The organism is Lentzea sp. NPDC005914, from assembly GCF_040629405.1.
Taxonomy (GTDB): domain Bacteria; phylum Actinomycetota; class Actinomycetes; order Mycobacteriales; family Pseudonocardiaceae; genus Lentzea.
Genome location: NZ_JBEXVQ010000013.1, coordinates 57,672 through 115,342 on the forward strand (window position 1 = coordinate 57,672; position 57,671 = coordinate 115,342).

The 57,671-nt window shown below is 68.8% G+C and carries 37 protein-coding genes (2 of these 37 cut by a window edge); 16 read left to right on the forward strand and 21 right to left on the reverse strand.

Features of this window, described 5'->3' with window-relative positions; genetic code table 11:
• The 3 genes from ABZ345_RS19940 to ABZ345_RS19950 form a co-directional block, all read right to left on the reverse strand.
• Nucleotides 1-943, reverse strand: the 5' portion of a protein-coding gene (locus tag ABZ345_RS19940; protein ID WP_359850448.1) for a cellulose binding domain-containing protein. The gene continues 62 nt to the left of window position 1, outside the view; 943 of the gene's 1,005 nt are visible here — the first part of the coding sequence; its start codon is at nucleotides 941-943; its stop codon lies off the left edge, out of view.
• A gap of 209 nt (nucleotides 944-1,152) precedes the next feature.
• Nucleotides 1,153-2,193 carry a LacI family DNA-binding transcriptional regulator gene (locus tag ABZ345_RS19945; protein WP_359850451.1) on the reverse strand — a complete coding sequence of 347 codons (1,041 nt, stop codon included), beginning with the start codon at nucleotides 2,191-2,193 and terminating at the stop codon, nucleotides 1,153-1,155.
• 141 nt (nucleotides 2,194-2,334) lie between these two features.
• Nucleotides 2,335-3,108 carry a FadR/GntR family transcriptional regulator gene (locus tag ABZ345_RS19950; RefSeq protein ID WP_359850454.1) on the reverse strand — a complete coding sequence of 258 codons (774 nt, stop codon included), beginning with the start codon at nucleotides 3,106-3,108 and terminating at the stop codon, nucleotides 2,335-2,337.
• A 394-nt stretch (nucleotides 3,109-3,502) separates the two neighbouring features.
• Between ABZ345_RS19950 and ABZ345_RS19955 the strand changes: the two genes are divergently transcribed.
• Nucleotides 3,503-5,881, forward strand: a complete 2,379-nt coding sequence (locus ABZ345_RS19955) for an RICIN domain-containing protein (protein WP_359850457.1) — start codon at nucleotides 3,503-3,505, stop codon at nucleotides 5,879-5,881.
• Between the two features lie 72 nt (nucleotides 5,882-5,953).
• Here the strand turns inward: ABZ345_RS19955 and ABZ345_RS19960 are convergent, their stop codons facing one another.
• Nucleotides 5,954-7,372 (reverse strand): glycoside hydrolase family 6 protein, encoded by a 1,419-nt coding sequence (locus ABZ345_RS19960; RefSeq protein ID WP_359850459.1) that lies wholly within the window; start codon nucleotides 7,370-7,372, stop codon nucleotides 5,954-5,956.
• Nucleotides 7,373-7,926: 554 nt separating this feature from the next.
• Here ABZ345_RS19960 and ABZ345_RS19965 point away from each other — a divergent pair.
• From ABZ345_RS19965 to ABZ345_RS20000, 8 genes are all read left to right on the forward strand, one after another.
• Nucleotides 7,927-9,282 carry an endo-1,4-beta-xylanase gene (locus ABZ345_RS19965; protein WP_359850462.1) on the forward strand — a complete coding sequence of 452 codons (1,356 nt, stop codon included), beginning with the start codon at nucleotides 7,927-7,929 and terminating at the stop codon, nucleotides 9,280-9,282.
• A gap of 95 nt (nucleotides 9,283-9,377) precedes the next feature.
• Nucleotides 9,378-10,751, forward strand: a complete 1,374-nt coding sequence (locus ABZ345_RS19970) for a glycoside hydrolase family 43 protein (RefSeq protein ID WP_359850465.1) — start codon at nucleotides 9,378-9,380, stop codon at nucleotides 10,749-10,751.
• Nucleotides 10,721-12,067, forward strand: coding sequence for a PHB depolymerase family esterase (locus ABZ345_RS19975; RefSeq protein ID WP_359850468.1), 1,347 nt, complete (start codon nucleotides 10,721-10,723; stop codon nucleotides 12,065-12,067). Before ABZ345_RS19970 ends, ABZ345_RS19975 begins: the two co-directional genes overlap by 31 nt.
• Nucleotides 12,068-12,149: 82 nt before the next feature.
• Nucleotides 12,150-15,002: a glycoside hydrolase N-terminal domain-containing protein gene (locus ABZ345_RS19980; RefSeq protein ID WP_359850471.1), complete on the forward strand. Its 2,853-nt coding sequence runs from the start codon at nucleotides 12,150-12,152 to the stop codon at nucleotides 15,000-15,002.
• A 48-nt stretch (nucleotides 15,003-15,050) separates the two neighbouring features.
• Nucleotides 15,051-16,343 carry a cellulose binding domain-containing protein gene (locus ABZ345_RS19985; RefSeq protein WP_359850473.1) on the forward strand — a complete coding sequence of 431 codons (1,293 nt, stop codon included), beginning with the start codon at nucleotides 15,051-15,053 and terminating at the stop codon, nucleotides 16,341-16,343.
• A 2-nt stretch (nucleotides 16,344-16,345) separates the two neighbouring features.
• A complete protein-coding gene (locus ABZ345_RS19990; protein WP_359850476.1) occupies nucleotides 16,346-17,662 on the forward strand; it encodes a ricin-type beta-trefoil lectin domain protein in 1,317 nt (438 codons plus the stop codon).
• 119 nt (nucleotides 17,663-17,781) lie between these two features.
• On the forward strand, nucleotides 17,782-19,110 hold the full coding sequence (locus ABZ345_RS19995; protein ID WP_359850479.1) for a ricin-type beta-trefoil lectin domain protein: 1,329 nt from the start codon (nucleotides 17,782-17,784) through the stop codon (nucleotides 19,108-19,110).
• Between the two features lie 35 nt (nucleotides 19,111-19,145).
• Nucleotides 19,146-20,378 carry a ricin-type beta-trefoil lectin domain protein gene (locus ABZ345_RS20000; protein ID WP_359850482.1) on the forward strand — a complete coding sequence of 411 codons (1,233 nt, stop codon included), beginning with the start codon at nucleotides 19,146-19,148 and terminating at the stop codon, nucleotides 20,376-20,378.
• 57 nt (nucleotides 20,379-20,435) lie between these two features.
• Here the strand turns inward: ABZ345_RS20000 and ABZ345_RS20005 are convergent, their stop codons facing one another.
• From ABZ345_RS20005 to ABZ345_RS20070, 14 genes are all read right to left on the reverse strand, one after another.
• Entirely contained in the window at nucleotides 20,436-21,464 is a 1,029-nt protein-coding gene (locus tag ABZ345_RS20005) for a LacI family DNA-binding transcriptional regulator (protein ID WP_359850485.1), read from the reverse strand.
• A 229-nt stretch (nucleotides 21,465-21,693) separates the two neighbouring features.
• A complete protein-coding gene (locus tag ABZ345_RS20010) occupies nucleotides 21,694-23,430 on the reverse strand; it encodes a glycoside hydrolase family 6 protein (RefSeq protein ID WP_359850488.1) in 1,737 nt (578 codons plus the stop codon).
• Nucleotides 23,431-23,564: 134 nt separating this feature from the next.
• Nucleotides 23,565-24,824 carry a lytic polysaccharide monooxygenase gene (locus ABZ345_RS20015; protein ID WP_359850491.1) on the reverse strand — a complete coding sequence of 420 codons (1,260 nt, stop codon included), beginning with the start codon at nucleotides 24,822-24,824 and terminating at the stop codon, nucleotides 23,565-23,567.
• Nucleotides 24,825-24,835: 11 nt separating this feature from the next.
• Nucleotides 24,836-27,712 (reverse strand): glycoside hydrolase family 48 protein, encoded by a 2,877-nt coding sequence (locus ABZ345_RS20020; protein WP_359850494.1) that lies wholly within the window; start codon nucleotides 27,710-27,712, stop codon nucleotides 24,836-24,838.
• Between the two features lie 379 nt (nucleotides 27,713-28,091).
• Nucleotides 28,092-29,516: a cellulose binding domain-containing protein gene (locus ABZ345_RS20025; RefSeq protein WP_359850497.1), complete on the reverse strand. Its 1,425-nt coding sequence runs from the start codon at nucleotides 29,514-29,516 to the stop codon at nucleotides 28,092-28,094.
• Between the two features lie 449 nt (nucleotides 29,517-29,965).
• Nucleotides 29,966-31,993, reverse strand: a complete 2,028-nt coding sequence (locus ABZ345_RS20030) for a cellulase family glycosylhydrolase (protein ID WP_359850500.1) — start codon at nucleotides 31,991-31,993, stop codon at nucleotides 29,966-29,968.
• Between the two features lie 15 nt (nucleotides 31,994-32,008).
• Nucleotides 32,009-33,457, reverse strand: a complete 1,449-nt coding sequence (locus tag ABZ345_RS20035; RefSeq protein ID WP_359850503.1) for a glycoside hydrolase family 43 protein — start codon at nucleotides 33,455-33,457, stop codon at nucleotides 32,009-32,011.
• The gene (locus ABZ345_RS20040; protein WP_359850506.1) at nucleotides 33,454-35,490 is read right to left on the reverse strand and encodes an alpha-galactosidase; all 2,037 of its coding nucleotides are present in this window, start codon (nucleotides 35,488-35,490) and stop codon (nucleotides 33,454-33,456) included. Before ABZ345_RS20040 ends, ABZ345_RS20035 begins: the two co-directional genes overlap by 4 nt.
• Nucleotides 35,487-37,472: a beta-galactosidase gene (locus ABZ345_RS20045; protein ID WP_359850509.1), complete on the reverse strand. Its 1,986-nt coding sequence runs from the start codon at nucleotides 37,470-37,472 to the stop codon at nucleotides 35,487-35,489. Before ABZ345_RS20045 ends, ABZ345_RS20040 begins: the two co-directional genes overlap by 4 nt.
• Nucleotides 37,469-39,505: a glycoside hydrolase family 31 protein gene (locus tag ABZ345_RS20050; protein WP_359850512.1), complete on the reverse strand. Its 2,037-nt coding sequence runs from the start codon at nucleotides 39,503-39,505 to the stop codon at nucleotides 37,469-37,471. Before ABZ345_RS20050 ends, ABZ345_RS20045 begins: the two co-directional genes overlap by 4 nt.
• A gap of 38 nt (nucleotides 39,506-39,543) precedes the next feature.
• On the reverse strand, nucleotides 39,544-40,575 hold the full coding sequence (locus ABZ345_RS20055) for a LacI family DNA-binding transcriptional regulator (protein WP_359850515.1): 1,032 nt from the start codon (nucleotides 40,573-40,575) through the stop codon (nucleotides 39,544-39,546).
• 4 nt (nucleotides 40,576-40,579) lie between these two features.
• Nucleotides 40,580-41,551 carry a carbohydrate ABC transporter permease gene (locus tag ABZ345_RS20060; protein WP_359850518.1) on the reverse strand — a complete coding sequence of 324 codons (972 nt, stop codon included), beginning with the start codon at nucleotides 41,549-41,551 and terminating at the stop codon, nucleotides 40,580-40,582.
• Entirely contained in the window at nucleotides 41,548-42,495 is a 948-nt protein-coding gene (locus ABZ345_RS20065; RefSeq protein ID WP_359850520.1) for an ABC transporter permease subunit, read from the reverse strand. Before ABZ345_RS20065 ends, ABZ345_RS20060 begins: the two co-directional genes overlap by 4 nt.
• The gene (locus ABZ345_RS20070) at nucleotides 42,492-44,174 is read right to left on the reverse strand and encodes a hypothetical protein (protein WP_359850523.1); all 1,683 of its coding nucleotides are present in this window, start codon (nucleotides 44,172-44,174) and stop codon (nucleotides 42,492-42,494) included. Before ABZ345_RS20070 ends, ABZ345_RS20065 begins: the two co-directional genes overlap by 4 nt.
• 160 nt (nucleotides 44,175-44,334) lie before the next feature.
• Between ABZ345_RS20070 and ABZ345_RS20075 the strand changes: the two genes are divergently transcribed.
• Both ABZ345_RS20075 and ABZ345_RS20080 read left to right on the forward strand, forming a co-directional pair.
• On the forward strand, nucleotides 44,335-47,160 hold the full coding sequence (locus ABZ345_RS20075) for a glycoside hydrolase family 3 C-terminal domain-containing protein (RefSeq protein WP_359850526.1): 2,826 nt from the start codon (nucleotides 44,335-44,337) through the stop codon (nucleotides 47,158-47,160).
• A 190-nt stretch (nucleotides 47,161-47,350) separates the two neighbouring features.
• Nucleotides 47,351-48,319, forward strand: coding sequence for an acetylxylan esterase (locus ABZ345_RS20080; protein ID WP_359850529.1), 969 nt, complete (start codon nucleotides 47,351-47,353; stop codon nucleotides 48,317-48,319).
• Nucleotides 48,320-48,732: 413 nt separating this feature from the next.
• Here ABZ345_RS20080 and ABZ345_RS20085 read toward each other — a convergent pair whose 3' ends face one another.
• Both ABZ345_RS20085 and ABZ345_RS20090 read right to left on the reverse strand, forming a co-directional pair.
• The gene (locus ABZ345_RS20085; RefSeq protein WP_359850532.1) at nucleotides 48,733-49,425 is read right to left on the reverse strand and encodes a hypothetical protein; all 693 of its coding nucleotides are present in this window, start codon (nucleotides 49,423-49,425) and stop codon (nucleotides 48,733-48,735) included.
• 312 nt (nucleotides 49,426-49,737) lie between these two features.
• Nucleotides 49,738-50,400 carry a lytic polysaccharide monooxygenase gene (locus ABZ345_RS20090; RefSeq protein WP_359850535.1) on the reverse strand — a complete coding sequence of 221 codons (663 nt, stop codon included), beginning with the start codon at nucleotides 50,398-50,400 and terminating at the stop codon, nucleotides 49,738-49,740.
• A gap of 275 nt (nucleotides 50,401-50,675) precedes the next feature.
• On the opposite strand from ABZ345_RS20090, the gene ABZ345_RS20095 reads away from it, so the two are divergent.
• From ABZ345_RS20095 to ABZ345_RS20105, 3 genes are all read left to right on the forward strand, one after another.
• The gene (locus ABZ345_RS20095) at nucleotides 50,676-51,692 is read left to right on the forward strand and encodes a LacI family DNA-binding transcriptional regulator (RefSeq protein ID WP_359850798.1); all 1,017 of its coding nucleotides are present in this window, start codon (nucleotides 50,676-50,678) and stop codon (nucleotides 51,690-51,692) included.
• Between the two features lie 187 nt (nucleotides 51,693-51,879).
• On the forward strand, nucleotides 51,880-52,773 hold the full coding sequence (locus tag ABZ345_RS20100) for a cellulose binding domain-containing protein (protein ID WP_359850538.1): 894 nt from the start codon (nucleotides 51,880-51,882) through the stop codon (nucleotides 52,771-52,773).
• Nucleotides 52,774-52,932: 159 nt separating this feature from the next.
• Nucleotides 52,933-54,147: an MFS transporter gene (locus ABZ345_RS20105; protein WP_359850541.1), complete on the forward strand. Its 1,215-nt coding sequence runs from the start codon at nucleotides 52,933-52,935 to the stop codon at nucleotides 54,145-54,147.
• A gap of 5 nt (nucleotides 54,148-54,152) precedes the next feature.
• Here ABZ345_RS20105 and ABZ345_RS20110 read toward each other — a convergent pair whose 3' ends face one another.
• Nucleotides 54,153-55,595, reverse strand: a complete 1,443-nt coding sequence (locus tag ABZ345_RS20110) for an RICIN domain-containing protein (protein WP_359850544.1) — start codon at nucleotides 55,593-55,595, stop codon at nucleotides 54,153-54,155.
• A gap of 250 nt (nucleotides 55,596-55,845) precedes the next feature.
• Between ABZ345_RS20110 and ABZ345_RS20115 the strand changes: the two genes are divergently transcribed.
• Nucleotides 55,846-56,586 carry an FCD domain-containing protein gene (locus ABZ345_RS20115; RefSeq protein ID WP_359850547.1) on the forward strand — a complete coding sequence of 247 codons (741 nt, stop codon included), beginning with the start codon at nucleotides 55,846-55,848 and terminating at the stop codon, nucleotides 56,584-56,586.
• Between the two features lie 440 nt (nucleotides 56,587-57,026).
• A protein-coding gene (locus ABZ345_RS20120) for an arabinofuranosidase catalytic domain-containing protein (RefSeq protein WP_359850801.1) crosses the window boundary here: on the forward strand, nucleotides 57,027-57,671 show its beginning. Its footprint extends 753 nt past the window's final position; only the first 645 of its 1,398 coding nucleotides appear in the window; it begins with the start codon at nucleotides 57,027-57,029; its stop codon lies beyond the right edge, outside the window.

Sequence of the window (57,671 nt, forward strand, 5' to 3'; positions counted from 1 at the left end):
CGAACGTGGTGGAACCGCCGGAGCCGATAGTGCCGTTGTAGGACACGTTGGTGACCGTGACCGAACCGCTGGCGACGCCGTTCCAGATCTGGGTGACGGCGTGGCCGCCGGGCAGGGTGAACCGGACCGTCCAGCCGGAGATGGCCGACGCGGCGGGGTTGGCGACGGTGACCTCGCCCTGGAAGCCACCGTCCCAACTGCGGGTGACGACCGGCGTCGCGGTGCACGGTCCACCGGGCTGCGGTGGCGCCGGGTCGCCGATGCTGCCGGGGACGGCCGACAGGGCGTTGAACCAGACCGCGGCCATCTTGCCGTAGCCGGCGGCGTTCGGGTGGATGCCGTCGGGCAGGTCGGAGATCGGCACCGCGGGGTACATGTCCACGACGTGCACCCGCTTGCCCGCCGCCGCCTTGGCCCGCAGCAGCGGCACGATGGCGGCGTTGTAGTTGCGCACGGTCGAGTCGGCGAACCGGATCGGGATGATCGTCGAGACGAACACCTCCGCCGACGGCGACTGAGCGGTGATCTTGTCCACCAGCGCGGACAGTCGCCGCGGCGCTCCCGCCGGATCACTGCCGTACATGTCGTTGGTGCCGATGTGCAGCAGGATCGTGCGCGGGTTGTAGGTGCGCAGCCAGTTCACGACGTTCGCGTCGACCTGCGCGATGGTCCAGCCGGGATGACCCTCGTGGTTGCGGTCGGGCATGGACGCGGGGCCGTCCGACAACGACCCCACGAAGTCGATGGAGCGCCCGGCGGCGCGCAGCTTCGTGCCGAGATCGAGCCGGTAACCACCGATCGAGCCGCCCTGGGTGATCGAGTCGCCCAACGGCATGACCCGCACGGGGTCGGCAGCAGCGTCCACTGTGGACGCGGTGGCCGCAACGGGCGACAGCAGGACGGCGATCAGCGCTGCGCACAACGCTTTCAGCGGGCTCGGCATGGTGAGCCTTCCCGGGAGAAGCCGGACGACAGGGACTACCAGCAATGTAATGACGCCGTCACATCCCGGTCAAAGCTAAATGTGAGCGCTAACTTTTAGCTTGCGGCCATTCGACACTGTCGAATTCCCGTTCGAAGCAAGGGAAACGCACGAATGCGCGTATCGACGGTGTTACGCCAGATCTTGCACTGTTAGCGTGAACATCAGGTTCACCCGCGTGGCGCCGCCACCGAGCCGCCCTCACGCACGGGCATCGGCACGCGGTGGATCATCGGCGCGCGGGCGCCGCGCCCGCGCCGGACGACCAGGTCCACCAGGACTCTGACCGCCCACGCGCCGAGCTCGTAGTGCGGCAGGGCGACCGTGGCCAGCCGCGGCCGCATCCACGAGGCGATGGGATGGTCCTCGAAACCGATCACCGAGACGTCGTCCGGCACCGAGAGCCCCGCCTCGGCGAGCGCCTGGTAGGCCCCGAACGCGAGACGGTCGTTGAGACACACCAGCGCCTTGGGCCGGTGCGTGCGCAGCAGCTCAGCGGTGGCCTCGAAACCGTGCTCGGGAGTCCACTTCGGACACCACCGCGCGCCGGCGACCTCCGCTCCCGCCGCCTCGAAGACCTCGTGCAGGCCCAGCAGACGGTCGGCGGCCGCGATGCCGTGCGACGGTATGTCGCACATCCCCGGCCCTGCGCCGATCAGGTGAATGTCGCGGTCGTGTCCCGCCTCGACCAGGACGCGCGCGGCCGAGCGGCCCGCCTGCACCTCGTCCGGCAACACCGACGGAACGGCCGCGGCGGTGGCGGGCGTGGCGTTGAGCAGCACGGCGGGTCCGTCGTACAGCACGTCCGGGACAGCGGCCGTCCTGGTGTGCGTGGACGCGAACACCACGCCGTCCGCGCGCCGGTCGCGCATGGTGTCGACCAGCGTCCGCTCGACCAGCGGGTCTCCGCCCGACTCCCCCACGAACAACATGAAACCGTGCCGGTACGCGGCATCCACCGCGCCCTTGACCATGTCACCGGCCCACCCGGACGACGCCACGGTGTCGGACACGAACCCGATCGTCTGCGACCGTCCGCCGCGCGGCCCGGTCGTCAGTGAGTTGCGCCGATAGCCGAGCTGCTGCGCCGTGGAACGCACCCGCCGCTCGGCATCCGCCGAGATGCGGAGCTCCCGCGCCCGTCCGGTCAGCACCAGCGACGCCGTCGTGACCGACACTCCACTCGCCGCCGCCACATCGGCCAGTGTCACGCGCGTCCGTCCCACAGCGGATCCGCCTCCCGTTGCCGTGCGTGCCCGGCCGCGTCTACCGGCCGGGATTACCTGAAATGCCTGCGAGCACACGTTGTCGCAGGACGACCCTGGGCGGAGGGGGCCGTCCTGCGAGCGCTCTCACCGCTTCAGACGACCGGGATCCCCGGCTTCACCACGACGCACGAGCCACGCCTCGGTGATGTGCGTGAACATGGCGTCGGCCGCACCGGCCGTGTCCTGAGCGGCGATGCGTTCGTAGATGCGCCGATGCCCGGCGTTCGACGCCAGACACAGGTCGCGGCTGCTCTCGCCGCGGTAGCCGGCCGTGTTGATGGCCTGCCCCTCCAGCGAGCGCACGACACCGCGAGCGATGCGGTTCCCCGACGCCTGCATGATCGTGTCGTGGAAGAGGCGGTCGTGCTCCTCGTACGCATCGACGTCGTCAACGAGCTCGTCCATCCGGTCCACCAGTGCCCGCAACCGTTCCACGGTGTCCTCATCGGCGGTGCGCGCGGCGACCTGGGCCATGTCGGACTCCAGCAACCGACGTGTCACGACGAGGTCGTCGAGGATCGCGAGGCTCTCGTCCTCGGCGATCGCGGCGCCGAGGACCAGCTCGTCGAGCATGTTCCACTGCACTGGAGGGGTGACCGTCGTGCCGGAGCCCTGGCGCACCCGGACCAAGCCCTTCTCCTGCAGGACTTTCACCGCCTCGCGGATCACCGTCCTGCTCACCGAGAAGGTCTCGCAGAGCACCGGTTCCGGCGGCAGGGTGACACCGACGCCGTAGCTGCCGCGGATGATCCGCTGCACCAGCTCCGCGGTGACCGCCGCGGCGAGGCTGGCCGGTCTCCGCGTCCATCCCGGGGTCGCGGACGTACCCTGTTCCGGCTGCCGACCTGTCGCTGTCATCTTCGACTCCGTTGCGCCACGGCGGTTGATCTGGGCCCCACAGTATACGTAACACCATTGACGTCACACGTCATACGAGTTACGTTCGCGGTGTTGCACACCGGCCGGACGACCGGCTTCTCCTGGAGAAGTGAGCCGCGATGAAGCAGCGCCCACTCCGTTTCGCCGTCTGCGCGAGCGCCACCCGGCAGCCGAGGCCCGGCGACGAGAAGAACACCCGGCAGGACTGACACATGCCAGGCATGCCGCGCATTCCGCTTTGTCCACAATGGACAAAGCAGTGTCAGCGGCAGGTCCGCCACGACATCCCCCAATCGTCCACAAAGGACGCAACGCTGCCCTGTCCGCCGCCGCGGGAGGCCGTTCCAGCCGCATCCTCACCTCAGGAGGTCCCTTGTCCACGTCCTCGTTCCCCGCAGCGCGGCGGCGAACGGCACTCGCCGCCGTCGCGGTGGTGATGACAGCGTCGATCGCCACCGCTCCCCCGGCCTCAGCCGCCACGACGACCCTCTACGCCTCTCCTTCGGGCACCGGCACCGCCTGCACCGCCGCCGCGCCGTGCTCGCTGCCGGCGGCGCAGACCGCCGTGAGGTCCCTCAACAGCTCGATGTCCGGCGACATCGTGGTGGAGCTCGCCGACGGGGTGTACCGGCTCTCGCAACCGTTCCGGCTCACGGCCGCGGACTCGGGCAGCAACGGCTACCGCGTGCTCTGGCAGGCCGCCGCGTCGGCGCATCCCGTCATCACCGGCGCCAAGGCGGTCACCGGGTGGTCGGTCGCCGACGCCGGGAAGAACATCTACCGTGCGAACGTCGGCACCGGTCTCGACAGCCGCCAACTCTACGTCGACGGCACGATCGCGACTCGGGCGAGAACGCAGGTGAACCGGTCCGACTTCATCTTCACCGACACCGGCATGCGTTTCTCGAACGGTTCGCTGAGCTACCTCAACAACCTGGCGAACCAGAACCGGGTCGAGGTGGAGAGCGTCAACTCGTTCACCGACAGGTACTCGCCGGTGCAGAGCATCAGCGGCAACTTCCTGACGATGCAGCAACCCGCGTGGAACAACAACACCTTCGGCTACGACACGCTCAACAACCCGTTCCGCGCCGGACCGCTCTACCTGACGAACGCGTACGAGTTCCTGGACTCAGCGGGCGAGTGGTACCTCAACCCGGGCACCGGCGTCCTCTACTACATCCCACGCCCAGGCCAGAACATGAGCACCGTCAGCGTTGAGCTGCCGACCTTGCAGTCACTGGTCGACGTCGGCGGCACCTACGACGCGCCCTCGCACGACATCTCGTTCAGCGGCATCACCTTCACCGGCACCTCGTGGCTCGGCCCCAGCAGCAACCAGGGCTTCGCCGACCAGCAGACCGGCGCCTACATCTCCGGCAACTGGAACTGGCCCGCCGACAGGCTGAACTCGTGCAAGAGCGGCTGCCAGGCCTTCGAGTCGGTCCGGCCGCACTGGTCCCAGATGCCCGCCGCCGTCCAGATCTCCGCGGCCAGCCGCATCACCTTCACCGAGTCGCGCTTCGTCAACCTCGGGCAGACCGCGATCGGCATCGGCAACGACGCCAACGCGCACGCGAGCGGTGTCGGCCTGGGCGCGTCCGGCATCACGATCACCCGGTCGGAGATCGCCCAGAACTCGGCGGGCGGCGTCGTGGTCGGCGGCGTGCGCGCCGACGCGCACCACCCGAGCGACCAGCGAATGGTCAACCGGGACATCACCGTCAGCTACAACCGAATCCACGACCTCGGCCTCGAATACCGCGGCATCGTGTCGGTGCTCAACACCTACGTCACCACCGCGACAGTGGCCAACAATGAGATCTACAACCTGCCGTACTCCGGCATCAACGTCGGTTACGGCTGGGGCTCCAACGACGCGGGCGGCAGCAACCACTACGCAAACCGCGGCCTGTACAACTACCAGCCCCGCTACTCGACCCCCACCACCGCGTCGGGCAACAAGATCGTCAACAACTACGTCCACGACGTGATGCAGCAAATGACCGACGGCGGCTGCATCTACACGCTCGGCTGGAACCCGAACGCGGAAATCAGCGGCAATTACTGCCTGCGCACCAACGGATTCTTCGGCCTCTACTTCGACGAGGGTTCGAAGTACTACCGCGCGACCGGCAACGTCTTCTCCGCCACCGGCACGTGGGCCACCGCGAACTACGGCGGCGGCGAGAACATGGGCAACTGGACGCTCACCAACAACTGGTCGACCAACGGCAGCAGCAACATTTCCAACGGCGACCGCGGCAACGTCGTCAACGGCAACGTCGTGGTCTCCAACGGCAACTGGCCGGCCGGAGCGCAGGCCGTGATGGCGAACGCCGGACCGGGCGGCGGCGGTGGCGGCGGCCGCGAGAACGTGACCGTCGTCGGCACCCAGTCGGGCCGCTGCCTCGACGTCGCCGCCACGAGCAACAACACCAGGCCGAGGCTCTGGGACTGCGGCAGCGGCGCGAACCAGCGGTGGAACTACACCTCCGCCAAGCAGCTCACGATCGGTGGCAAGTGCCTGGACGCCTCTGGAGGCGGCACCGCCAACGGCACGGCGGCGATCCTCTGGGACTGCCACGGCGGCCTGAACCAGCAGTGGAACCTCAACTCCGACGGCAGCATCACCGGCGCGCAGTCCGGGCTGTGCCTCGACGCCAGCGGCAACGGGACCGCGAACGGCACGCAGACCCAGCTCTGGACGTGCCACGGCGGCACGAACCAGCAGTGGAGCCTGCGGGCCTGATTCCATCCGCAAAGGACGATTGCCCGTCCCGGCCGGGACGGGCAATCGTCTTTCTCCCCCCTCGCCAGGAGGTCAGGAGCAGGCGGTGCCGTTCAACGCCGCTGACGCGAACGGCGGCGCGGACCCGTTGTAGTTCGCGTTGAACCCGAGGGTCAGCTTGCCGCCGGCGGGCAGCGAGCCGTTCCAGTCGGTGTTGACGACGCGGACCACGTCACCGGTGTCGGTCCACGTCCCGTTCCAGCCGTTCGTGACGGTCACACCAGGAGCCGAGAACGTGAAGGTCCAGCCGGTGACCGCCGGTCCCCGGTTCTCGATCACGATCTCTCCGGTGTAGCCGCCCTGCCACTGGCTGACCACGCGGTGGCTGGCCAGGCAGCCGCCACCGGGGTTGTTGCCCGTCGTGGTCGTGGTCGTCGTGGTGGTCGTCGGCCCTGCCGCCATCGCCAGCTCGTAGGCCCGCTGCGGCACGAACTGCCCGGCCGGTCCGATGCAGCCGTCCGACTCACCCGGCAGCTTGACCCACAGGAACGCGTCGATCCTCGAGTCACCCGTGTTCACCGTGCTCGGGGTGCCGATCGCGCGACCGGGAGGATCGCACCACTCGGTGCCCTGCGGTCCGTTGCCGTTGCGGCTGGTGTCCACCACGGCCTTGAGACGGCCGTCGCCCACGGCGTTCAGCACGTTCTTCGCGTAGTTCACCTCGTCGGAGGTCGAGCGGTAGTTCGACACGTTCGTCGAGATGCCGTCGGCGCTGTTCGAGATGTCCGCGCCACGCAGCCTGTTCGCCGCCTCCGACGGGCTCAGCCACGCGGAGTTCCCGATGTCGAAGTACACCTTGGCCCGCGAGGATCCGGACTTCAGCTTCTTGCCCGCGTAGGCGATGGAGGCCTTGGTCTGGTTCTGCTGGTCCGCGTTCTGGCAGTTGCTCATGATCGGCAGGACGTCCGGTTCCAGCACGATCGTCGCCGCCCGCCCGGCGAGCCCTGCCGCGATCTCGTCCACCCACGCGCGGTACGCCTGGTGCGACGGCGCTCCGCCACCGCTCGCGCCGCCGCAGTCGCGGTTGGGGATGTTGTAGACCACCAGGATCGGGATCTTCCCCGCCGAGGCGGCCGCGCCGACGAACGAGCTGATCTCCGAGCGGATCGACGAGGTGTTGGTGGTCGTGTACCAGCGCGCCTGCGGCACCGAGGCGATCCGGTCGCGGATGACCGCCGCCCGCGAGTCGCCGGGGTTGGCGGCCACCCATCTGGCGCTGGAGCTCATCGGGTCCACGTAGAACGCCGACTCGGCGGCGTTGACCGCCACGCCGCCGCCCACGGCCAGGGCTACCGTGCCCGCCACGAGCACACCGACGGCGGCGCACGCGCCACTCGCGAGCTTCCACCGTGTCGTCTTGTCGTCTCTGGGGGCACCGGTGTGGTGCAGCGGAGACGAGGAGCCACCAGCAGGCGGACAGGCGCCGGCTCGTGCGAAATCGCTTGCTCTCATTCAGGTCCTCACAGCGTCGTTGCTGATGCGGGTACGGGATCGGGTGTGAGAGCGCTCTCACGCAACGGCGGGCGAGCGCCGGGGAGAGCGGGTTCAGGCTCGGCCAATCTAGCCAGGGCACCCGACAGCGTCAACGCTAAAAATGTTAGCGCTAACTTTAGCAAAATCGATTCGCCTAAGCTGACCTGAACGCGTTCGACTGCATTCGACATGCAGATTGGGAGCGCTCCCTTGTTTTTATAGCCCGTTCAGCTCAATCTGCCCGATGAGTACTACACACCTTCTTGTGAGCGTGAACATGAAGCTGCCACACTCCACCACGGCGCGTACTCAGTCCCATGGGCGAAGGAGATGGCGATGCAGGTTTCCGGTTGGCAACGAAGACATTCCGGGCCCGGCACCCGCCGTCCACTGCGCCGCGGGTAACAGCGGCACAGCACCTTGGCGATCCCGCACACCACGAGCCCGGTACCGCCGCGCCGGACCTCGTGCGAAGTGGATCGTCGTCCTACCCGCCATGCCCGCGTTCCGGGCACGTTCCCGAAAGTGTGGAGATGAAACTGACATCGAGGTCAGTGTCACTTGTTCCGATCATTTCGACAGTCGCGGCGGTGGCACTCGGAGCCACGCTCATCGTGACCGCCACCGCGAACGCGGCCACCACCCTCGGCGCCGCCGCCGCGCAGTCCGGCCGCTACTTCGGCACCGCCGTCGCGGCGGGCAAGCTGGGCGACCAGACCTACGTGAACCTGCTGAACACCGAGTTCAACATGGTCACCGCCGAGAACGAGATGAAGTGGGACGCGACCGAACCCAACCGCGGCCAGTTCAACTACTCCGGCGGTGACCGGATCCTCAACCAGGCGGTGAGCAACGGCAAGCGGGTGCGCGGCCACGCTTTGCTGTGGTACCAGCAGGAACCGGGCTGGGCGCAGCGCATGGAAGGCTCCGATCTGCGACAGGCCATGATGAACCACGTCACCCAGGTCGCCACCCACTACAAGGGCAAGATCTACGCCTGGGACGTGGTCAACGAGGCGTTCGCCGACGGCGGCAGCGGTGGCCGGCGCGACTCCAACCTGCAGCGCACCGGCAACGACTGGATCGAGGCGGCGTTCCGCGCGGCCCGTGCCGCCGATCCCGGCGCGAAGCTCTGCTACAACGACTACAACACCGACGGCATCAACGCGAAGTCCACCGGCATCTACAACATGGTGCGCGACTTCAAGTCCCGCGGTGTGCCGATCGACTGCGTCGGGTTCCAGTCGCACCTGACCAACAACCCGCCGGGTGACTACCAGGCGAACCTCCAGCGCTTCGCCGACCTCGGCGTCGAGGTGCAGATCACCGAGCTCGACATCGCCGGCAACCAGCAGGCGAACGCCTACGGTGCCGTGACAAAGGCCTGCGTGGCCGTCCGGGCCTGTGCCGGCATCACCACGTGGGGCATCCGCGACACCGACTCGTGGCGCGGCGGCGAGAACCCGTTGCTGTTCACCGGTTCCGGCGCCAAGAAGCCCGCGTACACGGCGGTGCTCGACGCGCTGAACGCGGCCGGGCCGGGCCCCACGACGACCACCACGACCACGACCACCACGTCGAACGGCCCTGGTCCTGGCCCCGGTGACTGCACCGCCACGGTCTCGCTGAACCAGTGGGCCGAAGGGTTCGTCGCCACGATCAAGGTCACCGCCGGATCCTCCGCACTGCGCGGCTGGCGGGTCACGACGACCCTGTCGAACGGCACGGTCACCAACTCGTGGAGCGCCAACCGCAGCGGCACCAGCGGCACGGTCAACTGGACCAATGTGGACTACAACGCCAACGTGCCGGCCGGCCAGTCCACGGAGTTCGGTTTCCAGGGCACCGGCAACGGATCGGGACTCAACCCGTCCTGCGCCGCGAGCTGACGTTCCGCACCATCCCAACCGGAGAGGACCGCCCCGCGGATCGGCCGAGCAGCCCGGTCCGCGGGTGCCTCCCCCTGCCCTCGCAGGAGACCATGATGGCCACGAAACGCAGGTTCTGGACGAGCATCGCCGCGGCGGTGGGCCTGGTCCTGACGGTGATCGCCCCGGCGAGGGCGGACAACCCGATCGTGCAACACATCTACACCGCCGACCCGGCGCCGCTGATCCACAACGGACGGGTCTACCTCTACACCGGACACGACGAGGACAACTCGACGTGGTTCACCATGAAGGAGTGGCGGGTCTGGTCGTCGGCCGACATGGTCAACTGGACCGACCACGGCTCACCCATGAGCCTCGCCACCTTCAGCTGGGCCAAGCAGGACGCCTGGGCGGGCCAGGCCGTGGAACGCAACGGCAAGTTCTACTGGTACGTCCCCGTCGTCACCAAGGCCAGCGGGCGCCCGGCCATCGGTGTCGGCGTCTCCGACAGCCCCACCGGCCCGTTCCGCGACGCCATCGGCCGTCCGCTGGTGGAGAACGGCGAGATCGACCCGACGGTCATGATCGACGACGACGGGCAGGCGTACCTGTACTGGGGCAACCCGAACCTGTCGTACGTCCGTCTCAACACCGACATGATCTCCTACTCCGGCGGCATCAACCGGATTCCGCTGACCACGGCGGGGTTCGGCACCCGCACCGGCGACGCGAACAGGCCCACCCTCTACGAAGAGGGCCCGTGGGTCTACAAGCGCAACGGCCTGTACTACAACGTCTTCGCGGCCAAGTGCTGCTCGGAGTTCATCGGTTACTCGACCTCTCCCGGCCCCACCGGCCCGTGGACCTACCGCGGCACCGTGATGCCCACGCAGGGCAGCAGCTTCACCAACCACCCCGGCGTCATCGACTTCAAGGGCAGCTCGTACTTCTTCTACCACAACGGCGCTCTGCAGGGCGGTGGCGGCTTCACCCGCTCCGTCGCGGTCGAGAAGTTCAGCTACAACGCCGACGGCACGATCCCGACGATCAACATGACCACGGCGGGACCGCCGGCCGCGGACACGCTCAACCCGTATGTGCGCCAGGAGGCCGAGACGATCGGCTGGGGCAGCGGCATCGAGACCGAGGTCGCCAGCGAGGGCGGCATGAACGTCGGCTTCATCAACAACGGTGACTACATCAAGGTGAAGAACGTCGCTTTCGGTACTGGCGCGACGACCTTCACCGCTCGGGTCGCGTCCACCGTCGCCGGCAGTTCCGTCGAGGTCCGCAGCGACGGCCCGAACGGAGCTCTCGCCGGCCGCTGCTCGGTGCCCAACACCGGTGGCTGGCAGACGTGGACCACCGTCACGTGCCCGGTGAGCGGGCTGACCGGCACCCGTGACCTCTACCTGAGGTTCAGCGGTGGCAGCGGTTACCTGCTCAACGCGAACTGGTGGCAGTTCACCCGCGGGTCGGCGTCGTGAACGCCCGGTCGCGCCCGGACAGGTTCGGGCTCATGGCGCTCATCGCGGCGCTGGTGCTCCTGATCGCCGCCGTCGCGCTCTCCCTGGTGCCGCAACCCGCACTGGCCGCGTCGCTGGTGCGCGTCACGAACTTCGGCACCAACCCGACCGGCCTGAACATGTACGTCTACGTGCCCGACCGGGTCGCGGCACGCCCGGCCATGCTCGTGATGGTGCACTACTGCGGCGGCTCCGCGAGCGCCGTGCACAACGGCAACGGACGCGACTACGTCACCGCCGCCGACCGCCTCGGGTACGTGATCGTCTACCCGGAGGCCACGAGGGACGGTCATTGCTTCGACGTGTCCACAGCCAACGCGTTGCGCCGCAACGGAGGTGGCGACTCCACCGGCGTCATGTCGATGGTGTCGTACGCGCGGCAGCGCTACAACGTGGACGCCGACCGCATCGTCGTCGCCGGATTCTCGTCCGGCGCGATGATGACCAACGTGCTGGCCGCCCAGTACCCGGACGTGTTCAGCGCGGGCTCGGCGTTCTCCGGCGTCCCCGCGGGCTGCTTCGCGACGACGAACGGCTCGCTGTGGAACAGCCAGTGCTCGGGCGGGAACCTGTTGAAGACCCCGCAGCAGTGGGGTGACCAGGCCAGGGCCATGTATCCGGGCTACACCGGCCGGTATCCGCGGATGCAGCTGTGGCACGGGACGACCGACACCACGCTGGCGTACCCGAACTTCGGCGAGGAGCTCGACCAGTGGACCAACCTCCACGGGGTGAGCAGGACTCCGGCGTCCACCGACCAGCCGCAGCAGAGCTGGACCCGAACCCGGTACGGCACGACCGGGACGACGGCGACCATCGAGGGCATCAGCATCCAGGGCACCGGGCACAGCCTGCCGATGGCGGGGATGCTCCCGTACTCCATCTCCTTCCTGGGCCTGGACAAGCCGCCCACCACAACGACGACCACCACGACCACGACCACTGGGCCGCCTCCCGCCGACGGCTGCAAGGTCACCGCTTCGGTCAGCCCCTGGAACACCGGCCTGACCGAGACGATCACCATCGCCAACACGTCGGCGACCGCGGTGAACGGCTGGCAGCTGCGCTTCACGCTGCCCGGCGGGCAGGCCATCACGAGCGGCTGGAGCGCGAGCTACTCCCCCGCCACCGGCGAGGTGACCGCGCGCAACCTCGACTACAACGCGGGAATTCCGCCGAACGGTTCGGTGCAGATCGGTTTCCAGGCCACGCACACCGGTGACAGCGCGGCCGCCGGTGGGTTCACGCTCAACGGCGAGCGGTGCGCCGTGGGCTGACCGGCCCTTCCCCTCCCCGCTCCTCGTGGCGAACGACCACCAGGGGTGTTTCAGCGACCGCGAAAACCATTGGAGGAGCGTCATGTCCGACCTGAACCGGCGGCAGCTCATGAAGCTCGGCGCGGGGGTGGTCCTGTCGCAGGCGGGGTGGACGGCGGTCGCCACCGCCTCGGCGGCGCCGCCGGAGGTGCGGGCGGCGAACGACCTCGCGCTGTGGTACGACCGCCCGGCCGGGTCCGACTGGCTGCGCGCGCTGCCGGTGGGCAACGGCCGGCTCGGCGCGATGGTGTTCGGCAACACCGACACCGAACGCCTGCAGCTCAACGAGGACACGGTCTGGGCGGGCGGTCCGCACGACTACAGCAACCCGCGGGGTGCCGGGTCGCTGGCCCAGATCCGGCAGCTCGTGTTCTCGAACCAGTGGACGCAGGCGCAGTCGCTGATCGACCAGACGATGCTGGGCAGTCCGGCCGGGCAGCTCGCCTACCAGCCGGTCGGCGACCTCAAGCTGGCGCTGCCGTCCGCGACCGCGACCGGGTACCAGCGCTCACTCGACCTCACGACGGCGACGACCGCGGTGAACTACACGGCGAACAACGTGCGCTTCCGGCGTGAAGTGTTCGCCAGCGCGCCGGACCAGGTGATCGTCGTGCGCCTGACCGCGGAGACACCGGGCTCGATCTCGTTCACCGCGACGTTCGGCTCACCGCAGCGCACCACGACGTCCAGCCCGGACGGCACGACGATCGCGCTGGACGGAATTTCCGGCGCCCAGCGGGGAATCAACGGCACTGTCCGGTTCCTCGCGCTGGCCAAGGCCGTGGCGGACGGCGGTTCTGTCAGCAGCTCCGGCGGGTCGCTCCGAGTGAGCAACGCCAACGCGGTCACCGTGCTGATCTCCATCGGTACCAGCTATGTGGACTTCCGCACGGTCAACGGCGACTACCAGGGCATCGCCCGCAGCCGCCTGAACGCCGCGCAGGGCCTCGCGTTCGACACCCTGCGGGCCCGGCACGTCGCCGACTACCAGGCGTTGTTCGGACGCGTGACGCTCGACCTCGGGCGCACAGCCGCGGCCGACCAGCCGACGGACGTCCGCATCACCCGGCACGCGAGCACCCCCGACCCGCAGTTCTCCGTGCTGCTGTTCCAGTACGGCAGGTACCTGCTGATCTCGTCGTCACGCCCCGGCACGCAACCGGCGAACCTGCAGGGCATCTGGAACGACCAGATGGCGCCGTTGTGGGACTCGAAGTACACGATCAACGCCAACCTGCCGATGAACTACTGGCCCGCGGACACCACCAACCTCGGCGAGTGCTTCCAGCCGGTGTTCCGCATGATCAACGACCTCACCGTGACCGGCGCCCGCACCGCACAGGTGCAGTACAACGCCCGCGGCTGGGTCACCCACCACAACACCGACGCCTGGCGCGGTTCCTCGGTCGTCGACTTCGCGGCAGCGGGCATGTGGCAGACGGGCGGGGCGTGGCTCTCGACCATGATCTGGGACCACTACCGGTTCACTGGCGACGTGACCTTCCTGCGCACGTACTACCCGGCGCTCAAGGGATGCGCGCAGTTCTTCCTCGACACGCTCGTCAGCGAACCGAGTCTCGGCTACCTCGTCACCAACCCGTCGAACTCGCCGGAGCTCAACCACCACTCGAACGCGAGCGTGTGCGCCGGGCCGACGATGGACATGCAGATCCTGCGCGACCTGTTCGACGGCTGCGCGAGTGCGTCCGAGGTGCTGGGTGTCGACGCGGACTTCCGCACGCAGGTGCGGGCGGCGCGGCAGCGGCTCGCCCCGATGAAGGTCGGCTCGCGCGGCAACGTCATGGAATGGCTCTACGACTGGGTCGAGACCGAGCCGAACCACCGGCACGTCTCCCACCTGTACGGCCTGCACCCGAGCAACCAGATCACCAAGCGCGGCACTCCTCAGCTGCACACCGCCGCACGCCGCACGCTCGAGCTGCGTGGCGACGCGGGCACCGGGTGGTCCCTCGCCTGGAAGATCAACTACTGGGCGCGGCTCGAGGAGGGCACCAGGGCTCACGACCTGCTCCGGTCCCTGGTGACGACGGAACGCCTCGCGCCCAACATGTTCGACCTGCACCCGCCGTTCCAGATCGACGGCAACTTCGGCGCGACCTCCGGCATCGCGGAAATGCTGCTGCACAGCCACAACGGCGAGCTGCACGTGCTGCCCGCGCTGCCGTCGGCCTGGCCCGCGGGCAGTGTCACGGGCCTGCGCGGACGCGGCGGGTACACCGTCGGCGCGACGTGGGCGGCGGACGGCGCGATCACCGTGTCCGTCACACCGGACCGCGACGGCACGGTCCGCGTTCGCAACCGGATCTTCGGCGGGACCTTCGAGCTGCGTGACATCACGACCGGCACGGCGGTCCAGCCGGTCAAGCCCGAGGCCGACGTCGCCGAGTTCACCGTCCAAACAGGACACACCTACCGCGCCACCGGCCAGGGCACCGGTTCCGGACCGGTGGTGAAGCCCGGCGTGAACTACCGGCTCGTCGCACGCCACAGCGGGAAGGTCATCGAGATCAGCGGTGCTTCCACGGCACCCGGCGCGCTGCTGCAGCAGTGGTCCCAGACCGGCGCGCTCAACCAGCAGTTCGACTTCGTGGACTCCGGCGGCGGCTACTACCGCGTCCGGGCCCGGCACAGCGGCCTGGTGCTCCAGGTCGCGAGCTCCAGCACCGGCGCCGACGTCACCCAGCAGGCCGACTCGAACGCGACGAGTCAGCAGTGGCGCGTGGTCGACCAGGGCGGCGGAGTGATCAGCCTGGTCAACCGGCAGAGCAACCTCGCCCTGGACGTCTGGAGCGTGTCGACCGCCGACGGCGCCCGTGTCTCCCAGTGGAACCCCACCGGCGCGGACAACCAGCGATTCCAGGTCCAAGCAGTGTGACACGAACCGAAGGGACAACGATGTTCCCCCAGCACAAGGGGCCTTGCCATGGTCAGGCATAGGTCCGTCATCGCCATGGCCGCCGCGAGCGCCGTGGTCTTCCTCGGCGCGGCCGGCATCGCACTCGGCGGCACGACCCACGGCGACGTCAGCGCGACGGCGGGCACGGCCGGATGCGGCAAGGCGCCCGCCCTGACGAGCGGCCAGCACACCATCAACACCGGTGGCCAGAACCGCTCGTACATCCTGCGGGTGCCGGCCGGCTACGACAACAACCGTCAGTACCGGCTGTTCGTCGGCCTGCACTGGCTGGGCGGCACCGCGAACGACGTCGACTCCGGCGGTGGCGACGGCTACAACTGGTCGTACTACGGGCTGCGGAAGCTCGCGGACGCGGCGAACAACGGCACGATCTTCGTGGCCCCGCAAGGCAACAGCAACGGCTGGGCCAACCCCGGCGGCCAGGACCTGACGTTCATCGACGACCTGGTCCGGTTGCTGGACAACAGCCTCTGCGTCGACACGACCCAGCGCTTCGCCGGTGGCTTCAGCTACGGCGGCGGGATGTCCTACGCGATCGCCTGCGCCCGCGCCAACGTGTTCCGCGCGGTCGTCGTCTACTCCGGCGGAGTGCTGAGCGGGTGCAGTGGCGGCAACGATCCCATCGCCTACATGGGCATCCACGGCGTGAGCGACAACGTGCTCAACATCTCCCAGGGCCGGAGCATGCGCGACAGGTTCGTGCGCAACAACGGCTGCACACCGCAGAACGCGCCGGAACCGCGTGCGGGCAGCCACACGCACATCATCACGAACTTCAGCGGATGCCGACCCGGTTATCCCGTGGTGTGGGCGGCGTTCGACGGCGGGCACACCCCGGGCCCGATCGACTCCGGCGGTGACGGCTGGCGGACCTGGACGTCCGGAGAGGCGTGGAAGTTCATCACCCAGCTCCCGGGCGGCGGCGGGCCGACAACCACCACGACCACCACGACGACGACCACCGGGAACCCGCCCGGCGACGCGGACTGCAAGATCAGCGACGCGATCAACGCGTGGAACAACGGTCTGACCTCGAACATCACCATCACGAACACGGGCACCGCACCGATCAGCGGATGGTCGCTGGCCTTCACCCTGCCGGGTGGCCAGACCATCACGTCCGGCTGGAGCGCCACCTACTCCCCCGCGTCCGGCCAGGTGACGGCCAAGAACGTGAACTACAACGCCGACATCGCACCGAACGCGTCCATCACCGTCGGTTTCCAGGCCACCCACACCGGCAATGCCGCGGCACCGACCTCGTTCGCCCTCAACGGCAAGACGTGCGCAGTCGCCTGACCATGACGAGAGAGAGTGCGAACAAACCCATGCAACAGCACAACATTTACCGATGGGCGGGGTCGCTGATCGCGGCGGCCGCGCTGGTCCTCTCCGGAGCCTCCGTCGCCCAGGCGCAGACGCCGGCCGAACCTGCCGCACTGGCCGGAACTCCGGGTTGTGGCAAGGCTCCGACGCTGCGCAACGGAAACCAGACGATCCAGAGCAGCGGCAAGAACCGGTCGTTCATCCTGAGCATCCCGGACAACTACGACAACACCCGCCAGTACCGGTTGATCTTCGGCTTCCACTGGCTGGGCGGCACGTCCGACCAGGTGGCGGGCGGTGGCAGCGACGGCGCCGTCTACGCCCACTACGGGCTGAAGCAGCTGTCGAACAACTCGACGATCTTCGTCGCTCCGCAGGGCCTCAACAACGGCTGGGGCAACTCGGGCGGCGAGGACGTCCGGTTCACCGACGACATGATCAGCCGGATCGAGAACGACCTCTGCGTCGACACCACGCAGCTCTTCTCGCTCGGCTTCAGCTACGGCGGTTCGATGAGCATCTCGCTCGCGTGCTCGCGCCCGAACGTGTTCCGCGCGATCGCCGCCATCGCCAGCCCCGGTGAGATCAGCGGCTGCGCGGGCGGCACCGCGCCCGTCGCGTACATGGGCATCCACGGCATCAACGACAACATCGGCGGTGGACGCGGCCAACGCGACCGCTGGGTCCGCAACAACGGCTGCACACCCCAGAACGCCCCCGAACCCGGACCGAACAGCCGCACGCACATCATCACCGCCTATTCAGGGTGCAAGACCGGCTATCCGGTGGTCTGGGCGCCGTTCGACGGCGGCCACCAGCAGGGTCCGGTGGACGGGTGCGCGGGCTGTGAAAGCGGTGCGCGCAGCTGGGTCAAGGGCGAGGTGTGGAAGTTCTTCACCGGTGACACGACTCCCACCCCGACCGCGTTCCGGTTGCGCGGCGAGGCTTCCGGTCGTTGCCTCGACGTCAACGGCGCGGGCACGGCGAACGGCACCCAGATGATCACGTGGGACTGCCACAACAACGCCAACCAGCAGTTCGTCCTCAACGGTCAGGCCCTCCAGGTGACGGGCAAGTGCGTCGAGGTGCCCGCCAACGCCGGCTCGGGCACCCAGGCCCGGATCTGGGACTGCAACGGCGCCGACAACCAGAAGTGGAACCTCACCACGACCGGCACCATCACCAACGTCCAATCAGGACTGTGCCTCAACTCCACCAGCAACAACAACGGCGCCGCAGTCACCGTGGCGACCTGCAACAACAGCACAGGCCAACGCTGGGCCAAGGCCTAGCCGGAGGGCGGGTGACGGCGGCACCGGGCGCGGAGCCGCCGTCCCCCGCGGAGTTCCCACCGCAACAGCGTGAGAAACGGAAGGAACAACGATGTTCCAACAGCACAAGGGGCCCTGCCATGTCCCGGCATAGGATCGTGATCGCCCTGGCCGCCGCGAGCGCTGTGGTCTTCCTGGGCGCGGCGGGCATCGCGCTCGGCGGCACCACTCCCGGCGGCCACGCCGAGGCGATGGCGGGAACGGCCGGCTGCGGCAAGCCACCCGCCCTGAGCAGCGGCCAGCACACCATCAACTCGGGCGGCCAGAACCGCACGTACATCCTGAGGGTGCCGGCCAACTACGACAGCAACCGCCAGTACCGGCTGTACGTCGGCCTGCACTGGCGCGGGGGCACGGCCAACGACGTCGACTCCGGCGGATCCGACGGCTACAACTGGTCGTACTACGGGCTGCGCAAGCTCGCGGACGCGGCGAACAACGGCACGATCTTCGTGGCGCCTCAGGGCAACGGCAACGGCTGGGCCAACCCCGGCGGCCAGGACCTGACGTTCATCGACGACATGATGAAGCAGCTGGAAGCGGGCCTGTGCGTCGACACGGCGCAGCGCTTTGCCGGCGGCTTCAGCTACGGCGGCGGCATGTCGTACGCGATCGCCTGTGCCCGCGCCAAGATGTTCCGCGCGGTCGTGGCGTACTCGGGCGCCGAGCTCAGCGGCTGCAGCGGCGGCAACGATCCCATCGCCTACATGGGCATCCACGGCGTGACCGACAACGTGCTCAACATCGGTCTGGGTCGCGGGTTGCGCGACAGGTTCGTGCGCAACAACGGGTGCACCGCCCAGAATGCGCCGGAGCCGAACGCGGGCAGCCACACGCACATCATCACGAACTACAGCGGCTGCCGCGCGGGCTACCCCGTGGTGTGGGCCGCGTTCGACGGCGGGCACACCCCTGGGCCGATCGACTCCGGCGGTGACGGCTGGCGGACCTGGACTTCCGGCGAGGCCTGGAAGTTCATCACGCAGTTCGACGGTGGCCCTGGCCCGACGACCACGACCACGCCGCCTCCCGACCCGACCACGTTCCGGTTGCGCGGCGAGGGCTCCGGCCGCTGTCTCGACGTGACCGGCGCGGGCACGGCCAACGGCACCCAGTTCATCATCTGGGACTGCCACACCAACGCCAACCAGCAGTTCAGCCAGAACGGCCAGGCTCTGCAGGTGAGCGGCAAGTGCCTGGACGCGCCGAACAACGCCGGTTCCGGCACCAGGGTGCAGCTCTGGGACTGCCACGGTGGTGCCAACCAGAGCTGGAACTTCACCGGCGCCGGCACGATCACCAGCGTCCAGACAGGACTCTGCCTGACCGCGGGCGGCACGGGCAACAACTCGGCCGTGACCGTGGCGACCTGCCAGGGTGGCACCAACCAGCGCTGGGCCAAGGCCTGATGCGGGCCTCTCGTGGAACGCGGTGGCTGATCGCGATGGCCACCGCCGCGCTGGCTCTCTCCGGTGTCGGCACCGCCGACGCGAGCACCGCGCAGACGACGCCCGGCTGCGGCAAAGCTCCGACGCTGCGCAACGGAAACCAGACGATCCAGAGCAGCGGCAAGAACCGGTCGTTCATCCTGAGCATCCCCGACAACTACGACAACACCCGGCAGTACCGGCTGGTCTTCGGCTTCCACTGGTACGGAGGCACTTCCGACCAGGTGGCGGGCGGCGGCAGCGACGGCGCCGTGTACGCCCACTACGGACTGAAACAGTTGTCGAACAACTCGACGATCTTCGTCGCGCCACAGGGGCTCAACAACGGCTGGGCGAACTCCGGAGGCGAGGACGTCAGGTTCGTCGACGACATGATCAGCCGGATCAGCGGCGATCTCTGCGTGGACACCACCCAGGTCTTCGCGCTGGGCTTCAGCTACGGCGCCGGGATGAGCGTCGCGCTCGCCTGCGCCCGTCCGACCGTCTTCCGCGCGATCGTCTCCATCGCCGGTGGGGAGATCAGCGGATGTGCGGGCGGCGGCACGGCTCCCGTCGCGTTCATGGGCATCCACGGCATCAGCGACAACATCGGCGGTGGCCGGGCCCTGAAGGACAAGTGGGTCCGCAACAACGGCTGCACCCCGCAGAACGCGCCCGAGCCGGCACGGGGCAGCAACACGCACATCACCACGTACTACTCGGGGTGCAAGACCGGCTATCCGGTGGTCTGGGCACCGTTCGACGGCGGCCATCAACAGGGACCGGTGGACGGGTGCGCGGGCTGCGAGAGCGGGGCCCGCAGCTGGGTCAAGGGCGAGGTGTGGAAGTTCTTCACCGGCGAAACGCCGACCCCGCCGACCACGTTCCGGTTGCGAGGAGAAACCTCCGGTCGCTGTCTCGACGTCAACGGCGCCGGGACCGCCAACGGCACCCAGATGATCACCTGGGACTGCCACAACAACGCCAACCAGCAGTTCACCCTCAACGGCCAAGCACTCCAGGTCACCGGCAAGTGCGTCGAAGCACCCGCCAACGCCGGCTCCGGCACCCAAGCCCGGATCTGGGACTGCAACGGCAGCGCCAACCAGAAATGGAACCTCACCACCACCGGCACCATCACCAACGTCCAGACAGGACTGTGCCTCAACTCCACCAGCAACAACAACGGCGCCGCAGTCACCGTGGCGACCTGCAACAACAGCACAGGCCAACGCTGGGCCAAGGCCTAGCCGCATGAGTCGTGGGTGGTTTCCGTCTCCAGAGCGGCGGAAACCACCCACGAACTGTCAACCCGCAGTGCGCACACCGCGGAACGCGGCCGGGTCCGGAGTGCTCGAGCGCCGGGTCAGCTGCGGCGGCAACAGCACGACCTGCGGCCGTTTCCTGCCGTCGAACTCCGCGACCAGGAGCTCCACCGCCTGCCTGCCCAGTTCCTGCGCGGGCAGCCGCACCGAGGTGAGCGGCGGCGACATGCGTTCGGCGACCTCGTCGGCGCAGATCGCGACCACGGCGATGTCGCCGGGCACGTGCCGGCCGGCCGCACGCAGGCACGCGGTGATCCCGCCGAGCGCGGCCTCGTTGTGCACGACCAGCGCCGTCATCGACGGGTTCGCGCGCACCAGCACCTCGACCGCCCGCAGCACCGCGGCGTTGTCCTCCTCGACGGCCAGCGTCGTCGCCGCGACACCCCGGCGCATCGCGGCCGCGCCGAACCCCGCCATCGTCCGCCGGGCGAAGCCGGCGTCGCGATACACCGCGCCCGGTGAGCCGAGGAACCCGACGTGGCGGTGACCGAGGTCGGCGAGGTGGCCGAGGCACTTCTCTCCCGCGGCCTCGAAGTCGGCGTCCACACAGGACAGCTTGCTCGCCGGGGACGTGCGTCCGATCAGGACTGAGGGGATGGACAGGTGCCGCAGCAACGGCAGCCGGTCCTCCTCCATCTCGGCGTCCATCACCAGCAGCCCGTCCACCTGCGCGGCATTCGCGGCCCGCCGCAGCCCGGGCAGGCCGTCGTCCGCGGTCATCAGCAGCAGGTCCATCCCGTACCCGCGCGCGGTCGTGACCGCGCCGGCGACGAACCGCGTCACCGAGGGCAGGTACGTGTCCGCTCGCAGCGGCAGCACGAGCCCGATGACGTTCGCCCTGCCCCCGCCGGCCGTCCTGACGACCGCCTGAGGCTGGTAGCCCAGCGCTCTGATGCTCGCCCGGACCCTGGACTTCGTGACGGCCGAGATCGTCCGCTTGCCCGTGAGCACGTAGCACACGGTGCTCGGGGCGACGCCCGCGTGCCGCGCGACCTCCGCGATGGTGACCACACCGTCTCCTTCCCCGCCGACGTGCTCGAGAAACCTTGTAGCGGTGGAAAAGCGCCTTCTGATCGCGAGTGGGCGGACATGCGAGCCGCCGCCGTCGTGGGTTCGGGGGACCACGACGGCGGCGGTCGGCTCCCGCGCGAGCGGAAGTCGCGCGGGAGCCCTGCTCTGCAGAGCCACGCTGCTCTCAGAGCTGTCCTGTTCTCACAACTGCTTCACTGCTGCCCAGGTCTTACAGAGCCGGGTAGGCGTTGCGCATGAGCTCCTGGAACTGCGCGGAGAACCACTTGCCGGACAACGGCGCGTCCGGCAGAGCGCCCGACATGCTGTTGCCGTTGCGCACGTTGCCGGTGTAGGTCGGGTCGCACATCTTGTCCGCGCCCTTGCCCTCGTTGTTCGGGATCTCCTTGCTCGCGCCGTCGGACTCACCCGGAGGCTTCATCCACACGAACGCGTCGACGCCGTCCGCGGGTGCCGCCTTCGGGCGTTCGCCGAGCCCCGCACCGGACTGGTTGCACCAGTTGCCGAGGTGGATGCGCCGGTCCAGCCTGCCGCCGTTCACGTAGGCGTCGACCGACGTCTGCGGGCCGGGTCCGGTGGGACGGGCGGCGCCACCCCAGCCGTTGCGGCTGGTGTCGATCAGCATGCCCACGTTCGCGTCGAAGCCCGCCTGCACCGCTCGCTGCCGGAACGCCTGCGCGTAGGACAGTTCGTCGGTGTAGCGGTTCCAGTCCACCCACTTCGACTCGCGCACGGACTTGCCGCCCACCGAGTCGTTGATCGAGAAGTTGGGCTCGCGCACCGCGCCGTAGTTGGCGGTGTTGGCGATGAAGCCCTGCACGTTGGCCTTGGTGCTGCCGGAGGCGTTCGCCGCCTGGAACAGCAGCTCGGCCGTCGGACCGAAGTTGTCGTCCCAGCCGATCCAGCCGTGGTGGCCGATGTCGAGGTAGTTGTAGACGTTGGGGATCGCGCCGAGCTTGGCGAGCGCGTACCCGACGCCGGTGATGTAGTTGCCGTTGGCCTTCATGACGTCGCACTGCGGCACGGCGGTCGGGCGCGGCGTGACGTTGGTGATCAGGTTCGGCAGGGAGTCGATCTCCACCGTGGTGACGATCCTCAGGTCCTTGTAGGCGGGCTTGGCGAGGATCGCCGCGATCGGGTCGATGTACTCGGTCTTGTACCTGTCGATCTCGGTGGGCTTGAGCTCACCGTTGGACGCGAGCGCCGAGCAGTCACGACCGGGCAGGTTGTAGATGACGAACTGGACCACGAGTGGTGAGCCCGCCGCCTGACGCACCGCCTCGTCCAGATGTCCCGCGATACCACGGGAGTCGACGGTGCCGGTGATCGCCGCGATGCGGTCGATCCACACACCGGTGGAGTTGTTCGCGACCCTGCTGCCACCGGGTTCGGCGGCGGCCTTCGCCGACCAGTCCGGGTTGACGTACATCTTCGCGCCGACGTACGGGTTGTCGACGCGGTTGCCGGGGCCGGGGCCAGGGCCCGGATCACTGGTCGTGGTGGTCGTGGTGGTGCTCGTCGGCGGCTGGCCGGTGCAGATCGTGCCGTTCAACGAGAACGACGCCGGGTCGGCGTTGGTGGAACCGGTGTAGCTGCCGTTGAAGCCGATCTCGGCCGCCGCACCGGTGCCCAGGCTGCCGTTCCACGACATGCTCGTCGCCGTGACGTCCGCGCCCGACTGCGACCAGTTGGCGCTCCAGCCCTGCGTCACCTTCTGCGTGCCGGGGAAGGTGAACTTCAGCGTCCAGGAGGACATGGCGTCACCGAGGTTGGTGATCTTCACCTTGCCGCCGAAGCCACCACCACCCCAGTTGTTCGCGGTGTAGTCCACGCGACAACCGGGTGCGGCGCCGGCGGGAGGCGCGCTCAGCGCGATCCCCGCGGTGGCGACGGCGGTGGCGACCACGACTCCCGCCGCTGCCCACCGCCTTTGTCCGTTGAGCCTCATTGCCACGGATCTCCTGTCTTTCAATGGTGTTTGATCGGTACGAGCTCACGCGAGGTCCAGGGCCGGTCCGGCGCGGGCGACCACGAAGGCGCCCGCGACCGGACCGACCACGAAGAGGGCGTCGAGGACCCTCATCACGGAACGGCGCACGAGACGCCGTTGAGCGTGAAGTTCACCGGGTCCGGCGCCGGACCCGTCGTCGTCGCGTTGAAGCCGAACTCCGCGGTGCCGCCCGCGGCGATGTCGGCGTTGTACGACGCCCCCTTCGCCGTGGCCTTCCCGTCGACGACGGTGATCGTGGACGACCAGGCCGACGACAGCTTCTGCCCGGCGGGGAAGTCCCAGACGAGCTGCCACGCGCGCACGGCTTCCGCGCTGCCGTTGGAGATCTTCACGTTCGCCGTGAAGCCGCCGTTCCAGGTGCTCGGCTTGGCGTAGGTCACCGTGCAGGCGCCGGGACCGCTGCCCGTGCGCACCGTGACGCCCGGCGAGGCCGGTGACACGTTGCCCGCGGAGTCCACCGCGACCACGCGGAAGGCGTAGTCGGTGTTCGCGGTGAGGCCTCTGACCGTGACCGAGTTCGTGGCCGAGGTGGCCGCAACCTGGTCACCGCGGTAGACGCGGTACTCCGATACGCCGAAGTTGTCCGCCGACGCCGGCCAGTCCAGCCGCACGGAGCTGCCCGTGACCGAGGACGCGACCGGCGTGCCCGGTGCGGTGGGCGGCTGCGTGTCCGGCACGCCGCCGTCGAACAGGACGTCGGAGCAGCTGTAGAACGCCTCCGGGCTGTCAGAACGCTGCCACAACGAGTAGACGATGTGCCGGCCCGACTTGTTCGGCAGTTTCGCCTGCCAGCTGTACTCACCGTTCGACTGGGGCGGGTTGGTGACCTTGTCGAACGGCACCGGCTCCAGATCGGACCACTTCAACGGCTTGGTGACGTCGAAGCCGTCCTTGGTGACGTACTGCTCCCAGGTGCCGGGGTGCGGTGCCCACGCGTTGTACCGCAACGTGACTGAAGCGTTCGCCGTCACCTTCGTCACCGGCCAGTCGGCCCGCGCCTGGTTGTAGGCGTCGTACTTCGTGGTCGGTCCGCACAGGTGGCCGTCGGAGATGATGTCCCGATGCCGTCCGGCGGCGTTGCTGATCAGGTTGCCGTACCAGTCCCACAGCGGTTGCTTGCCGCCGAGGGCGACCGCGTCGATGCACGCCGGGTTGGTGGGCTTGAGGTCTCCCCCACCGCTACCGGCCCTGCCGTCCTCGTAGCAGGCGTAGGTGCGACTCGCGGGCCACACCATCGAACCGTGCGCGAGCGCCGTGCCGCCTGTCTGCACGAGAACCGCACCGGTCATGGTCACCGCGGCCACGGCCAGGAGTGCGATGCGTTTTCTCATCTCGGCGCTCCTCACCCGAAGAGTTCGGTGTGCAGGGAGAACGCGGTCGCGATCTCGGTCTGGGCCCAGAACCTGTGGTAGGTGAACTCCGGAGCGGGACCACCGTCCAGATAGGACTGGACCTTGGACCACTGCGGGTCGTTGCGGAACATCGACCGCATCGACAGGAACGTCGAGTTCTGGCCGATCTGGTCGCCGTTGGGCATCTTCCCGGTCCAGCCCGGCGGCACGTACGGACCTTCGCCGGTGGTGGCGTTGTACGTGTCGTCGAAACGGTTGTAGTCGGTCCGGACCTCGGGCGTCGCGATGCCGAGGCTGTCCTGGTGCGCCATCAAGCCCGTCAGCAGTGCCTCACCGGTGGCCTTCGCCTGGGCGTGCCCGGACTTGGCCGCGTAGTTCAGCAGCACCTTGGCGTAGGACGCGGCCACACCGACGTCCTGGTTCTTGTTGACCACACGGACGTGCAGGTTCGCGTTCCCGCTGGGGTTCGTGGCGTTCCACGTGTCCGGTGAACCCGTCCACTCCAGATCAGCCGGGATCTGGAAGTTCGCGCCCGTCGTGGTGTTCGCCAGCGCCCAGGTGACCCACTTGTCGAGGATCTTCTTCGCGCGGGCGTCGCCGGTCATCCGGTACAACGCCGCTGTGCGCTCGAGACCCCACACCTGGAAGCCGAACCAGCGGTTCGACGGCGGGTCGCGCCACACGGGGTGCGGGTCGTAGTACATGCCGTAGAACGTCGGCGTGCCCGCGGGAGGCGTGGCGTACTGGCCCTCCCAGCTGTTCGTGACACCGCCGGCGAGGCCGCCGTCCGCCGACTGGAGCCACTGCAACAGTTCCAGCTGCCGGTCCAGGCTCTTCGCCCAGTCCTGCTGTCCGGTGGCGGACAAGGGCTTCAGCGCCGGGACGTTCGACAACGCGTACGCCGCCAACGGGTTCTGGTAACCCTGGTGCGAAGCGCTGTCGCCGATGCGCCACGCCCAGCCGGCACTCGTGTCGGTCGCACCGCCCCACGCGTAGTACCACGAGATCAGGTAGTGGTCGCTGTCCTTGCCCGTGCCCGCGGGGCAGGAGCTCGGGCTCGTGCAGTTGCCGATCTTCTTGAAGTACTTGTCGAACATCGAGTACCGCAGGTAGTCGCCCATCTTCGCGGCCTTGGCGACCTCGGGCGCCACCTGGGATCCCTTGCCCTGGGCGGTGGCCCACTGCTGAGCCAGCAGCGCCACCTGCACCGCGCGGGCGTCCGCGTCCGGCGCGTTGGTGTACTTCCACTGCTTGGCGTACGAGGAGTCCTTGGTGAACAGGTCCAGGTAACCGTTGGGGCCACCGTGTTTGAACGTGTCGCACGACGGCTGCGGGATCGTCTCCCACACCGACTCCGACGAGCCGCGCTGATAGGTGTTGATGTACGCCGGCGCCGTCGTACCGTCACCGCAGCGACCGAAACCGTAGGTGTTGTCCACGTCCAGCAGCCAGTGCATGCCGTAGATGTCATCCGTGCCGTACGCGGACTTCAGCTCCGACGCGATCGGGTCCCGACCCACCGGCGTTCCCGAATCCAGCTGGGACGGGTAGCGGTCCATCCGCGGATGTTCCGGCGCGTAGGTAGCGGGCTTCGACGCGTTGTACTTGTCGTTGGTGGGCTGGTCGGCCTTCGCCGGGATGATGAACTTCTCCATCGACGCCCACGCCGACTTGAACGGCGCCCAGTCACCCGTGACGCGGCCGTAGCTCGCCTCCAGCCACAGGTAGTAGCTGAACGCCTCCGACGTCGTCTGGTGACCGTGATCCGGCGCCTCCACCATCAGCGTCTCCACCGAGTGGTACGGCACCAGCAGATCACCGAACTTGCGGAAATACCCGCTCGCCGGATCCTTGATCTTGTTGTACTGATCCAGGAACGCCTTGCTGAAGTCCGAAGTGGACGACGAGATCTCCCGCACCGCGACCGAGGCAGGGGCATAATCGGTCGCAGTCGCAGTGAACGTGGCCGATGCCAGATCGCCACCGTTGTCCGCCGACGTCACCGTCACGGTCTGCTTCGCCGCACTCGAGAACGTAAGCGTCGTAGGCGCTGCAGTCAGGTCCGCACTGCCGGTGCGAGCGATCGTCACCGTCACCGGTGAGCTCGGCGCCGTCGCCAGCGAGACGTCGAACGTCGCCGTCTGGCCCTGCCGCACGTTGAGCGTGCTCGGCGTCGCCACCACCGCGGGCCCGGACAGCACCTTGACCATCGCCGGCGCCGAGGTCTTCGTGGCACCGAGGTTGTCGGTCGCCCTCGCGGTGATCTGGTGATCACCAGCGGTCGGCGACGCCCACGTGCCGGTGTACGGCGCGCTGGTGTCGGTCGCGACCAGCGTGTCGTCGGCGTAGAAGTCGACCTTCGTCACCGTTCCGTCGCTGTCCTGCGCGCTCGCCGCGAGCGGAACCGACGCGGGCAGCGTGTAGGTGCTGCCCGTGACCGGGGCCGTCAGCGTCACGGACGGCGCCTGGTTCGGGCCGGTGCACGCCACGCCGTTGACCGCGAAGTCCGTGGGAGGCCGGTTCGCGGAACCCTTGCTGCCGTTGAACCCGACCTGCGCCGAACCACCTCCCGGGATCGTCCGCGCCCAGTCCGGATTGGTCACGGACACCACCGCGCCGGTCTGGCTGAACGTGCCGTTCCAGCCCTGCGTGACCCGTTGCCCGTCCGGGAACGTCCACGTCAGGTTCCAGCCGTCCAGCGCGTCACCGTCGTTGCGGATCGTCGCTGTGGCACCGAATCCGGTGTCCCACTCGTTGGTGAGCTGGTAGGTGACCGTGCACGCGACCGCCGCGGGCGCCGCCACCGCGGGCACCCCTCCGATCGCCATCACCACCGCAGCCATCATGGCCGTTGTTCGCCGAGTCATGCCGCCGCCTCTCGACTTCTGGGAGCGCTCCCAGAGTTCACGGCACTGTAACGTGAGTCACTTGAATCGACTTATCCCTGATGTAACAGACCTTGCGCCAAAAAGCCCTGTCTGTTGCGCGAAACAGCGCAACTACCATTGCTCCGGCGGACCCCCTTACTGCTCCCTTCGAGTGGACTTCTGGGACCGCTCCCAGGAGCGTTATTGGCCCCTTGCCACCCTCTCTTCTGCGCGGTTCGCGCTACCCGCATTACGTTGCCACGAAACGAGAACCGCCCCGAAAACGCCGAGTTTCCCAGCCGGTTTTCGTATGGCCCGGAACGGAAACGGGGGTGGGTCGTTCCGCTTCGGAACCACCCACCCCCATTCAGGGGACAGCTCACCAGGCCAGATTCAGGCCCGAGATGTAATCGCGAAGCAACCCGGAGATCAACTGGTGGTCGTGCCGCGAGAAGTGCCAGTCGCAGCCGAGGAGGTCCAGAGCGGGGTCGGCGTAGTTCCAGTAGCGCACCTTGGTGTCGCCCTGGGCGGCACGGTCCTGCGCGACCTGCCGCACCGCGTCGGTGAACGTCCCCGAGGCCTGCCCGACGCTCACCAGAATCGTGGTGCCGGAGCCGTACCGGGCCCGCAGCTTGTCCAGGAACCCCTGGTACGCGGACTTGTACGCGGCGACAAGGCTTTGCGTGTCCGGCCACTGCTCGCCGGGGTTGAGCGCGGTCGAGAAGTCGTTGGTGCCCAAGCCCACCACGACCAGCTGCGGGTGCCACGTGCCGGGGTTCTGCCACACGTCGCCGTCGACGTTCAGCAACGCCCGGTCGTAGTAGGTGCGGTAGCTGGTGCCGGGACTGCCACCGCCGTAGTTGCGCACCATGCCACGGCCGGAGAACGCGTTGACCTGGTAGTCGGCGTTGAGCGCACGAGACGTGAGCGCGCCGAAACTGATGTCCGTGTTGGTGTTGCGGTCGACACCGCCGTTGGTGGAGCAGTCGCGCGTGGTCGACAGGTTGCCGTAGCCCGCGGTCAGCGAGTCGCCGATGAACTCGATCTGCCGGCTGCGCGCTACGGGCTTCGCGAGGATCGCGCCACCGTTCGCGGCGACGAACCCGCCGAACTCCCCTGCGGCGACCCAGGCGCTTTCGGTGCGCTTGACCAGCCGGACGCCGTGGTCGGCGTTGCTCAGGTTGTTCACCCAGTACGTGGTGCGGCCCGGTTTCGACAGCGTCGCGACGGTCGCGCCGTCGATCTGCACGTCGTAGTCGTTGTTCGAGTCGTTGAGGGAGATGCCGACCCCGGTGCCGCGGAACCGGCCCTCGAAGTAGACGCCGGGCCAGGAGTACTGACCGGACTTCGTGACCCGCCCCGCGGTGTGCGCCTGGGCCAGGACGTCCGGCGCCGGTACCGAACCCGTGCACGCCGTGCCGTTGAACGCGAAGTCGGTCGGAACGGGCGTCGTCGGGCCGTTCGCGACGAAGCCGAGCCCGGCGCTCGCCCCCGTGCCGAGCGAGCCGTTGTAGCCGACGTTGTCGACGGTGACCTGGGCGCCGGACTGGCGCACGGTTCCGTTCCAGATCTGGGAGACCGCCTGGCCGCCACCGAACGACCACGTCAGCCGCCAACCGGTGACCGCGTCGCCGAGGTTCGTGACGTTCAGGGAGGCGATGAACCCGCCCTGCCACTCGGTGGTGACCTGGTAGTCGACCTTGCACCCGGCGGCGGCTCGAGCCGCGGGAGCTCCACTGATCGTGGCGGCCGCCGTCAGAGCGACCGCTAGGGCGGCAGCTGCCGCCGATTTTGACCTGTGCACCCGGTTCCTCCTGGAATGGCCATGCCGCGGGCGAGAGAAGTCACGATCGTCCTCTGTGGACGACGCGGCGAATCCTTGTCTGGAAACGTTCTCAAGACCGGACCGTAGCGGAGAAGCACCACACCGGGAACGCGCCGGAACCAATCGACGACGGCGTTCGACGAAGGCTTTCGAACGTCGTCGAACGCAGGCGGCCGCCAAGAAGCCCGCCGCCGGGCAGGTCGGCCACGACGAGCCTCGTCGATTTCGACTACGGCGCACGTGGCGGCCGCCGGGAGGCAAACCGCCGGCTCATGGCCGATGCGCCCACGCCCTCCGTGACGGCGATGACCTTGTCCTGGTCCCGGAACTGGTCGACGCGGCCATACCGCAACGACCACAGCGGCCGCACGAAGAACCGCCGAAGACCGGATGCGGTCCTCGGCAGTTCTGGTCCGAAATGGACCGGGTCAGGCGGTGCCGGTGACCGCGCTCCCCGACTTGGTGACGTAGTAGGTCACCTTGGTGCCGCTCCAGTAGTGGAACGTCAGCGTCACCCGCTGATTGTCCTTGACCACGCCGAAGAACTCCGGCTTCAGGGTGGTCAGGCGGTCGGTGTAGTTCGGCGCGAACGACACGTCGAACTCCTTGAACGACGTCCACTCCTGCGGACCGGCGAAGGTGCCGTCGTCGTACTTCGCCTCCATGGTGGCGAGCTGGTCGCCGCGGAAGTTCGTCGGGATCTCGAACTTCGCCGTCGTGCCGGTGGCGCCGGACAGCACCGGCGGCTCGTAGGTGATCACGTAGAACCGCCACGGCACGCCCTGGGAGAAGCGGGCCGTCAGCACCGCGTTGACGCCGTAGGTCCGCGAGCCGCTCAGCCTGGTCAGCGCCGAGGCGGTCAGGGTCAGCTGGTCACCGTCGAGCGTGTAGTCGCGGCCGCGGGTCAGGGCGATGTTGCCGTTGTACAGGCCGGAGAACGACGTGCCGTTGAGGTTCAGCTTGATCGTCCTGGCGGTGATGGGACTCGGCTTCGCGGTGAACACCTGGTCGGTGTAGGCCGTGGCGGAACGGGTCGTCCAGCTCGACTTGATCTGCGCGAAGAGCTCCGGGTCCTTCCACTGGAACGTGGTGCGGTCGAAGTGCTGACCGTTGTCCCACAGCATGGTGGTGATCTTCTTCGCACGGGCGTAGTTGCCGACGTACTCGAAGAACTTCAGCTTCTCGCCCTGCTCGATCGTGCCGGTGTGCCGGTCGAACCCGAGCAGCCCGTACTCACCGAGGATCACCGGGATGCCCCGCGCGATGAAGCTGTTGTACACGCGGTCGAACGAGTCGGTGTCGTACTGCTGGGCGGTGGCGTCGTAGCGCGTGCCGCCCGCGACGTTCGCGCTGAACGGCCAGTAGCCGTAGGAGTGCACCGTCGCGATCAGGTTGGGGTCGTTCAACCCGCGGATCTGCGCCACCAGCGGGTCGACGTACTCCTGGTCGGACGAGGTGTGCAGGGTCGGCAGGACCAGCGGGCGGGTGGCGTTGTTGCCGCCCGACCGGCGCACGACGTCGTGGAACGACGCGTTGAGCTCGGCGTTCAGCGCGATCTCCTGAGGCTTGCCGGTGCTCCCCGCGAACTGCGGCTCGTTCCAGCTCTCGAAGGTCAGCTTGGGCCCGAACTCGGTGAAGGCACCGGCCACCTGCGTCCAGATCTTGTCGAACTGGTCGAGCACGCGGTCGTGTTCAGTGGGCATCTTCGAGATCCACTGCCACGAGTCGTGGTGGATGTTGAGCATCACGTACAGGTCGCGCGCCAACGCCCAGCGCACGATCTCCTTGACGCGGGCCAGGTACTGCGCCTCGATCGTGTAGTCAGGCCCCTGCCCCAGGTGCGCGCTCCACGTGACGGGGATGCGGATGCTCTTGAAGCCCTGCGCCTTCACGTTGTCCAGCAAGGCTTCCGTGACGCGCGGGTTGCCCCACGACGTCTCGTCAGGGCCGGTCGAGTCGAGCGTGTTGCCGAGGTTCCAGCCCGGCTGCATCGCCGCGGTGGCCTCCATCGCGGTGAGCTGCTTGCCACCGTGCACGCACGTGACACCGTTGAGCGTGAACGACAACGGCGCCGTGTTGGCGGCTTCCCAGGTGCCCATGAAGCCGAACTTCACCGTCGCGTTCGACGCGATCTTGGCGTTGTACCCCGTGTCGGTGGCGGTGACCTGGCCGTCGGTCTCGGCGACCTTGGCGTTCCAGGCGTTGCCCGCCTGCTGGCCGGACGGCCACTCCCAGGCCAGCTTCCACCCGTCGACGGCGGCACCGAGGTTGGTGACGGCGACGTCGGCCTTGAAGCCGCCTTCCCACTGGCCGGTCACGGCGTACGTGACCCGGCATCCCGGTTCGGCCGCGACGGCCTGGGTCGAAGTGACGGTGAGGCTCGCGAACAGAGTCGTGGCCAAGACGGCGCCGAGCCGTCGTCGAGCAGTGCGTGTCTTGCCGGTTGACGTGAACATGGGCGCTCCGCAATCTCAGGCGACGTAGTCGAACCAGTCGAAGTGGACGGTTCCTGTCGCGGCGTAGACGCCGATGACCCGTCCGGTGAAACCGCCGGCCACCTCGGTCGAGAGGTACCGGCCGTCGAGGGTCGCGAGCACGGTGAACGTGCCGTCGGACTCCTCGACGCCAAAAGAGATCGTGTCCGGCCCTGAGCGCGAGTCCCGCAGCTCCCGCGCCTCGTCCACCTGGACACCGAGGATCAACGTCCCGGTCGCGACCGCCTGTGACGCCACCACTGTCCGCAATGGACCGATGCGGGCGATCACCTGGATCTCGCCGGCGACCACCTCGATCTCGTAGTGGTGTTCCTCGTCGAACCGGACCGCCAGACCACCACTTCCGTCCGCGGGATCGATCAGCGTGCGCACACGGCAGGACAGGTGAAGCTGTCGGCGACCCGCGAACACGACACCGGGATCGTCCAGACCGGACCCGCGAGCGTGCAGGGTCAGCCAGCCGGACCGTTCCTTCGTGGTGCAGTGCTGCTCGGAGCGATCGCGGACGGAGATCCAGCACGGCCGCAGCTCGCTGTCGTCGAAGTCGTCCCGCTCGGTCACCGCACTGACGGGGCCGGACGTGAGCTCACCGACGACGGGCCACCCGTCGACCCAGCTCACCGGGGCGAGGAACGTCTCCCGGCCGAGCACGTGCCAGCCGGGAGTCCCGCCACCGGGCCGCACGCCGAGCAGCACCATCCACCACGACCCGTCCGGACCCTGCACCAGATCCGCGTGACCGGTGTTCTGGACGGGCTCGTCGGTGCTGCGGTGCGACAGGATCGGGTTGGCCGGACAGGGTTCGAACGGGCCGTCCGGCTCCGGGCCGCGCGCGATCGAGACACCGTGGCCGCGTTCGGTACCGCCCTCGGCGATCAGCAGGTACCAGTACTCGCCGATCCGGTACAGGTGCGGCGCTTCCGGGGCCTTGGCGCCGGGCGTGCCGGACCAGAGCCGGGCCGGCTCGCCGAGCGTCTGGCCGGTGGCCAGGTCGATCCGGTACTGCGACACCCCGGCGACCGTGCACCTGCAGTTGCCCTCGTCGTCCCAGGCCAGATCCGGGTCGATGCCGCCGATGTCCGGCAACGGAATCGGGTCGGACCACGGACCGGCCGGATCGGTTGCGGTGAACACCATGTTGCCGCCGCCGTGACTCACGCTCGTGACGATCAGCCAGAACTTGCCGTCGTGGTGACGCAGCGTCGGCGCGTAGATCCCGGCCGACGACGGCGTCTCGGCGGTCAGCAGCAGCTGGCTCGTGCGGTCCAGCGCGTTGCCGATCTGCGTCCAGTTCAGCAGGTCCCGGCTGTGGAACACCGGAATGCCGGGGAAGTACTCGAAACTGGAGCACACCAGGTAGTAGTCGTCGCCGACCCGGCACACGCTCGGGTCGGGATGCATTCCCGGTATCACGGGGTTCGTCACGTGTCAGCTCCTCTGGCCGTGAGCCGGAACAGCACAGCGGACGGCGCCGCGGGCAGCGTCACCACGAGTTCGGCGGCGCCACACCGTGCGGACGCGGGACTCGCGGCCGGATAGAGCACGTCAACGTCCACATCGGACACACCCGGCAGTGTCACGGTGTCCTCCGCACCGGAACGGCGCCAGAGGGTCAGATAGGTGACGGAGGACGTGGACATGGCCAGCGCGATCCACGGGTCGTCCCAGCCAGGCAACCCGAGCGGCCAGGACGGCACCGCGTGCGGCAGGTCGGCGCGGATCTCCTTGTACACGGCCAACGCCTCGCGGACGAGCGCACTCGCCTCCGGAGAGAGGTCCGCGAGCTTGCCGGACAGGTGGATGCGGCCGAGCAGAGCGCTCGCCATCGTGAAGGCGACCTCGTCGAGGGAGTCCTCCGCCTGCGGATAGGCCCACACCGCGCTCTGCTCCGGCGTGATCGCGGTGGGCGCGGAGGCCGCGATGGGCGCGTAGCGGTCCAGGTTCTGCTGGTCGCTGGTGGACTGCAGCTGTGTCCGCGACAGCAGCGCGTGGTCGATGCGCATGCCACCGGATGCGCAGTTCTCCAGCACCAGGCGCGGATGGCGGTCCAGGACGCCGTCGAGCCAGTCGAGCTGGGCGCGGTTGTGGCCGAGCAAGCCGTCGGCTGGCACCTCGCCGGCACGGGAACTGGTGCCGGAACCGGGGTTGATGTTGTGGTCGAGCTTCAGGTACCCGACGCCCCACTCCCCCACCAGCCGGTCGACCACCTCGTCCAGGTGGGCGCGAGCGGCCGGGTGCCGCAGGTCGAGGTGGTAGCGGGCGCAGTCGGCGACTCGCACGCCGTCCCTGCGGAAGAACGCCTCCTCCGGCAGGGTGTCCGCCAGCGGGCTGTTGACGCCGATGACCTCGGGTTCCAGCCACAGTCCGGGAACCATTCCGCGTTCCCGGATGTGCGCCAGCACCTCCTGGAGGCCACCGGGGAACCGGGTGCGGGACGGTTGCCACGCACCGACGCTGTCCCACCAGCTCTCGCCCATCTCCGCGTACCAGCCCGCGTCGATGACGAAGTACTCCGCACCTGCCTCAGCCGCGGCGTCGATCAACGGCAGCAGCTTGGCCGTGGTGGGATCGCCCATCAGGCAGTTCATGTAGTCGTTGAAGATGACCGGCAGGCCCTCGTGGTCGGGGTGCGGCCGGCGGGTCGCGCGGCGGTAGCGGGTCAACGCGGCGAACGCGGCGTCCAGCCCCGCGCCGCAAGCCAGGGAGACCGGCACGGTGTGGAACTCCTCGCCGGGCGCCAGCACCCGACTCCAGCCGTGGTCGAACTCCTCCGGCCCGCACAGCGCCAGGTAACCGGCGCTGTCGTGCTCCCCGCACTCCCAGCGCCAGCCGCCGCCGTTGTGCTCGATCTGCCACACCCACGTCCGGCCCGTCGTGCGGTCGGTCAGCCCGCCCATCGGCAGATGGCCGCAGCTGGACCAGACGCCTTGTCCCGCAACGGACATCGCACCCTTGTGGCGGATGTCGCGATGCCGTCCGCCGCGTTCCGGCGTCTTCAGGCGCATCGGTTCGCGGCGCCACCGGCATTCCGCCAGCCAGTCGTTCTCCGCCCACAGCACGTCGGCGTCGTCCGGTGCCGCGAGACCGCCCGCGACCAGCGACGTGACCGATTCCAGGCGCACCGGGGCACTCCCCTCGTTGCGCACGACGACCTCGCCGCGCACCACGGGAATGCCGTCCGGCGAACGGTAGGTCACCTCGACGGCCAGGCCGGACTCCTCGTCGTGCAGCTCAATGACGAGCACCTGCCAGTCCTTTTCGGACGGTGTGCGGTGGCCGCGGTACCGCAGCCGCTCGCCGATGGCGGTGTCGATCAGGCGACTGCCCGACCAGATGCGGCCGTGGTTCGCTGCGGTCACCTCCACCAGCGGCAGCGACGTGCCGGAGCGGCGCAGGCTGCCCTCGGTGAGGTCGAAGTCCCACGACAACTCGCTGTGACCCCAGTGGATCGTGTTCACAACGGCGTTCCCCCTCGCAGCACGACGCAGCCGCCAGGCGGTACTTCCCCGACCGGTCCGCCCGTGATCAGGTCGTGGGCGGTTTCCGGCAGGGACACGGGTTCCGGGCGGTGGTTGAGCACGACGTGCCAGCGGCGGCCGTCCGATCCTTCGCGCGTGACCGCCTCGACGCCCGGCGGTAGGCCCGGCAGCACCGGAGCGACGCCCGCGGAGTCCAGCAGCCGGACGATCAACCGGGCGTAGTCCGCGTCGTCGAGACGCGTCGACAGGTACCAGCCCTCTCCCGTGCCGTAGCCGTACCGGGTGAGCGCGGGGGAACCCGCCAGTGAGCCGTGGGTGTAGTCGACGATCGTCTCGGCACCCCGCACCTGCACGGTCTCGCTCCAGACCGTGCCGTGCGAACCGTCCGAGAGCGTGATCCGCTCGTCGTGCCGCAGCGGCCGGTACTCCGTGACCCGGATGCCGAGCACCTCGCGCAACGGCGCGGCCGGGTAGCCACCGAGCCTCGCGTGCAGCCGGTCGTCGACGACGCCGCTGAAGTGTTGGACGAGCAATGTGCCGCCGTTGAGGACGTAGCGGCGCAGGTTCTCCGCGCCCGCGTCGGACAACAGGTACAACGCCGGAGCGACGACGAACCGGTAGCGGCTCAGCTCCGTTTCCGGGTGTGCGAAGTCCGTAACCACGCCGGCGTCCCACAACGCGCGGTGGGCGTCCCGCAGACGGTCGTGATAGCCGAGCTCGGACGAAGGCAGGCCGTCCGAGTTCAGCGCCCACCACGCGTCGGAGTCGTGCAGCACGGCCACCTCGGCTGTGACGGTCGACCCGGCCAGCTCGGCGAGGCGGGCCACGGCCTCACCTGTCGCCGTCACCTCGGCGAAGACGCGGCTGTCCGGCCCGGCGTGCGGGACCATCGCCGAGTGCCACTGCTCGGCGCCCGCTTTCGACTGGCGCCACTGGAAGAACAGCGCGCCGTCGGAGCCGCGCGCGATGTGGCCGAGCGAGTGACGCAGGATCTCGCCCGGTTCCTTGGCGAGCGTCCGGCCCCGGTCGTAGACGGTGCTGGTGCCCTGTTCCATCAGCAGCCACGGCCGTCCGCCCGCGAACGAGCGGGCGCGGTCGGCGGTGAACGCGGCCTCCGCGGCCGCGTCCAGGCCAGGAGCGGTCGGGTAGAAGTCGATGGCGACCAGGTCGACCTCGCGGCCGAGCGCCCACAGGTCGATGTTCTGGTAGCCGGGCAGCATCATGTTGGTGGTCACCGGACGGTCGCTGTGCGCGCGGATCGCGTCCCGCTGCTCGGAGTAGGCGGCGATCACCTCGTCGGAGAAGAACCGGCTGAAGTCCACCGTGAGGCCGGGGTTGCGGTGCCACTGGGTGGCGCGCGGCGGCAGAATCTGTTCCCAGCTGCCGTACCGCTGGCTCCAGAACGCCGTGCCCCACGACGAGTTGAGCGCGTCCAGCGAACCGTATTTCGCCCGCAGCCAGACCCGGAACGCGGCGGCGGTGTGATCGCACCAGCACAACGTCACGTACTCGTTGTGCACGTGCCACAACGCCAACGCCGGGTGGTCGCCGTAGCGTTCCGCGAGCACAGCAGCGATGCGCTTGGCCGCGGCGCGGTAGGCGGGGGCGCTGATGCAATAGGTGTCGCGGCTGCCGTGCACCAGCCGGGTGCCGTCCGGGGTGACGGGCATGGAATCCGGGTGGGCCAGCGTGAACCACGGCGGCGGCGAGGCGGTCGGCGTGGCCAGGTCGACGTGAACCCCGTTGGCGTGCAGGCGATCCAGGTGCGCGTCGAGCCACGCGAAGTCGTAGCGGCCCTCCTCCGGTTCCAGCAACGCCCAGGAGAAGACGCCGACCGTGGCCAGGTTGACCCTGGCCTCGCGCATGAGCTCGTCGTCCTCCTTCCACACCTGCTCGTCCCACTGCTCGGGGTTGTAGTCACCGCCGAACGCGAGCCCGCCGAGCCGATCGGTCCAGCTCATGCGTCCTCCCGCACGGGGAGACGAGCACCGTCGCGCAGAAACAACGGGATGCGCTCGATCGGGGCCGCGACGGTCACCGTCCGGCCGCCCTCGTGCTCCTCACCGGTCCACGCGTCGGTCCAGCGCGCACGGGCGGGCAGGTAGACCTCACGCTCACTCACACCGGCCTCGGTGATCGGAGCCACCAGCAGGTCGGGGCCGAGCAGGAACGCGTCCTCGACCTGCCACGCCGCCGGGTCGCCGGGGAACTCCAGGAACACCGGGCGCATCGGCGGCACACCGGTCTCCGACGTCGTGCGCATCTGCTCCATCACGTACGGGCGCAGGCGTTCCCGCAGCCGGAGGTGCCCGGCGAGGATCTCGTAGGCCTCCTCGCCGTAGGACCAGACCTCGTTGGCCAGCCCCGTCATCGCGGGCTCCAGCACCTGCTCGTCGCCGCGGAAACCGTGCAGCCGGAACAACGGGCAGAAGGTGCCGTACTGGAACCACCGCACGAGGACCTCGCGGTACGCGGGATCGTCCGGGTCGCCACCGTGGAAGCCACCGATGTCCGTGGTCCACCACGGGATACCGGACATCATCACGTTCAGCCCGGCCTTGATCTGGGTGCGCAGCGAGGCGAAGTCCGTGGCTATGTCACCGGACCACAGCGCGGCGCCGTACCGTTGCGCGCCCGCCCACGTGGAGCGGTTGAGCGAGATGATCTCGTTCTCGCCCGACGCTTTGAGTCCATCGTGGACGGTGCGGGCGTTCTCGCGCGCGTACAGGTTGCCGACCTCGAGGCCGGGACCGGCGTGGTAGCGCAGGTTGTACTGGTGCCCCGGCTTGAGCTCGGGCTCGCCGGCGTCCAGCCAGAAGACCTTGATGCCGAGGTCGTGGTACCCGCGCCGGATGCGCTCCCACACGAACTCGCGGGCGTCGGGGTTGGTGGCGTCGTAGAAGGCGACCTGGGCGGAGTACGCGCCGAGGCCCTTGTCCGGCCAGTCCGCGTGCGCCATCGGCCCGAACTCCGTGCCGATGAAGAACCCCTGGTCCAGCATCGGGTGGTAGTTCTCGCTCGCCGGGCTCACCGACGGCCAGACCGAGACCATCAGCTTGACGCCCATCTCGTCCAGCTCGCGCACCATGCCCGCGGGGTCCGGCCACTCGGCGGGGTCGAACTTCCACTCGCCGAGATGCGTCCAGTGGAAGAAGTCGCAGACGATCACGGACAACGGCAGCCCGCGCCGCTTGTACTCGCGCGCGACCTCCATCAGCTCGTCCTGGGTGCGGTAGCGCAGCTTGCACTGCCAGAAACCCGAGGCCCACTCGGGAAGTTCCGGCGCGTGACCGGTCGCGTCCGCGTACCGGCTCAGCACGTCGGCCGGCTGACCGGCGGTGATCCAGTAGTCGATCTGGCGGGCGCTGTCGGCCACCCAGCGCGTGCCGGTCTCGGCCAGTTCCACCCGGCCGACGGCGGGCGAGTTCCACAGCAGGCCGTAGCCGCGGTCGGAGACCAGCAGCGGGATGGTGACCTCGGCGTTGCGCTGCACCAGGTCGATGACCGCGCCCTTCTGGTCCAGCATGCCGTGCGTGTGCTGGCCGAGGCCGTAGAACCGTTCCCCCGGATAAGCCTGGAACCGCTGCTCGAGCCGGTGGTAGCCGTTGCCCGTGGCGGTGGCCATGCGCGGGCCCGGCCACCAGAAGTGGGCGGACTGCTCGGCGAGGAGCTCGGTGCCGTCCTCGGTCCGCAGGAACGTGAGCCTGCCCGCGGACGCGCCGAGCTCGGGCGTGAGCTTTCCTTCGGTGCCGGCGTCGATCCGGACCGTGATCCTGCCGTTGACCAGTGTCGCGTGGTGCTCGCCGATCTTGATCTCCGCCTCGGCACCGGCGGGCGGCGTGTCGAGCAATGCTCCTGGCAGATCCTCGAGCAACGGCCCGCCGGGCGTGGCCCTGACCCGGACGGCGTCCGATCCCCACGCCTCGACGCGGAGCGTCTCGCCTTTGGCGCGCCATTCGAGTGCGGCGCCGAGATCTCGGAAGTGTGTGGGCATGCGGGAACTCCTCGCGTTCATGGGGAGTGCGGAGAAGGTCAGGACTGCTGACGAGGCGCGGGTCCCGTGCTGTCCCGGACGGTCAGCACCGGCGTGAGCAGGACGCGGTCGTCCACCGGCCGGTCACCGGCGGCGGCCGCGGTGAGCCTGCGCATGATCTGGTCGACGGCGACCCGCCCGAGCTCCTGCGCCGACCCGGTCACCGCGGTGAGCCTGGGCGCGAACTGCTCGGCGAGCTGGTCCTGGCACAGCGCGATCACCGAGACGTCCTCGGGCACAGTCCGCCCGCTGGTGCGCAACAACGTGAGCAGCGGGCCGATCGCGCCCTCGTTCTGCACCACGAAACCCGTGGTGCCCGGCCGGTCCGCGAGAATCCGGGCGAGCGTCCCCGCGGTGCTCTCGTAGGTGCCCTCGCAGGAGCGGTGCAGGAACCGCAGACCGCGCTGCTCGGCTTGGTCGCGGAAACCGGTGAGCGTGCGCTCGGCGTAACCGGCGTGCCGGTGGTAGACACCCGACCCGTACCCGATGAAAGCGATCTCACTGTGCCCGAGATCGGCCAGGTGATCCGCGCACAGGGCACCCGCCGCGATGAAGTCGTGGTCCACACAGGACAGTGACTGCGGATCGTCCGGCAGTCCGATGAGCGCGGCCTGGACGCCCTGTGCGCGCAGCACCGGGATGCGCTCGTCGTCCAGCTCGACGTCCATCAGGATCACGCCGTCGGCCAGGCCGCTGGCGGCGATCCGCTTGACCCCGTCCGGTCCCTCGTCGTTGGTGATCAGCAGCACGTCGTAGCCGTGCTGACGGGCCGCCATGGTCACCGCGATCGCGATCTCCATCATGACCGGGACGTAGACGTCCGTGCGCAGCGGCACCATCAGCGCGACGATGTGCGACCGCCGAGCGGCCAGAGCCCGTGCGCCGGCGTTGGGGTGGTAACCGAGCTCCCGCACCGAAATCCGCACCCGGTTCCGAGTCTCCTCGGAGATCGCGCGCTTGCCGCTCAGCACGTAGCTCACCGTGCTGGACGACACGCCCGCGTGCCTGGCCACATCGGCAATCGTCACCATGAGATCAACCCTTGATCGCGCCGGTCAGGACACCCGTGCGGAAGTGCTTCTGCACGAACGGATAAACGATGAGCAACGGCACGAGCGTCAGCACCACGACGGCCATCTGCAGTGCCAGCGGCGCCGTCTGGGAGAACTGGTCACCGAACCCGGAGTTGACCGAGCCCGGCATGCCGTTGCCCCGGTTGACATAGGTGAAGAGCACGTACTGCAACGGCCACTTCTCGCTGTCCGTCGGCATGTACAACATGACGTTGAAGAACGAGTTCCAGTAACCGACGCCGTAGAACAACGCCATCACGGCGGTGACCGCGCGAGACGTCGGCAGCACGATGGACCACAGGATCCGCCAGTCCCCCGCGCCGTCGATCCTGGCCGCCTCGATCAGGTCCACCGACGTGCTCGAGTAGAACGCGCGCAGGATCAGGATGTTGAACACCGACACCGCGCTCGGCAGGATCAACGCCCACCACTGGCCGTAACCACCCAGGCCGGTGACGACCAGGAACGTCGGGATCAGGCCACCGTTGACGAACATCGTGATGATCAGCAGCGTCAGCAGGAAGCGGTGCCCGAGCGACCCCGACCTGGACAGCCCGTAGGCGCACATGACCGAGACCGCCATCGACACCAAGGTGCCGATCCCGGTGATGCCAAAGCTCACCAGCAGCGCACTGCGCACCGTCGAGTCCGAGAGCATCACCCGGTAGGCCTCGAAGGTCAGGCCGTCCGGCCAGATCACCAGGCCTCCCGCCCGGTTGATCGCGGCCTGGGTGGACAGGCTGGTCACCACGATGATCCACAACGGCACCAGCATGGCCAGCAGCACGCCGCCCAGCGTGATGCCCTTCGCGGCGTCCCCGGCCAGGGTCGGCGGTTCCTCCCACGCCGGGCGTGCGTTCTTCCGCTTCGGGCGAACCGCCTGGGGTGCAACAGGTTGCGCGCTGCCGCCGGCACGCTGAATGGTGAGTGTCATCGTCGGTACAACCCGTCTTCCCCGAAGGCGTGCGCCAGCTTGTTCGCGCCCCAGATGAGCAACAACGAGATGACGCCCTTGAACAGGCCCGCCGCCGCGCCGTAGCTGTAGTCGTTGGTCGCGATGCCGTAGTAGAACGAGAAGGTGTCCAGCACCTCGGCCGTGTCGTGGCCCACCGCGTTGCGCTGGATCAGGAACTGCTCGAACCCGACCGTGAGCGCGTTGCCCAGGCGCAGCACCAGCATCAGCACGATCACCGCGCGCAGCCCGGGCAGCGTGATGTGCCACAGCCGCCGCCACCGGCCCGCGCCGTCCGCCGCGGCCGCCTCGTAGAGGTCGGTGTTGATGGCGGCGAGCGCGGCCAGGAACACGATGATCCCCCAGCCGGCCTCCTTCCAGATCACCTGGGAGGTGACCAGCAGCGCGAAGGTGTCCGGGTTGGTCATGACGTCCCACGTGCCGATGTCGTTGTTGCGCAGGAAGTGGTTGACCGCGCCGGCACCGCCGAGCATCTGCTGGAAGATCGTGATGGCCAGCACCCACGAGAAGAAGTGCGGCAGGTACACAACGGACTGGATGAAGTTGCGCACCCGTTGGGACAGCACGGAGTTGAGCAGCAACGCCAGCGCGATCGGCACCGGGAAGAACAGGACCAGCTGCACGAAGCTCAGGTACAGCGTGTTGCGCACCGCTCCCCAGAACAGCGGGTCGCTCATCAGCCGTTCGAACTGGTAGAGCCCGGCCCACGGGCTGTTCCAGACCCCTGCCAGCGGGTCGTACTCCTGGAACGCCGTGACGAGCCCGAACAACGGCGCGTAGTTGAACGCCAGCAGCAGGACCACGGCGGGCAGCGTCATCAGGATCAGCGACCGGTCCCGTCGCAGCCTGATCCGCCAGTTCAGCCTCGCCGGAGGCCGGGTGCGGTCCGATCGCAGCGTGGTCACTGTCCCGTGCCGTACTTCTGCAGGACGTTGTCGTTCATCCACTGGATCAGCCGGTCACCGCCGCCGCTGGACTTCCAGGTCGCGGCCGCGTCCTTCAGGTCCTGGATCGACTTCTTGCCGTGGATGACGTCCTTGAGCGTGTCCTCGACGGGCTGCGCGGCCTCGGCCGTGGCCTGCGCCTGCGGCATGCTGATGTTCATGCCCCAGAAGACCGGCTTGGTGAGGGCCTTCACGTTGGCGGCCTGCCAGGCGGTGATGTCCTTGGTGACGTTCTGCGCGGACTGGTTGCTGATCACCTGGGCGGGTGCGCCGAGGAACGGGAAGGTCTGCGCCTGGACCTCCTTCTTGCCCGCGTCGGTGGGCGTCGGCACGCCGCCCTCCATGGTGAAGTGGGTGCCCTCGACGCCGAAGTTGACCATCGTGTACTCGGCTGATCCGAACGGCGCGGCCAGGTAGTTCGCGATCGAGAGGCATTCCTCGATCTGCTCGGGCTTCAGGTTGATGTTGAGGTAGCTGATGATGTCGGTGGCCGACCCCGTGTAGACGCGGGGCGCGCTCTTGCCGTCGGCGGAGAAGAAGTTGAACGCGCCGCGCCGGTAGTTCGGGTTCGCGGCCTGGCCGGACTGGTGGTCGGCGAGGTTCCACCCACCCGTGCCACCGCCTGAGATCAGCGTCTTGCCCCCGTAGAACCGGGTGGTTCCGGCGGCGTTGTCGCCGGCGAGCGCGTCGGGGTGGACGTAGCCGGCGACCGCGAGCTTGCGGCTCCAGTCGGCCGCGTCCAGGAACTCCTGCGTCTCGAACAGGTGGACGAGCTTTCCGTTGTCCACCTTCCACTTCAGCGGCGCGCCGAACGCGGTGTAGGTGTAGCGGTACACGTCGTCGAAGGCCCAGACGCCCGCCTTGGCGTCGGTCAGCTCCTTGCCGAGGTTCATCAGGTCTTCGGCGGAGCGGACCTGGTCGGCGGTGATGCCCTTGGCCTCGAAGACGTCACGCCGGTAGAAGGTGCAGCCGGAGACCTTGAACCCGGTCGAGAACGACGGGATCCCGTACAGCTTGTCGCCCCAGGCCCCCGCCCTCCACGCGGCGGTGGGCAGCGCCGCGAGGTTCGGGTACTTCTTGACGTTGTCGCCGGACAGGTACGGCGTGAGGTCGGCGAGCTGGTTGCCGACCAGGCCACCGGTGTTGAAGTTCGGGCTCCACCAGGCGGGCAGGGTGACCCAGTCGGGCAGCTTCTTCGCCGCGGTCATCGTCGGGATGATCGTGTTGTAGTTGTTGCCGTCCGCGGGCTTCATCTCGAACTGAGCGCCCAGAGCCTTGTTCATGGCCTGGTAGAAGCTGTTGTCCGCCGGCGGGATGGTCCCCCACAACGGCGTGACCGCCGAGTACCTGCCGCCCTTGCCCGGGATGCCGGACACGGTCGCCGCCCTGGTGGACGGGTAGCTGAGGAAGCCGGGATCCGTCATCACGTCGGCGCCACCCGCCACGGAGGGGATGTCCGGCTTGATCGACGTGTTCGGCACGTAGGCCGGCAGCACGGCCTTGAGACCGGCGTCGGAGTTCACCCCGGCCCGCTGGGCTCCGCTTCCGCCGCAGGCGGACAGCAACGGTCCCATCGCGACGAGCCCAGCGGCCGAGACGGCGGCGTTCAGGAAGCTTCTGCGGTTCAACTCGTTGCCCATGGCGGAACCGATCCTTCATCGTCGAAGTGTCGAAGCGCTTAAACAGATGTCGGGGAGGTTAGTGACGCACGTCGCAGGAAACAAGACCGTTGACAGCAGAAACCCAAGCGTGCCACCGTCGAAACGCTTCGCTGCTAGCTCCGATCCGAGGGGTTTCCACGTGGTTACCGCGTCCGTGTCCGCGGCCGAGAGGCTGCCTTTCCGCGACTCCGCGCTGTCGACGCGCAAGCGCATCGACGACCTGCTCGGGCGGCTCACGCTCGACGAGCGGATCGCGATGCTGCACCAGTACTCACCGGCCGTGCCGCGCCTGGGGATCGCCGCGTTCCGCACCGGCAGCGAGACGCTGCACGGTGTCGCGTGGCTGGGCCTCGCCACGGTCTTCCCGCAGGCCGTGGGGCTGGGTGCCACCTGGGACGAGGAGCTGGTGCGCCGGGTCGCCGAGGCCACCTCGGTCGAGCAGCGGGCGTTCCACTACCACCGCCCGCCCGCCATCGGGTCGGGCACCAACAGCCTGCAGGCGTGGGCGCCGGTGCTGAACCTGCTGCGCGACCCGCGCTGGGGCCGCAACGAGGAGGGCTACTCCGAGGACCCGGTGCACACGGCGCGTCTCGGCGTGGCGTTCTGCCGCGGGCTGACCGGCGACCACCACCGGTTCCTGCGCTCGGCACCCGTGCTCAAGCACTTCCTGGCCTACAACAACGAGGACGACCGCTGCGTCACCTCCTCGTCGCTGCGCCCGCGCGTGCTGCAGGAGTACGACCTCGCGGCCTTCCGCCCCGTGGTCGCCTCCGGTGCCGCCACCGGCGCCATGGCCGCGTACAACCTGGTCAACGGCCGTCCGTGCCACGTCACCCCGCTCATCGAGACGGAACTGCGCCGCTGGGCCGAGCCGACCGGGCACGAGCTGTTCGTGGTGAGCGACGCCGAGGCACCGTCCAACCTGGTCGATCCGGAGCACTACTTCGACGACCACGCCGAGTCGCACGCCGCCGCGCTCAAGGCGGGCATCGACAGCTTCACCGACCACGGCGAGGACAGCGCGACCCCGTTCGGCAGGCTCCGCGAGGCGCTGAACCGCGGCCTGATCGACGAGGCCGACGTGGACCGCGCGGTGCGGCGCCAGCTGGAGATCCGCTTCCGCCTCGGCGAGTTCGACCCGGACCTCGACCCGTACGCCGGCATCGGCCCCGAGGTCATCGACTGCGCCGAGCACCGCGCCCTCGCGCTGCAGGCCGCGACCGAGTCGGTGGTGCTGCTGCGCAACACCGGCCTGTTGCCGCTCGACGCGACCCGCACGCGGCGGACCGCGGTCATCGGCCCGCTCGCCGACACGTTGTGCGAGGACTGGTACAGCGGCACGCTGCCGTACCAGGTCACGGTCGCCGAGGGCCTCGAGGCGGTGCTCGGCGACGGCGAGGTGATCGTCGCCGACGGCGCCGACCGGATGGCGTTGCGCTCGCGGACCAACGGCGAGCTGCTCGGCAAGACCGTGTTCGACGTCGTCGACTGGGGCGACGGGGTGCTGACGTTCCGGTCCGTCGAGACCGGGCGCTACCTGAGCCTCAAGCGCGACGACGGCTCACTCGCCGCCGACCAGGAGCAGATCAAGAGCTGGGACGTCTGCGAGACGTTCCGCCTGGTGCCGGTGGACGACTCGGTGTTGTTCCAGAACGTCCTCACAGGCCGGTACGCCGTCGTCGATCCCGTCGACGGCCGGGTGAGCGTCACCGCCGAGACCCCGGAGGCCGCCGAGCGCTGGGAACGCGAGCTGCTGCGCGACGGCACCGCGGAGGCGCTGGCCGCCGCCTCGTCCGCGGACGTCGCGGTGGTCGTCCTCGGCAACCACCCGCTCATCCACGGTCGCGAGACCGAGGACCGCTCGGGCATCGAACTCCCGGCCGCCCAGGACTCCCTGCTGCGCGCGGTCGCCGGAGTGCGCCGCGAGACCGCACTGGTCGTGATGAGCAGCTACCCCTATGCCCTGGACTGGGCGAACGAGCACCTGCCCGCCGTGGTGTGGACCTCCCACGGCGGGCAGGAGACAGGCCGCGCGCTGGCCGCGGTGCTGCTCGGCGAGGCCGAACCGTCCGGGCGGCTGCCGCAGACCTGGTACCGCGGCGGAGACGAGCTGCCGCACCCGCTCGACTACGACGTCATCAAGGCCGGGTGGACCTACCAGTACCACCGCACGCCGCCGCTGTACCCGTTCGGCCACGGCCTCTCCTACACCGGTTTCGCCCACCGCGACCTGGTCCTCTCCTCCGCCACCGTCACGCAGGGCAGCTCGGTGGACGTCTCGGTGACGCTGACGAACACAGGCCTGCGTCCTGGCAGCGAGGTGGTCCAGCTCTACGTCCGCGCACTCGACGCCCGCTACGAGGCCCCGCGCCTGCGGCTGGCCGACTTCCGCAAGGTCGGGCTCACCGCCGGGGAGAGCCGGGTGCTGACCTTCCGGCTGCCCGCCGACGTGCTCTCCCACTGGGACGTGGCGACCGGCGCCTTCACCGTCGATCCCGGCGACTACGAGGTGCTCGTCGCGCGCTCTGCCGAGAACGTCGTGCTCACCGCCCCGCTCACGGTGGCCGGCCCGGCACCGTCACCGCGTGCCTGCGTCGGCCACCGCGTCCTGGCCGTCGACTTCGACGACTACTCGGCCGCGACCATCGTCGACGCCACCCGCGTCACCGGTGACGCCGTCACCGCGGCCGGACCCGAGTCCGCGACGCTGCTGTTCCGGTCCGCCGACCTGTCCGGCGCCGTGCGGGTCGAGGCCGAGATCGCCTCGGACGATCCGGGCGAGCGGCTGGAGTTCTGGACGGACTCGGGCCTGCTGGCGGAGATCCCGGTGCCGGTCACCGGCGGCCGTTACGACTGGACAACCGCCTCGGCCGCGCTCGCGGTGCCGGCGGAAGGGGTCCACGACCTGCGGGTGGTCCTGCACGGCACGTTCCGGCTGGCGGCCTTCCGCTTCTCAGCCGGCTGAGACCGGTGGCCCGCCCACCTCGGCGGCGGCGGGCCACCACCCTGCTCGCCAGGCCTGTGTCGCCTGGCCGAGACCGGTGGCCCGCCTTCCGGCGATGGCGGGCCACCACCTCACCATCCCGAGACCGGTGGCCCGTTCCTGGCGGGAGACGGGCCACCCCCTTTTCGCAGCACCTCCAGAAGGAGCCTCGATGCCGCTGACGGACGCCCCTCTCGACGAGCTCATCGACTACCGGCCGGAAATGCCGTCACCGCAGGACTTCGACGACTTCTGGGACCGGACCCTCGCCGAGGCGCGCGCCCGCGGCGGTGCGGTGAAAGCCGAGCCGGTCACCGAACGGCACCTGCTGCGCACCGTCGAGGTGGACGACGTCCGCTTCCCCGGCTGGAACGGCGAACCGGTGGCGGCCTGGCTGTTGCGGCCGCGCGGCGCCGAGGGCCCGTTGCCCGTGGTCGTCACGTTCATCGGCTACAGCGGCGGCCGCGGCCTGCCCACCGACCACCTGCTGTGGTCCGCCGCCGGGTACGCCCAGCTCGTCGTCGACAGCCGCGGCCAGGGCCACGACACACCGGACCGGGACGCGGGCGGCGGCCCCCAGTGGGCCAAGGGTTTCATGACCCGCGGCATCGACTCACCCGAGAACTACTACTACCGACGGCTCATCACCGACTGCGTCCGCGCCGTCGACGCGGTCGCCGAACTGCCCGGTCTCGACCGCGACCGGGTGATCGTCGCGGGCGGCAGCCAGGGCGGCGGGCTGACGATCGCCGCCGCCGGGCTGACCCGCGTCGCGGCGGCGCTGCCGGACGTGCCGTTCCTGTGCCACTTCCGGCGAGCGGCGGAGATCTGCGGCGAGGGCCCGTACCAGGAGCTCGCGGAGTACCTGCGCTGGCACAGCAGGCATCGCGTCGAGCCCGCCTTCGCCACCCTGTCCTACTTCGACGGAGTCCACTTCGCGCGGCGGGCGACGGCGCCGGCGTTGTTCAGCGTCGGGCTGATGGACCCGATCTGTCCACCGTCCACTGTGTACGCCGCCTTCAACCACTACGGCGGTGAGGACCGGACCATGACCGTGTGGCCGTTCGCCGACCACGGCGGCGGGCACGGCTCGAACGCGGTCACGCAGCTGGAGTGGTTGCGGGAGCGCGGTTTGCGGTAGCCCGGTTCGGCAGGAAGTCGAGCGGTCCCCTGTGCGCCGAGACCTAGTGGTACGACCCGGAACGTGGGCCGGGTGATTCACCCTCAGCGGGTCGCCTCGCGGGTTCACCGAAGATCCGCAACGCCGCGCAGATCGCCAGCGCGGCCGCCCGGCCTCGGAGGGGGCCGGGCCGATGTGCGCGGCGAAGTTCCCGAATACCGCGAGGCCACGCCCCAACTCGATTCCGACAAGCTGGACCACGCCAGGTTTCTGTTTCTCCGCAATGCTTTCCGCCAGCGTCATGGCATCAGCGTCGTGACCGATCAGCCGTCCGGAACCACCCTGCTACCCGGCTGGGCCGCATCCTCCTGGCGATCACCGCGCCGACAGGGCACCGTCCGCGCGGACGGTGCCCTGTTCACACTCCCCGGCGGTCAGCCAGCCGAGACGGAGTAGCTGTTGGTCGTGAAGTTGAGCCCACCGCTGGACGACGTGATCTCGTAGCCGAACTGCACGGCGCCGACCGTGACGTCACCGAACCAGCCACGACCGCGGATCCAGTTCATCACCGCTTTGACGTCGACCGAGCCGGAGCCGGTGTTGGACGTGCGGACGAACGAGAACACCTCGTTCGAGCCGTTCGAACCGCGGTAGACGTTCCAGCTGTGGCCGCCCACCGTCGCCGACGCCTGCCAGGAGCCGATCGGGCCGACGTTGCCGACCTTGTTCATCCACAGCATGATCTCGTAGGCGTTGTTGTTGGCCCAGATGTCGTAGGCGGTCGTGTAGGACCCGGCGTTCGGGTACGAGACGTTGAAGTTGCTCGACAGGCTCCCGAGCGAGCTGAGCCGGCGGTTCACCATCTTCTCCGAGTGCGGGTAGGACTTCACCCCGCCGGTGTTGGGCTGGTTCGACCAGACACCCCAGTTGCTGTAGGAGTTGGCCCAGATCGACTGCGGCCCGGAGCCGTTGCCCCACACGTTGTTGCGCACCGTGTAGCCGCCGTTCGACCAGGTGCCCCACCTGTCCGACGAGCTCCAGGCCGCGGCGAGAGCGGTACTGGTGCCCAGCGACACGGCGAGGACGGCCGCCAGCGCGAGAATCAACGCGCGCACGAGCTTGTTCATCGTGGTTCCTTTCCGCACATCATTGAACGGAATCCGCGCCGCCCGGCGTCGAAGCGGTTCGACATCGCAAATCTAACATCGAACACGTCGAATGGAACCAGGAAGATTGTTCGACTGCATTCGTGCCCGAAGTACCAGCAAACACCACGTCAGATGGGTCGCCACCACGCCCCATCGCTAAATCGAAGCGCTTCGACCACAGTCGGAGGCCGGGTTCAGCAAGCCGCGAAACGAAACGGCCGACACCTCGGTGCCGGCCGGTGATCCGATGAAGACCGGCCCGGCGCGCCACTGCGCCGGGCCGGCCGTTCGCTAACCGAAGTTCACGTCGCTGCACCACATGTAGGTCTGGTCCGCGTGCGACGCCTGCCAGATCGTGAACACGATGTGGTTGCCCCGATAGGCACCGGAGGTCTGGACGTTGAACGTGATGTCCTTGGCCGGCGCGTACCTGCCGGTCTGCATGATGAAGTCGAGGTTGCCCCAGCCGAGTCTCTGGGTGGCCGGGTCGTACCCGTTCTTGCTGACGTAGACCTTGAAGTAGTCGGCACCGTGGCTGGCCTGGTCGTAGAGGTGCATCGAGAAGTTGCCGCCGATGTCGGTGGTCTTCCACTTGCCGGGGACGTTCAGGGAGTTGTTGCGCGACAGGCCGTTGCTGCACAGCTGTCCGTCCGGTGTGGACCCCTGGAAGTTCCCGCGAAGGCCGTCCCGCAGTGCGCTCATCCAGTTCCACATGGTGTCGGCGTTGGCCTGGAAGGCCTGCCAGCACATGGGATCCTGCTGCTGCATGACGGGGTCCATGTGGTGGCTGCCCCAGGTTTTCCAGCACTGGTAGGCGCGGGTGGGCGGGCCGACGATCGTGCCGTGCGCCGACGCGGACGGCGCCCAGACGAACGAGCAGGCCAGCATGCCGATGACCAGTGCGATGACGCCCCGCCGTCTGGTGGCGGACCAGGAGGTGCTGCGGACATGCATGATGAGCCTCCATTCTCCGATGATCGAGCAACAGCGGCGGAATGGGAGCGCTCCCGGAGAATCAACCCTACTGATAACACTCCGAAACCTCAACGAAACAGTGCGTGATCGACGACGCGATCGACGGGTGTGATCGACGAGGTGATCTACGGCCCGATCGAACAGCCTGGCAGCGCGGTCGAACGCCCACCGCGGCACAACGACGGCCGTCCGCCCCGATCGCCCGGCCGAGAACCACCCGCCGCGGATTACGATGATCGCCTCCAGCCGAGGCGATCCGAAAGGCGGGCATGATCACAATCAAGGAGGTCGCCCGCCACGCCGGCGTCTCGATGAGCACCGTGTCGTACGTGCTCAGCGGAAAACGGAGCATCTCCGAGGAGACCAAACGCCGCGTCGAGCAGAGCATCGTCGCGCTCGGCTACCACCCGAACGCCGGTGCGCGGGCGCTCGCGTCGAACCGCTCGCAGGTGCTCGGCCTGGTGATGCCGTTGCGGTCCGACCAGAACATGCCGGTCATCATGCAGTTCGTCTCGTCGATCGTGGCGACGGCGCGCAACTACGACTACGACGTGCTGCTGCTGACCAAGGAGGCCGGCCCCGGCGAGGCGCACCGGGTCATCGCGCGGTCCATGGCGGACGCGATCGTCATGATGGACGTGGAGAGCGCGGATCCGCGCGTTCCCGAACTGCGCGCGCTCGACGCGCCGGTGGTCCTGCTCGGCATGCCCGACGACCACGAGGATCTGAGCTGCGTCGACCTCGACTTCACCGCGGCGGGCAAGCAGATGGTGAACCACCTGGCCGACCTCGGGCACCGGTCGATCGCGTTGATCGGCTCGCATCCCTCCGTGTACGACCGCGGGACCAGTTACGCCGCACGGTTGCTGGACGGGTTCCAGAGCGCGGCCGCCAAGCGGAAGCTGACCGCGTCGGTGCACTCGTGCGCCCCCGGCTACGACTCGGTCGCGGCGTGCCTGGACGACGTGCTGAGCCCGGAACGCGGCGTCACGGGCCTGGTCGTGCACAACGAGGCCGTCCTCGGCCAGCTGCTGCTCGACCTGCGGCGCCGGTCGCTGGACGTGCCCGCCGACCTGTCGGTGATCACGCTGTGCCCCGACGACCTCGCGGAGAGCCTGGCCGTGCCGCTCACCTCGATGGCCGTCCCCGCCCAGGAACTGGGCGCGATCGCGGTCGAGATGGTGATGGCGCGGCTCGGGCAGGAACACCCGCCGGAGGTGCGCCTGCTCCAGCCGCAACTCACCGAGCGAGGCAGCACCGCTGCCCGCTGACAACGATTTCTCCTGGCCGTTCGACGATATTCGAATCGAATGGCGTCGAAATGAACGCGCGAAACGAATTACACGAAAGTTCTTCCGCGTTCGGCGTACTCGCCGTAGCCTGCCGGGACGAAGTCAGGCCGTTCGGCCGAACTCAGGTTGGTTCGATCGCCGACGGCGCACGGGCGCAGGGGGAACATTGAGACGACTGCTGGGCACTGTGCGCACAAGACCTCTCAGATGGGTGCTGGTCGCCGCCGTTCTGGCGACCAGCACGGCCAGTGCGTGCGGAGGCGGCAACCACCAGGCGTCCCCACCCTCCTCCTCGACAACGACGACGCCCCCGTACATCCCGGCGATCATCGAACCTCCCAGGGCCGCGTCGGGCGTGACCGTCCAGCAGGTCCTCGACGTGCGGACCGTGCGGCTCTCCGACGGTGAGGAGCTCAAGGTCCGGGGGCTCGCCACGCCCGACGCGTGCTGGGCGGACGCGGCCGGCACGTTCGCACGGACCATGCTGCTCGAGAAACCGGTCGAGCCGACGCCGGAAGGTTCGCTGCGGCTGGCCGACGGCACGGACTACGCGGTGCTCGCCGTCGAACTCGGCATGGTGCGCAACGACGCGGCCGACGACGCCACGATGAAGGCAGCCGAGGAGAAGGCGTCGGCCAAGAAGCTCGGCCGCTGGGGGCCGCCCTGCGTGCCGTCGGCCACCTCCGCACCGACCACCCCGCCCCCGAGCAACACCACCCCGCCCGCGCCGAAGCCGGTGACGGGGTGTTCCGTCGAATACCGCGTCACGAACACGTGGCCAGGCGGATTCCGCACCGACGTCACCATTCGCAACACCGGCACGACCGATGTCACCGGGTGGACGTTGCAGTGGAAGTTCCCCAACGGGCAGACGGTGTCGGAGATGTGGAACGCGACGTCGAAGCAGTCCGGTGCGGAGGTCGCCGCGACCGCCATGCCGTACAACCAGGCGATCGCCCGCGGGGAGTCCGTGCTGATGGGATTCACCGGCAGCGGCGGCGGCAACAATTCGACCCCGGGCGCGTTCAGCCTCAACGGATTCTCCTGCACACGCGTCTGAGCAGCCGACATATTCAGCAATAGCCATCGCGCAATATGTGCTCCATCTCTCCCGGGCAACTCCGAAACATCTCTCCGTCTTTCCAGCGGGAATTGGTTAGGGTTGATTCCCACCTGACGTTGCCGCTCGGCGGTCCATGAGAGATGAGCGGAGTTCGGTGTGGGGGCGGTACTCGAACGCGGGCGCGCGCTGGGTCGGCTGGGCTCGCTCAGCCCGGTGGCGCAGTTGCTCGTCGGCAGCCAGTTGCTGTTCAACGTCGGCTTCTACCTGGTCGTCCCGTACCTGGCCGGTCACCTCGCCGGTGACCTGGGGCTCGCGGGCTGGGTGATCGGCCTGGTGCTGGGGTTGCGGACGTTCAGCCAGCAGGGCCTGTTCGTCCTCGGCGGCACGCTCACCGACCGGTACGGGCCGAAACCCTCGATCCTCGCCGGCTGTGCCGTGCGGGTCGCCGGGTTCGCCGTGCTCGCGTTCGCCTCGTCACTGCCGGGCGTGCTGGCGGGCGTCGTGCTCGTGGGGGTGGCCGGAGCGTTGTTCGCCCCGGCCGTGGAGGCGTCGCTGGCCCGCGAGACGCAGCCGGACCGGCGGGCCGGCGTGTTCTCGGTCTTCGCGGTGTGCGGCGAGATCGGCGCGGTCACCGGACCGCTGCTCGGAGTCGTGCTGGCCGGTCAGTTCCGCGCCGCCTGCCTCGTGGGCGCGGCCGTCTTCACCGCGATCGGGATCCTGCACGCGCGGTTGCTGCCCCGGCTGCCGGGCGAGCATCGCGCCGAACCGGTGCTGGACGGCTGGCGCGAAGTGGTGCGCAACAAGGTCTTCCTGCTGTTCGCCGCCGGCTACTCGGCCTACCTGGTGTCCTACAACCAGCTCTACCTGGCGCTGCCGGTCGAGCTGAACCGCGCAGGTGCGGACCCGAGGACGCTCGGGTTGCTGTTCGCGCTCGCGTCCACGCTGATCATCTTCTTCCAGCTGCCCGTGTCCGCCCTCGGCCGCAGGGTGCTCGGCAGGGCCGGCGCCCTCGTCGGCGGGTTCGTCCTCATCGGACTCGCGTTCGCCGTGGTCGCGGTGCGGCCGCCCGGTGTCACCGGAGCGGTCGCCTTCGTGGTGCTGCTCATCTTCGGCGAGATGCTCGCTGTGCCGCAGGCGAAAGAACTCGTTCCCGCGCTGGCGGGCGAACGCAGGCTCGGCACCTACTTCGGTGTGCTGGCGTCCGCGGGCGGTGCGGCCGTGCTGGTCGGCAGCACGGTCAGCGGCGCCCTGCTCGAGCACGGACGCGTCGCCTGGGTCGTGCTCGCACTGCTTCCGCTGGCGGGAGCCTGCGTCCTCGCCGCCCTCGCACGCTCCGGAGCGTTCGCCGAAAGGCCGGAAATGATCTCGTGACGAGGTCAGCCCGCCGCGACGATCCGCCACTGCTGGTTCGTGCTGTTGCTGTCGCTCCACTGCCCGAGCGAGGCGGAGGCCGACGTGCGGCCCATGCCGTCCAGGTAGAGGCCGGTGGCGCGGTTGCGCAGGCGCACGTCGTTGCCCCGGCTCTTGCCCGTGACCACCGTCCACTGCTGGCTCGTCGCGGTGCTGCCCGCGCGCTGGCTCACCTCGGCGCCGTTGGACGAGCGACCGGCGCCGTCGAGGTACAGGCCGGTGACCGTGTTCTTCAGCCGGACGTACGAGCCCGCGTTCTCGACGGTCCAGCGCTGGCTCGCGCTGGTGCCGCCGGTGCCCTGGCCCGCGGCGGAGTCGGTGGTGCGTCCGAGGCCGTCGACGTACCAGCCGGTGCCGATGTTGCGGATCTCGACCGTGGTGCTGCCGGCCTCGCCCACGCCCCAGGAGTACCGCAGCTGCTGCAGTCCCGACGGGTTCGTCAGCGACAGCTCGATGTTCTGGCCGCTGCCGGTCCTGGTCGTCATGCTGTACCAGTCGCCGTCGCGCAGGCCGGGCCAGTACACGCTGCCCATCCCGAGCTCGCGGAGCTTCGCGCTGACACCCCGGATGTAGTCGGCCATGTACGACCCGCTGGGGATGCTGTAGTCGATCGGGTCGAAGTACACGCCGTTCTTGGTGCCCGGCCCCATCGCGCCACCCCACTCGGTGGCGATGGTGCGGCTCGCGTAGCCGCCGATGTAGCTCGCGATGTGGTTGCCCCACTCGGTTTCGCTCTCGTAGCCCGCGAAGAACGAGTAGTCGTGCACCGCGAGCAACGTGCCGTTCAGCCTGCTGTCGCTGCCGACCGCGGCGACGTTCTGGGCGAGACCGGCGCCGTCGAGGACCACCCTGCCGCGCGGGACGCTCGAGTACCTGGCGAGCCAGCCGTTGTACATGGTGTTGAGGTCGCCCGTGCTGTAGCCGTGCGGCTCGTTGATGACCTCGAAGTAGGCGTTCGGGTTGCCGCCGTACTTCGCGATCACCTTGTCCCACATCTGGTCGAACGCCGTCGTGTTCGGCGGCCGGCCGCCGGTGTGCGCCCAGTACGCGAAGATCACGTTGCCCTTGGTGAGCGCGGCGTCGAGCGCGCCGGTGTAGGTGCCCCAGTAGTTCGCCACGGTCGGCTCGTTGATCGGGACGCGCACCGTGTTGGCGCCGGTGATCGAGTACAGCCGGCCGATCACCCGGTCCGCGACGACCGCCGCCGAGGAGTAGGTGTCCGATGCACTGAGGCCGGAGGGGTACAGCACGCCGTTGACGAAGTTGTCCCTCTGGTCGGCCCAGTTCACCCCGCGGAACTGGTTCGTGGAGGCCAGCGCCGGGCTCGAGACGCCGGTCACCAGGCCGGCGGCCAGCACCACCGAGGCCAGCAGCCGCAACGTGGGAAGCGCTTTCCATCGACGACTCATCGGCTGCTCCACTACAGTGCGTCACTCATCGCGATCGGTCATGTGCGGGCTGTACCCGGCGGTACATCAGAGCAGCCAGCCGAAGAGGGCGTCAAGAAGATGAGCATGCTTATTTGCTGCCCAGGTCTGCTGCTTGATCAGTCCGCTGGCCAGGTTCGACACCTCATTCGATGGCCTGTCCTGCTCGTTCGACGCGCATGTATTCTGGTTCGACGAACGACAAAGTCGTACTCATGAAGGAGCCGTCTCGGTGGATGCCGAAGCCGTGCACGTGTCACCCGCCCCCTACCGGCCGGGCTACGAGCGGGTCGCCGAGCGGATCCTGCAGCTCATCGCGGAGCTCGAGCTCCGCCCCGGCGACCGCATGCCGACCGAGAACGAGCTGGCCGGCCGGATGGGGACCAGCCGCACCGTGGTGCGGGAGGCCGTGAAGATCCTCTCGGCACTCGGCCGCGTCCGCGCGCACAAGGGCCGCGGGCTCTACGTGGCCGACGACGAGGGCATGCTGGGTTCGTCCAGGTGGGGCGGCTTCTTCCTGCCCACCGACCTCGACCACGTCTACATGCTCTTCGAGTTCCGCCGGGTCCAGGAGAGCGCGGCGGCACGGCATGCCGCGACCCGCGCCACCCCCGCTGAGCTGCGCGCCATCGCCGACGCCGCCGAGCTGTGCCGGGAAGGGCACACGACGGGCCAGGCGGCGCTGTTCGACCGCGGCGACGACGAGTTCCACCTGGCCGTCGCCGCCGCCTCGCACAACCAGTTCCTCGTCGCGGCGGTGCGCGAAGCCCGCCGCCTGCAACGCCAGTCCAACATCATCGGGCTGCGGGGAGCGGTCGGCAGCCACACCGCGGAGGCGGTGGAGGAGCACGCCGCGATCTACCGGGCGATCCGCGACGGCGACGAGGACGCGGCCGCCGCGGCTGCCGCCGCGCACGTGGACCGGACCCTCGACGACTACCGCCGGGAGATCCAGCGCCGCGTCTTCGGCTGACCTGGACCCGTCTTCCGGATGTGTGCTACAAACTTCCCGGTGTTTGGTGTGATGTATCGCACTGAACCGATGCACTGAAGCATCGAGGGAGGGACGCATGTCCGCCACCGCACGCATGCCCCTGACGCCGTGAGCGCGCCCTTGCCGGCCGCGTCCGGGCGGCTGCCGCACACCGAGATCGGACGACCGGACCCGCACCGGCGAAGACACGACCTCCTCTAGGCCGCCTCCTGTCGCGTGCCCTGTCCGCCCGCGCGACATCGTGACGACCTGACACCGCTCCGAACGCACGACGTTCGGCGCGGCATCGAGCTCTGCGCTCGATCACCCTCGTAGTCCATTGTGGACTTGAGTGGCGATCTCCCTGCGAACAAAGGAGTTCCTCGATGTCATCCGGATCAACACGGCTCGTCAGACTGCTCGTCGGTGTGGGCGCGACGATGACACTGGCCGCGGGCGCCACGGCGGGCACGTCGCAAGCCGCCGCGCAGGGCCCGTGCGACATCTACGCCGCCGGAAACACGCCCTGCGTGGCCGCGCACAGCACGACCCGCGCGTTGTACGGCTCCTACGCCGGTGCGCTCTACCAGGTACGTCGTTCGTCGGACAACACGACGCGGGACATCGGCGTGCTGGAGGCCGGCGGAGTGGCCGACGCCGCGGCACAAGATTCGTTCTGCGCCAACACGACCTGCCTCATCACGGTCATCTACGACCAGTCCCCCAGGCACAACCATCTCACCCAGGCACCGCCGGGCGGATTCCCCGGCCCGGCACCCGGCGGCTACGACAACCTGGCGAACGCGACCGCGGCACCGATCACGGTCGGCGGGCACAAGGCGTACGGCGTCTTCGTGGCTCCGGGAACGGGCTACCGCAACAACAACGCCACCGGCACGGCGACCGGTGACCAGCCGGAGGGTATGTACGCGATCTTCAACGGCACGCATTACAACGGCGGTTGCTGCTTCGACTACGGCAACGCCGAGCGCAACAGCCGGGACAACGGCAACGGCACGATGGAAGCCATCTACTTCGGCAACATCAAGGTCTGGGGCTACGGCACGGGCAACGGCCCGTGGGTG

Excerpts from the sequence above, each read along its gene's own strand:
- ABZ345_RS19950 (WP_359850454.1), bottom strand. The coding sequence starts at position 3,108 with ATGACAGCGACAGGTCGGCAGCCGGAACAGGGTACGTCCGCGACCCCG.
- ABZ345_RS19970 (WP_359850465.1), top strand. The coding sequence starts at position 9,378 with ATGGCCACGAAACGCAGGTTCTGGACGAGCATCGCCGCGGCGGTGGGC.
- ABZ345_RS19985 (WP_359850473.1), top strand. The coding sequence starts at position 15,051 with ATGGTCAGGCATAGGTCCGTCATCGCCATGGCCGCCGCGAGCGCCGTG.
- ABZ345_RS20020 (WP_359850494.1), bottom strand. The coding sequence starts at position 27,712 with ATGACTCGGCGAACAACGGCCATGATGGCTGCGGTGGTGATGGCGATC.
- ABZ345_RS20080 (WP_359850529.1), top strand. The coding sequence starts at position 47,351 with ATGCCGCTGACGGACGCCCCTCTCGACGAGCTCATCGACTACCGGCCG.
- ABZ345_RS20030 (WP_359850500.1), bottom strand. The coding sequence starts at position 31,993 with ATGTTCACGTCAACCGGCAAGACACGCACTGCTCGACGACGGCTCGGC.
- ABZ345_RS20015 (WP_359850491.1), bottom strand. The coding sequence starts at position 24,824 with ATGAGAAAACGCATCGCACTCCTGGCCGTGGCCGCGGTGACCATGACC.
- ABZ345_RS20055 (WP_359850515.1), bottom strand. The coding sequence starts at position 40,575 with ATGGTGACGATTGCCGATGTGGCCAGGCACGCGGGCGTGTCGTCCAGC.
- ABZ345_RS20085 (WP_359850532.1), bottom strand. The coding sequence starts at position 49,425 with ATGAACAAGCTCGTGCGCGCGTTGATTCTCGCGCTGGCGGCCGTCCTC.
- ABZ345_RS20070 (WP_359850523.1), bottom strand. The coding sequence starts at position 44,174 with ATGGGCAACGAGTTGAACCGCAGAAGCTTCCTGAACGCCGCCGTCTCG.
- ABZ345_RS20110 (WP_359850544.1), bottom strand. The coding sequence starts at position 55,595 with ATGAGTCGTCGATGGAAAGCGCTTCCCACGTTGCGGCTGCTGGCCTCG.
- ABZ345_RS20050 (WP_359850512.1), bottom strand. The coding sequence starts at position 39,505 with ATGCCCACACACTTCCGAGATCTCGGCGCCGCACTCGAATGGCGCGCC.
- ABZ345_RS19980 (WP_359850471.1), top strand. The coding sequence starts at position 12,150 with ATGTCCGACCTGAACCGGCGGCAGCTCATGAAGCTCGGCGCGGGGGTG.
- ABZ345_RS20060 (WP_359850518.1), bottom strand. The coding sequence starts at position 41,551 with ATGACACTCACCATTCAGCGTGCCGGCGGCAGCGCGCAACCTGTTGCA.
- ABZ345_RS20010 (WP_359850488.1), bottom strand. The coding sequence starts at position 23,430 with ATGAGGCTCAACGGACAAAGGCGGTGGGCAGCGGCGGGAGTCGTGGTC.
- ABZ345_RS19995 (WP_359850479.1), top strand. The coding sequence starts at position 17,782 with ATGTCCCGGCATAGGATCGTGATCGCCCTGGCCGCCGCGAGCGCTGTG.
- ABZ345_RS20090 (WP_359850535.1), bottom strand. The coding sequence starts at position 50,400 with ATGCATGTCCGCAGCACCTCCTGGTCCGCCACCAGACGGCGGGGCGTC.
- ABZ345_RS19990 (WP_359850476.1), top strand. The coding sequence starts at position 16,346 with ATGACGAGAGAGAGTGCGAACAAACCCATGCAACAGCACAACATTTAC.
- ABZ345_RS19960 (WP_359850459.1), bottom strand. The coding sequence starts at position 7,372 with ATGAGAGCAAGCGATTTCGCACGAGCCGGCGCCTGTCCGCCTGCTGGT.
- ABZ345_RS19965 (WP_359850462.1), top strand. The coding sequence starts at position 7,927 with ATGAAACTGACATCGAGGTCAGTGTCACTTGTTCCGATCATTTCGACA.
- ABZ345_RS20000 (WP_359850482.1), top strand. The coding sequence starts at position 19,146 with ATGGCCACCGCCGCGCTGGCTCTCTCCGGTGTCGGCACCGCCGACGCG.
- ABZ345_RS20045 (WP_359850509.1), bottom strand. The coding sequence starts at position 37,472 with ATGAGCTGGACCGATCGGCTCGGCGGGCTCGCGTTCGGCGGTGACTAC.